This window comes from Metallosphaera javensis (ex Sakai et al. 2022), from assembly GCA_021654415.1.
Taxonomy (GTDB): Archaea; Thermoproteota; Thermoprotei_A; order Sulfolobales; family Sulfolobaceae; genus Metallosphaera; species Metallosphaera javensis.
In genome coordinates, this window is record AP024487.1 from 2,390,001 (window position 1) to 2,447,671 (window position 57,671).

A 57,671-nucleotide genomic window follows, 5' to 3' on the forward strand; every position below is an offset into this window, starting at 1 on the left:
CCCACAAAGCAGAGCCAATGCATTAAAATATAACTCTGATGAAATTAAGTATTTTTTACAAAAATTGGAGATTTATATTATACCAAATACTGATATTGGAAGTGCTTTAGAGTTGGAAATAAAAGAAGACAATAAGGCACTAATAAATAAGGAATAATAGGCCGAAAAGAACGTCTTATTCGGAAAACAGAAATCCTGTCTTCATTTTTAATGTGATATATTCAAAAAGTACCATGATGAAGGATATGAAATAATTTTGGACTTAAACCCATGGTACTAATGTGTTAGTTGGCATCTCTTTAGCTTCCATGTTTAATTCCAAAGTATATGCTGCTCCTGTTATGGGACCACCAGGGGCTCAGAAGGAGGTAAATATTGTGGAGTTAACTGACGTTATTGAAGCAATGAGGAACTCAATAATGATTGAAGAGTCAATTAAGAATGTTGATGAAAGATATTTCGTTGATTATTCTAGCAGACTGAAACAAATTAATCCTAATGATATGCCAGAAATCTCCTCTATCTTGAAGAATATTAAATCCCATGACCCTGGAATGATAAAGAACTTCTTAGCTCAATTAAGGAATGGATTACCGGTTAATGCAATAAAAATGCTGAAGGATTTAGAGAAAAATATTAATGAATTTGAGGATAGAGTAAACAACTTGAGAGAGTTGTATGAGGAATGGTATTCTCATTCGAAATTGTCGAGCTTCAACACCATTTTATTATCTAACTTCTATTCCGCTTTAAGTGTAAAAGATTTAATGAACAAGATAAAAGGTAATAACGATCTGGAATCCCTCAATAAGATTATTGATCTTTACGCAAAGGTAAAGTACTACGATAAATTCTTATCCCTAGCTAGAGAATATCCAATAGCGTATTGTATGAAAATCAAGGGTGGAGGAGCTTACGAAGATACAAATAAAACGTTAGAAGAATGTAAAGCTAAAGTTGATGAAATAATAACGAAAAAGATATCAGAGCTAATTAAATACAGGAACTTTATAATGCACAGCGGACTGTCTGTAGACACAAAGACCAAAATTACACATAATGGAGAAATAGATCAACTAGCAAAAGATGTGGATCTAACAAAAATAGAGAATTCGATTAAATCGATAAGGAAAAAAATTGACGATACCATAAAATCCATCGAAAATGATAAAAATAATTCATGAGATAGCTATTCTTTATTTTTACTTAACTTATTTTGTGAGATTTTTTCAAAACTTACACTACTCTTTGTGATTAAAAAGTTCTTACGGAAAGTTATTTTTTACAATATCTATAATGTGTTTCTCATCGTAAAAGCAACGCATTCGTATTGATAGATTATAAAGAGCTTTAGATAGCTTAGTTATTATAGCGGTTTTTACAGTAAGCGTAACATCATTTCCAATTGCTTACGTATTTTGAAAAATCTACAAACTCATTGCTTTTTTTGGGTTTTCATTACTACATCTAAATTCTCTTGGAACTAAAATACAATAGTACAAATACTAACAAAGCAAAAATTATTTGTTACGTATTTCGGAAAGTTTTAGAAATTTTAGAGCTTTTACACTCAAGAATGATTAAAAACTTACCAGACTTAGTGGCAAATAAAGTATGAATTTGTTTATGATAAAAATGAAATTATTAATTTAACCAGCAAACTTGCTTTGTCCGAGTTTTTTAGTTTATGTTAGTATTAACATTCTCTTCATAAAACTGCGAAAATTTAGAACACAAAGTAAAACTTACTTGAAACAATAATAAATAAATAAAAAATTTACATATATTTCATGAACCTGAACGGATCTTTCTTAGGCATTATTTGTTTTAATTTCTCGTTTGAAACGAAATAAATGATGTCTGAGAATGGTGATTCTTTTAGTAATATGGGATAAGTCTGACATCTTAAAGATGTATTTACTATTTTTCTTATTATAATGTTTAGTGGAATTATTGTAGATTCTATATATCCTTGAGATGTTTTAATTGCAAAATTTTCCATAAATATGAATACTAGGTAATTTCCTATCTGTAATGATGGTTCAACTTCTGATGATCTTACATTTTCTTGCGCTGTAATGATGAAATGTAGTTTAGGATCTTTCATCTCTATCCCATTTTTTCTCATACACTATACTATGTTATTCCACTTAATAAAGTTTACACCAAATTTTAACGTCGTTCTCTTTTCTTGTATCCGTCAAATATCTAGTAAAAATTTTACGTTTAAATGAATAGTGCCAATGCTATAAAATTTTCTTTATCAGCATAAACTGGTAATGCTGATTCGTAGGTTGCTACTAGTTCTGCCATTCTTCTTTGGTCTTCCCATTCTCCTGGATTTTCAAAGCATGATTTTTTGATTAAAATTACGTAAGATCCTTCCAATTCTTTTAATTGTCTAAGGTAAATCTGTTGTTTCTGATTTCTGAAGACTAGTATAGGCTTATAATTATAGAAGCGTTCTATTGTAATTAATTCACATGTTCTAACTTCATATGCAGAAATTTTAATGTATGGAGATTCTTTTATCGGTTTTTCTAGGTTGAAGCATTGATCATTTAGATTATATTCAAAGTTTCTTAATAACGTGAAGAATTCGTCATAATCTGAGTTACATATTTTTCCTTCTATTCCTCCTGGCCTTAGGGAGAATAATCTGAAGTAGTCCTCTGTTGATGGTCTTATTCTAATGTTGGATTTAGGCATGTCTTGGATTACTGATCTTACAAAATCTTTTCCCTGTTCTATTGCGTAAATTATTTCTACTGCACTTAAGATTGCTTTTTCTCTTTCTTTAGAAAAAGTCAGTTGATCTAATTTGTCGTCTACTCTTTTATCGTATATCTTCCTTATTAGATCTAAGAAGGTCTCGTAGTCTTTTTTTTTCTCCTTATACTCATTTAATGTTTTTATTGTCTTGTACTTTCCTTCTAAGAATATGTGTACTTCTGCACTTCCTTCCCCTTTTCTTCCAAATCTTCCGAATCTTTGAATTAAAGTTTCTGCGTCATGAGCGAAAATATATCCTTTATCTAAGTTTGGTACGTCTATTCCAAAGGATAAGGCTTGATTTCCTATAATTATTTTTTGGTTTTCTATTTTGTCAGTCTTTACACAATTTCCGTAATCTTTATCTAATCCCCAGACTAACGCTGGTTTTTCTTCCCAATTTTTTTGACAAAGTTGCGAAATGTAATAAACTCTATCTAGTATTATTCCAGTTTGATTTTCAATTTTTTGTGGAATGTTATTTACTAATTCTTCTTGTGGATTTCCTGAAACTAAATGGAAAACTATTTTAGTTTCTTTCTTTATTTTACTTCCTTCTTTTGAAGTTTTTACTTCTAGTGAATATCCTTGAATATTAGTTGGAGTTGCAGATGAAAATATTATCGGCTTTTTAATTGGATTACGTTCGTTCCAAAAATCAAACGCTTTTATTAGAGCGTTCAAAGACGATCTAGAAATTCCAGAGTATAAGTGAAATTCATCAATAAACCAATAACCATTAAATATTCTTGCAAACAAATTAGATATTCTAGAAATTGGCTGTTTTGGAATATTTAACTTATCTATTGCTTCTCTAGTCGAGTACTTTGTAGTAGCTTCAAAAATTTGTGAAATTACGTTAGATAATCCTAATTTTGTTAGAAATAAATAAGGATATTCCGGAACTGTTAAAATTAGGAGATTCTTTCCCCAGAGTTCATTTACCTTGGCAAATACTTCATCCTTTGTTTTGCTAGTTAACATTGCTAAGTAAAATTCTGCTGTCTTTCTTTCCACTTCTTCGTTGTTTTTTATTTCAAATTCTCCTTTAACTTCATAAAAATTGTTTCCTTCAGATATTTTAAAGTTCATATTTTTTAGAGTATTTAGTACTGATTTTCCTTGATCATAAACTAAAACTCTTGAAGGGTACATTCCGACTACAGGTAATTTATTGTCTAAAGCGTCGATTAGAAGGATTAGGAGTGAAAAAGTTTTTCCTGAACCTGTTGGTGCTTTTATTATTATTTTGTCTGTTTCTCCTTTTTTTCTTATTATTTTGTAAAGATCTTCTTGGAATTTTCTTAATTTTATACGGTTTATTTCAGTTTGCCCTTCTTCTAAAAAGGTGTTTTCTAAGAAAATTTCCATTTTGATCATAACGGAAGAGTTATGCTAATGTATCTGTTTTCAATTTGTCCTTTTATTTTTAAGCATTTGTCAGTTGTTGCCCAACCTATTTTTCCTTCTTCTAAGGAAGGAGTATCTAGAATTTTTGCGAATTCTTTTATCTCATATCCGAATTTTTCAGTGTCTATATCGTTTACTGGTATTGAGCTAGTGCATTCTTCTGTACTTTGTTTGATGTCTTTTATTTCTACTTCATTATAGTATATGTCTAATATGCCCCACCTCTTTTTACCTATTCTTATCCATCTAGGTAATTTTGATAAGGGATAATCGTCTGAAGTTACTATATATGTCATGAATTTTGAACCTGGTGAAAATGCTGAGTAACTAGTTAATCTAGGAAAAACGTTTTTTGTAGGTTTTCTAGTTGGTAATGCATAACTCCACGATTCTGCTGATAGTAAGAATGAGTTGACTACAATTTTTTTAGGAACTAGAGGGAAAGAGTACAGTGATTGTTCTTCTTTTTTAGCAAATTTTTCTATCTCCTTTTTTACTGTAGTGTACTGAAGTTTTTCTCCTCCTCTTTTAGCTTTTAATTCATAATCAGCCTTGTGTAAAGAAGGAATTACGAAGTAAGCTTCTGAAGGCATTCCTAATAATCCATACATTATAGGATAATTGTGAATATAAGGTGATGGAGTTATGTATGAACCCATTGATGATGAAGAAGTTATCATGGGTTTTACTTCTGTAGAAAAAATAAGGAATCCTTCTAAAGTAAAGTCTGCTTCATATATTTTCATTTTTTCTCCCTAATGAATAGTTTTATTCCTTTTCTGAAGTTTACTCCATTCATCCAGGCTTCTTTTACAACGTCATGAGATATTGTTCCATTTACAGTTAATTCATCTAATACTTTCTTTGCAATATCATCAGAAGTTATTAGTACGTGGTTTTTCTTAAATCCGTCTAAGTAAGAGTTTATTTTTCTATTTATTTCATCTAAGTTATTTAATCCTTCTATTCCAGCTCTCCTATGTAAGTCATATCCAGAGGATACTTCATATGACGAGAATATTATTGCTGGTATGTGAACAGATATTTTTCCGAAATCGCTAGTCACTGCACCTACTCTGCTGGTAGACGCTAATGAGTAAAGTGATAGTAAGAATTCTGCTGGACTTACGTCTTTCATTACTACCTTTCCTACGAATATTGTACCTTCTCTAACTAAAGATAATCTGAATAATGCTCCAGTCCTTTCTCCTTCTCCTTGTATGAAAGTCGTTTTAGTTACTTCGTCTACTGCGTTAAAAGTTCTAACTACTACGCTTTTTTGCTCCGGTTCAGTCGCAATATGTAAGTCTCCTTCTATTCTACTCTTTAAGTTAAATGATCCTTCTTCCTTTACTGCAAAACCAAACTCCATACAGTTAGGACATTCTCCGCATAATCCTCCCATTCTTTCTTCTTCTTTCTTTGTTGAGGAGAATGGTCTTAGAGAGCAATCCCAATCGTCATTTTTTCCTCTTATTTTATTTATTTCTTCTTTATTGGCAGAATAGTCTCTTCTTAATAATTCCAACATTTTTCTTCTCATGCTTGAAGTTAATTTTTCGTGAAGTATTATAGGATATTTCTTATCTCCTACAGTAGCTAATGTTATGTCCTCTCCTCCTTCGTGCCTTATTATTAATTCTCCTTCTGCTTGTATCGTTACAAATACGTTAATTACTCTTCCTCTTGGTACTGCATTTTCTTTTTTTACGTCAGATAAGTCAGCAAAAAATGGAGATATTTTTTCTTCTTCTATACCTAATATTTTTCCAATTTTTTCATTTAGACTCATTTTTATCACCTATTGTTTTATATAAAATATACAACCAATTCGTTATTGCGTTTGAAATTGATATAGCCAGAGACCTATCGCTCTGGTTTTCTATATCATATAAAATAGAAAAAACGTCATTTAACTTATAATACATAATTTTCTTTTTATCATCAGTAAATACTTTTTCAGATAATTGATTTTCTAGAGAAGATAAAGACGCATTAACAGCAATTCCTATTCTATCATCTTTTGCTAAATTAGTAGAAGAAGTTTTGAAAAACATATCAATACCATCCCTTAAAAATCCTATTACATCGTACTTTGATTTAGCTTGCTTATTCATTTCTTTTAGATTAGCTGCTATTGAATACAAACTATTTTTTAACGTTTCACCCATTTTAGACACCTTACCTAGAGTAAAATTTAAAAAATATGAACGAGGAGATATATAACTAAAAAACCTATTATCTTCTTCACCAAAAGCTACTACCGACAAAGAAGGGTCTACAGAAGCAAACAAATCCATTTCACTAGCCATTTCATTTATACAATTATCATCCTTACAAACTCCAATCTTTTCATAATAAGACAAAAGAAGAAGCAAAGTCTTGTAATTGTTTTCCTCCTTATTCTCCAATTTAGTCCAGGTATAATTAAATTCTGAAGAAAAGTCAATACTCCTACTCTCCTCTGGAATATCTAATATCGTAGAAGAAATTTTCACTGGAGCGGATAAGTAAGATATAGAAATCAAAGGAGCATAAGGCAAAATCTTATTAAAAGTAGTCTTATCCAGCCTAGTAATTATCCTTGATTTAGGAGCAACATCAGAAGCCTTTATTATCACTTTTGACGATAAATAATCAACTATACTCTTCTTATTAGTCAATTCGTTAAAATTTCCACCACATGACCTAAAAACTTCCAAATAACTTGAATTCGATGTAACATTCTTAGTCACATTAGCTATTTTAGAAGCATCATAATCTAGAATTTTAAGCAAAGAAACCGGAATACCAGGATAAAACGATACTATAAAATAAGGAGGTTGTATAGTATTCTTCAACTGAGACGCTTCATAATTACATATTTTACATATATGTAAATCATCCCTTATCCTATCAATCTCGTCTAACGCAGTTTCTCTAGGTATGAAAATCTCAGTTTTACCAGAAAGCAACTCAGCAAACTGCTTAAAACGGACTGGTTCCTTATCGTAAATAGAAGTACCACAAACCACACAATAATCATAAGGCTTTTCCTTAACTTCCGGAAGATCATCCTGAACATAACCAGAAAAAGACTTCTTAACAAAAGAAAGCAAAGTCAAATCAGTAGTCTTAGACGAAGAATACTTCCCTCTTATAATATTCTTAACCTTATCCAACATAACAATAGGATCATCAATCTCCTCCATGTAATGCGGAAACTTTTCTTTAATTCCTAAACCTTTCTTAATGTAATCTTTATCCGAAGAAGAGAATTTCTCTATAAAATACATTAAAACACCATAAGGTATATCATCCTTATGCCTCTCTATAATCTCCTCAGCAACTTTAACTTTCAACTCAGGAGATAAAAGACCAACCTGATCTTCAAAGTAAGAACATAACTTAGAAGGCAGAAAAGCATTAACTTGCTTAGCTTTTCCCTCATTATATAAGGTTGACTTCCTAGAGTTAGGGTCATTCAATTTTTCAAAAAACTCTCTCTTAGAATTCAAGCACTTTTCTATTTTATCCTTTACAGCGTCAGTACCCTCCTCCTTTCCTTCCATCAATTTTTCCAAAACATTATATATAGAGAGAAGAGATACTGGAGGAGAATCCTTCTTACTCAAATAAACAAAACCATCAGTATAAGAAATTAAAGGAACACCATTACTCAAATTAATTATTTCATTAGATGCTAATAAAGTAAATAACCTAAAAGTAGAAGAAACATACTTCAAATCCAAACCATAAGAATTCAAAGCCTTTATAGCATCAACATAAGAAGGAGACTCCTTATATTTTACAACATCATTAACACTCCTTATATCACTTATCATCAACATATCAGCCAATTTTACAGAAATCCAAATAGGTAAATGAACATTATCAGGCAAAGTCCCTTCAGCAAATAACGATAGAAAATGCAAAGCCTGATTCTCATCAAACTTCAAAGCTTTCGCAATTTCCTTTGCCCTATCCTCCTTTCCCTCTAACTTATTCCAATCATGAAGAAAACCTACATAAAAACACAATTCCTTAAAATTCTTATTATAAGCTTTTTCCAACGAAGCAAAAGCAGAAGGTTCAACATCATAAATACTCTTACATATATCCATGGATAAAGTACCGACTGAAACAGTATGAAAAACATAAGATTGAGGAGACTTATACTTAGCCTCTCTAACTCCCTCCTCAAAATTTAAAACTGACAAAGCATTTTCTATAATAGGAATAATCTCATTTTCTTGCTCTATCATGTTATTCTTTTCCGTATAATATCCTCTCTATATTAGTTTAAAAATCTTTTGCACCCTTTTACTAGATATTAGTATTTTCTCGCCTACATGAAAAAAGACTTATATATTTGGAGGTTTCATGTAAAAGTATGAAGGTTTTAGTATTATCTTTAGGCTTCACCGTTGAGTACTTAGTCAGAATAATTTCCACTAGAGGAACTTCTGACATAAACAAAATAATAATTTTTACTTCATTCGGAGAAGATCCCTTAAGCAGAAAAAGATCAGAAGACACAATTAATTACGCAAAAGACTATCTAACCAAAGCAGGATTAGAATACGAAATAAAAGCTCTAGATATCTCCAAATCATTTCTAAACGTAGTCCTACAAATAGCAGAAGTACTAAGAAAATATAATGAAATGGAAATTTACATCCTAGGCGGAATGAGACTATTCGCACTATCATTATACTACTACGGCTTAATAGCAAAAAATTTGAACAAAAACGTCAAAGTAGTCCTTTACACAGAAGACATGACACTAAAAGGAGAATTACCATTAACAATACCAAAAAGCTTGAAAGAAGAAGAAATAAAAATACTGAAAAACCTAAACGACAAAAAAACCATCAAAGACCTAGCAGAATTACTACAAAAATCAGTATCAACAATATCAAAACAAATCGACTCACTAGAAGAAAACAACCTAGTACAATGCAAAAGAATAGGAAACTCAAAAGAATGCACAATCACAGAACTAGGAAAAATATTATTACAATTAGATGATAGAAATGTATAAACTCTACCAAATAAAAGTAAAACTCTCAAAATTCAAAACAATCGATTACACAGGAAAACTAGTCAAAGCAATCCTAATACAAGCAAACGACAAAATGGAAGAAGTATTCGAAAGCGAAAAATACCCTTCCCCCAAACCAATAAGAATAACACCAATATACAAAGACAACCAACCAATATACTCCAAAGTAATAGTAAAAAAATTCGGAAAAGACAAAAAACCAGACTTCTCACCAAAAGAAATAGAAATAAACGGAGAATACACATTCTACGTAGGAATAAAACAAGAGTTATACATAGAACTACAAAAAACCCTCACCAAACTAATGTCAGGAATAGACTTCGACTACGGATCATACAGAGTCTCAGCTAAGATCACAGCATTCGAAGAAAAAGAACCAACAATAAACGAAAACTTCCACACACTAAAAATAAAATTCAACTCACCCTCAATCTTCAGAGACCCATTCACCAGAATAGCATCAATAGAAAGAAAAACAACAGAAAAAAGATTCCTACCATTCCCCCCATTCATATTCTCAGTAAACGTCTACGAAATCAACAGAGAAATATATAAAAGAAACATAATAAGACTAGCATACTCCCTAGTAGAATCACACAACAACCTAAATACAGTAATGAAAGTATGGTATTACTACGACGGAGACTGGCTACCAGGCATAATAGGATACGCAAAATTCTACCTAAAAAAAGACCTACCACCATTCGTAATAAAAAACTTAATACAAATATTCAAACACGCACAAATAATGGGAGTAGGAACAGGAAGAGCAGCAGGATTCGGATTCGCAGAAATAGAAACAATTTAGTTTTAGTTTCTTTTCGTCATTACAATGGTGAGGATGAGCAATGACTAAAGTTATCATGCTTGTTTTAGTTTCTTTTCGTCATTACTAAGAGGGGATCAGCGTAATTTATTGTTCATATCCGTTTTAGTTTCTTTTCGTCATTACACTTCACCGGGAAATCCCTGTCGAGAACTCTCACCCGTTTTAGTTTCTTTTCGTCATTACATAGCATACGCCGGGCTAGCCCTTATCCATTATTGTCGTTTTAGTTTCTTTTCGTCATTACACACCTTGTAAATCAGCCTCTTCCCCTCAAGATCGTTTTAGTTTCTTTTCGTCATTACAGGCAGTTTTTGGGTCAACGCTCTGTATCGCTGAAACGTTTTAGTTTCTTTTCGTCATTACATTCCTTTCAATTCTCCTCTCCCACGACATTTACACTGTTTTAGTTTCTTTTCGTCATTACATTCACGGAAGCTCCATAGGACACCAGCAATTTGTTTTAGTTTCTTTTCGTCATTACTTCGGTCTAGTGGCTTTACAAGGTATAAGCCAACAGTTTTAGTTTCTTTTCGTCATTACCCTCAATTTCAAAGTTGAACACAGGGGGTGACGGTTTTAGTTTCTTTTCGTCATTACTGGCTCGACATGTTCATAATATGTTTGAATTTGTTGTTTTAGTTTCTTTTCGTCATTACATAGCCAGGGAAGTACACTACCACAGGCCCTGAGGTTTTAGTTTCTTTTCGTCATTACGTCATTACAGGGCAATCAGGAAAAATCTACACTATGTTTTAGTTTCTTTTCGTCATTACTATGGGACAATGCGAAGAGTAGTAATGGGAGGCACAGTTTTAGTTTCTTTTCGTCATTACGCTGGAGAGGGGCTGGGAGAGTGGGCGAAAAACAGGTTTTAGTTTCTTTTCGTCATTACAAGGCGGAGGGCAACCCCATTCCTCATACCCAGCATCTATAGTTTTAGTTTCTTTTCGTCATTACACGGTGGGGAGCGATCACGTCATTCTCGCCAACGTCAGGTTTTAGTTTCTTTTCGTCATTACTTTCCGCGCGAGGAACACCAATGTCTAAACCTTTCTGTTTTAGTTTCTTTTCGTCATTACTGCATCCTCTCTATTTCCATATGCGCCGGGATACTGGAGTTTTAGTTTCTTTTCGTCATTACGCATCGTTTCACTGCCTGATACACTGGAGTGGCATTGTTTTAGTTTCTTTTCGTCATTACTGGCGCTCGTGAACACTTTCAGCGATAAATCATTGTTTTAGTTTCTTTTCGTCATTACCTTGGGAAGAAGGAGGCGAAGGAGGTGGAAAGCAATGTTTTAGTTTCTTTTCGTCATTACTGAAATCTTTGGTAGATGGATGGATATTTACATGTTTGTTTTAGTTTCTTTTCGTCATTACATCGAGGAGCCGGCAGGAACCACGACATGTTTTAGATGTTTTAGTTTCTTTTCGTCATTACAAGTGACAGTCACCCAGGCCGGTTTCAAGCATTCAATGTTTTAGTTTCTTTTCGTCATTACTCAACCTGTTCATACAGGGAGAAGGACGGCGTGATTGACATGTTTTAGTTTCTTTTCGTCATTACTATTCCTCCATCGCCTTCGCCTGCTCCGGCTGATCTGTTTTAGTTTCTTTTCGTCATTACAGGGAGATCCTGAATGATTGACGTTGAGATTCTCAGTTTTAGTTTCTTTTCGTCATTACTTAACTATATTTCCAAACGCATCTACAATACAGTGTTTTAGTTTCTTTTCGTCATTACTAGACGAAGGATACCTGGCCCCAGCTTCGTTATACGTTTTAGTTTCTTTTCGTCATTACATCCCTGAATTTTAGGATAGAAGGACATTTACATGTTTTAGTTTCTTTTCGTCATTACCCATTGTCTTTCATCTTAGTAAGATGCTTAAAAGAATAAAGTTTTAGTTTCTTTTCGTCATTACGATAGACTCACTCAGAGTGGCATATATAACAAAAATGTTTTAGTTTCTTTTCGTCATTACATGTCCTTTTGTTCATCAAAAATAATGTTGTTTTGCCTATTTATAAATTCATCTTTCCCTTAAGTCTCCTTAAAGTTACGGAAGACCCTTAACGCAAATTGAAAGATTGCCTTTTTTCAAATTTCGTTGAACGATTTTTACACCGAATTCAGACTTAAGGTCTCTTCTCCTTATTTAAGGCTTATATACTTAAACAATGATTGCATATAAACGTGCGTGATATAACTTCATTTATCATAACTCGTTATGTATTAAAAAGTTTTTTACGTTCCCATATGGATAGCCTATACATTACGTTAAAATAGTAATAGTAAGAAAAATTGTACACTCTATTTTTCTAATTATTTTGAATTATTTGATATTTATTTTTTATACAACAACTGTTTTTCCATGTATAGTATTTTATGCACTTAACTAGTATTCAAGACAAAAATGAAAACTTTCGTGATATACACTATCCTTATGCTTTTTGCCGTAAACTATCGTATTTTAGTAGTCATTTTAGCTATAGAGAGAATGTAAAAGTGTGAATTTTGAAAACTCCAAGGCGCTATCATTAAAAATAAGTTAGTTAAGATAATGGATAAAACTGAAATGCATTTTTTCGTAAGTACTACATGTATTTATAACTTGAACTTATCACGTTATTTTTACTGTGTATAGGATGTTATTAACGTAAATTTTAAAAAATATAGAAAATTTATAGCTTACAACAACAAAAAAGATGGTTTGAATAAGTTATCCATATTCGCATATTCTTCTGTAAAGGCATGAGGGGCAGAATTTTATTCTTTTTCCTTTTGGTTCTCCTTCTAGGACGTCGTAAAGTAGGTTTGCTGCGTAGTCTAGTGCTTTTGCGTTTGGGATTACTAGTGTTCCGAATTGTTCTCCTGGGGTAGTAGAAATTATTGCTGTGGAGCAATATTCATAATATTTCATGCACATATAAGAATAAATGATGCTTCTTAGAATTATGTGGTTTATTCCTTCTGTTCTTGTTATTGTAAATTCTATTGCTAGGGAGTCTTCTAATCCGTCTGGTATTCCTACTATTTTTACCCAATCTTTGTATTTGAAGTATAATTCTAATTGTTTTGTGTTCCATTCTATGTCGTTTTTTCTTTCGTATTCTAACCTAGGGTCTTTTGATTTGAAGCTTTTGTCTATTGAGAATTTTGCTCTGAGTTCGCATATTGATAGGTCGTCAAAGATCCTGACCGGCAAAGATAATTTGTAGCTCGTTTCTCGATATTTTATTCTTGGAGACGATAATAGTTCTTGAGAAGTCAACGTTCTGGACAGGGACGAAAGCGATGGTATCTCTTTCTTTAAGATATCCTGCAATTTTTTCCGATAGGAAGAGTATTCTATTGTAGGATAATCTTCCTGCATAAACTGATCTAGATACAAATGATAGACCGTAACGGCGTAAGAGTCTCCTAACTTTACCACGGATTTTTTCGTCTGAAATGTCATATGCTACTACCACATACATATAAGATAATGGTTTAATTAAAAAATAATAGTTTTTTGTAAAGACAGAAACATGAGATAAAGGCTTTTTTTAATGTAGTTTAGTTCGTTTTAGCTATAAAGAATTTGTGTGATTGTAGACTATCTTATTTTAGTTCATTTTACTACGTAGGGAATATAAAAGCTAACGTAATAAAAATAAAGCATAGACAGTGAAAATTATACTCATAAGAGGTGTGAGGTAGAGAATGATCAGGTAGTTCCTGAGTGAAAATTATAATGAGAGATTTGTGAACTATACTGTTTAGATACTATTCCAGAAAGTCTATCCAGATCATTGCTTCGTGTAGTATTTGTAAACTATCCTATCCTATTTTAGTTCATTTTAGCTATAAAGAGAATGTAAAATGCAGATATAGATTTTGAAAAAACTAAAAAGCAAACATAATTTAAATAGATTTTTAATAGCATTTTTCATAATACCATAAAAAATCCCGGGTAAATTAAGGAGAAACACTCAAAATAAGGGCTTCTATATTAATTTTATTCAGAAGTTCTCCACTGATTTAGTCCTAGATAATTTATCAGTTTTCACGATATAATGAAACTTTGACTCAATCTTCAAACTATCCTTTAATCCATTGTTGTATTATAAATGCTAAATATATGCAATTATAATATTTTTAGCTTTTAATAGATATGAGTATCAGAATTGTTAAACGCTAGTTTCCGTCTTTACATAGTTTTTGTTTTTAGTGTATTTCCAGACTTTTTTAGAAAATTGGAATGTTTTCATGAGGAGAGAATACTAACATTAACGTAAATTTTGAAATTCTATAGTCTTTATATAACTAATCAAATTTTATTATAAAATGTTATTAGAAACTAACTGAATTAATACTAAACTTTAAATTGTAATTACAAAAAGTCATTAGAAGTTGTAAAAGTATCAATCTTTATGTCATGAAAATGAAAAGCCCTGCGAAAATTATGATTTTGATGATCCGACAATCCATTTGTTAGCGTTTATATTCTGCAAAAATTATAATGTTATGTGTTACCTATACTACGTAGTACGTTATCTTTGTAGAGAATATAAAGGAGTAAATTTTGAAAAATTCCAAAGTAATGAAAAGACTAAACAAAACCAATATAGTACTTTCCTTCAATTTTACCTATATCTTTCAGTTCCTCCTATTATCTTAAGAAAATTTCACTTTTAAGATCAGATTACTAATATCTATAAACAGTTTATTTTTGTACGAACTTTCTTGAAGATAGTTAAAAATCCGTAAAACACTATCAGTAGTTAATTCCATTAAACTATTAAAATCGCTTATCCTTACTTTGTATGATAAACTTTTGCAGTTTAAAACTCATTTTCATGAAGAGAACGTTAATATTAACGTATTTGGAAAAACCACAAATCTATTCAATAATTACAAATAATTCCACTAAATGATAAAACATTATTAGCTATGTAAAAATAAAAACTTTCATATCAAACTAATTATGGTGATTGCAAATTATACTGATTGTCAAAAATGCTACAATCAGCAGAAAAGCTTCAGATTTAATAATTACCTGGGCTGGTAAAACTACTGAAGTTTCCACACATGAACTTGAATTACTTATTATTATGGGAAGCAATGTTACTCTCTCATCTTCAGTTCTTCTTTTTCTTGCCTCTATTGGAGTTCCTGTAGTCATTAATGGCAAAATTTACGATTCCGTCTTAGTCTCTCCTTTTCTCAATACTATGAGCGAAATTAGAGCTAAACAATACTTAATGAGCGACAACGACAAATTATACTTAGCCAAAAAATTTATTGAAGGCAAAATTTTAAGTATGAATAATTTAATGAAATATTTTTCTTATCTTAGAAAAATTCAAGTCAACCCAGTAAAAATCAGCTTTGACAAAGTTTCAGACATTGATTCTCTAAGAGTAAGAGAAGCAGAAATGAGTAAAAAAGCCTGGGAAGAACTATCAAAGTTCTTTCCTAACTTCAGTGGAAGAAAACCAAGAAACAACGACCCAATAAACAGAGGCATTGACTACGCTTACTCCATAATTTACGGACTTTGCACCCACGCCTTAATCGCCGTAGGATTTGATCCCTACTTTGGCGTCATGCATAAAAATATGTCAGGAAGAGTATCCTTTACTTACGATTTTTCCGAAATGTTCAAACCAATAGGCATACACGCAGTATTCGCCACAAAAAGTCTATCCTTAGACTCAAATGGATATCTATCCAAAGATTCTGCTTTATCTGTAACTAAACATTTATACGACATAATTGTTAAAAAGAAAATTAAATCAGCAATATATAGAAAAGGCAACGAATTAAAGAAATTCGTAATGGAAAATAAAGACTTCACACCATTCGCATATAAACCATAAAGATTGAATATACAGACTGAGTGTGTCCAACAATATTGCTATAATAGACAAAATTTAAGTTGGGCCAGGACGGGTTGATTCTGGGTGGGAGCGTGAAGATCGCGTCTCTCCCCGTCCTGACCCAGATAATGTGTTACCTTCTAAGGGTTAATAACCTTGAGCCCAGGTTCCACTCCCTGGAGGAGGTGGCGAGGGCCCTTGCTGGTTACTACCTGGGCCACTCGCTCAGGAGGTTCAAGTTGCCCAGGAGCACTGTTCACTACTACTGGAGGAGATTATCAAGCGCGAGAGTTGACGTGCCTGTGTCAGGGGAGTACGCCGTGGACGAGACCAAGGTAATCCTGGTTAAGGGCGTGGTGTACTACCTGTGGGTCGTGAGGGACCTCAACACGGGCGTTATACCCTTCTTCATGGTCACCGAGGCCAGGTCAGGTCTGGACGTGCTAATCCTGGTAGGGGGAGTGAGGGAGGTTGAGCTGAGGGTGAGGGGCGAGGTGCTTAAGGCCAGATATGTCCACGACGGCCTACCCGCGTACAACTTCCTCTCCATGGCAGGGGTAGAACACGAGCACATTACCTTCGGGGTGAGGAACAGGGTTGAACAGGTCTTCAGGACTGTGAAGCACAGGTTGTCAGGGATGGACTTCCACTTCCCGTGGAACTCCAGCAAGTGGAGCCTGAGGAAGTGGTTCTCCACCTACTTCACCGTCTACAACCTGTTGCAATTGTGGCAGGTGAGATAAATTGTTGGACACACTCAGCAAAGAGTTACGATGTGTTTCTTTCGCTTTTGACCTATCTCTTCAAGGCACGAAACTATATTAATAACGAACAGATGGAACGTCTTCGTCACATTTTAGAGGCTAAAGTTGACGGAACTAGCCTTCTTCAAGTACTGCTTGACGTAGCTAAGGACCCCATTAATTTCATTGTATTAGGTAGTTTCGGTAATGAATGCCCTGACAATGCTCCAGAGCTTTATGCAGAGGCATTTTTAGCTGGAAAAGGTGCAAGCGAAGATACAATAAGGTGTGCCTTGAAGTTATTAGGAAGTAGGAACCCCAATAGCAGGTTTATAGGAGCCTCTAGGCTCAGGCAACTCTCCTTCACAAATTCAAACTCGTTGAGAGCTTGGCTTCCTAAGATCGAAGAGTCAATAAATACGGATGAGGCGAGCTGGTGGATAGCAGATACTCTGAAGAACATGGGCAAAGATTACAATCTCTCAGAAGGAACGAAGGAAAAAATACTTGGAATACTCTCTCTCCCTAGTCCACAAACAAACAATTCCACTCAAGAGGGGTCTAGGGAAAGTTTCCCCTCTTTAGATCTGAAGATGAAGCTTGTGGAGTTATTGTCCCTACATGAAGATAATAGCATCGAAGAATACTTTCTAAAGCAGTTTATGGAAGGAGACAAGCTCCTCGCCATGAGATATTTTCGCTTGGCAAGGAAGGCTCCCAAAATTAAGGAAAGGATAAACGTAATCGGTGAGATGAATTCTCTCCTATCTGATCCACGACTAAGGGAGGAGGCCTTACTGCTACTCTTGAAGTCTCTTGATGTTGATGCAGAATTGGTGAAACAGAACCTGGAGAGTATAGTCAGATCCCTTAACGTGAAAGATGAGTACGTTATATCTGCGGGAATGTCGTATCCTTTAATGAGATTTATTAGTATATTGGCCGGGAAAGAGCTCTTCGCAGATATATTTGAGCGGTGGCTGGAGTCTAATGACCTAGAGAAAGTATTGGTGGGGAGTAAGTATCTCTTTGGTATAAGTGAATTGAGGCCAGATAAGGCCCCTCTGGAGCTCATACTCAGTTTCGCACGCAGAGACTTTGATGATAAGTATGTCAAATCCAACCTTCTGAGCTCATTGGTGGTAATATTAGCTACCTCTAAGTCGCTAGATGAGAAGAGAAAGGATGAAATAGTTAGAATATTGAAGGAAAAGGGATTGGAATATGTGGCTTACTTCCTTCCTAGACTGGCCCAAATAAATCCCGCTGTAGCGAGAGAGTTAAGGGAAGAAGCGCTAAAGAGATTAAGCAACGAGGGGATCAGGGAAAGAATAATTGATTTCTTTGCATACTTAAATGACGAGGAAGTTCTGAGTGAACTAAAGAACTACCCAAGATTACAGGCATATTTCCTGTCCAAGTTATTGTTGGCCAACTCAGAGACGGCAATAAAATACATTGATTTAGTAAGTAATCTACTGAACAAAGAAGAAAGTGAGATAGACGCCATGGATTTCATGATAGGGGTGGCAAAGTTCTACCCTGTTCTCGCTTTAAAGTATTATCCACAGGTTTTAAACAAGAGCCGCAGCGGAGAATTCTTCAGGCTCTTAGGAATGGGACTGGCAAGGCATCATATTCAAGAGATAGAGAAGGTAGTTAACGAACTTAAGGAGAGGTCGCCATCAGCTTTATCGGGCCTAGTCTGGTTTGTTGTGTATTTCACGTTAAAGGCTTCTTAAATACACAACAATATGAGGTAGCTCCGCTTTATCTCAATTTCTAGTTGGTTTGTCACGTGGAAACCCTGACTATGCGTGGAAATTCAAAGATATAGCTCTGGATTTACTAGAGTATCATAATGATATTTTGCCATTTTTCTTCTATATTGGTTTCGCCTATCCTGAAAGGGTTGATGAGATAAGTTCATGGAAACATAGTCTCTTTATAAAGAGATTAGCATATGCGAGTTTACTTGAGGGCGTTGCGCTGAGCGATCCGCATAGGGCATTATTCCAGGAAATAAACTTGGAGGATGAAAAAGAAGTAAGTGAGATTTTGCGAAGAGTTGCGTCCATTTTAATCTCTATGCATCCTGAACTTATTAGCAAGTTTAATTTCTACTCACCTTCTCTAGGTACGGTAGATATCAAACAGAAAGCTTACGGTTTCGCGCTCTTGGACTCTTCCTCACCCACTTCTGAGGTTACCATAGTAACTGATGCCAAGAAGCCAATCGTATTGGTTATTGGAGATTCTACAATTGATTTGGGCGCTGCTGGTGCCTTTAAGATTCCTCTAGGTGCTAAAGTGTATCACGTAGATGAGTCAGCCTTCACTATTCCAGTTAACCTTGTTGTAGATAGTTTAATAATTCTTTCTCAAGAAAAACTAAATTTCAGCGTTATTATAGATAAGATTACTACTCATGTAGAAAATGGAAATATAGGTCCGTGTGGTTTCACCTTGGATCAAGAGCTTGAGTGGAAAGATGGAGCTAAGGTTAAACTGACCGGAGTAACTTGCACTTCCTTTGGTCTTACCCAAAAGGGGGATGCTCATTGGGGGCTTACGGGAGCGTGTACTTGTGATGGTATTGATAAATGCGAAAACTGTAATGCCAGTCTTGGCTATAACGGACATTCCATGTAAGCTAATAGGTAACTAGCCATTAATCGAATGCGTGTTATAGCGAAGATTTAACGTCATGGAACTTGATCCTGACTTGTTTTTGTTTTCTATAATATTGACTAAAAATATTATAGATTTAATAAATAATAGTGTAATAATTAAAACTAAATGAATCTCTTTCATGTTTCGTCTAGCTTCCCTTCCTCAATATACCAATAACTAGGAATAATATCACTAGCGACTTTGTGTTTGTGGGCGCCTTTGCAACTATTTACTTGCTTAGCTTTTTAATCGGAATACCAGCTAGGAGAATAGCCTGGCCGAACTTGATAGACAGAGGAATTTCAAACTTAAGTAAGTTAATTGGTGGAATCTACGTTTCCTCGGTGGACTTTGCCTTGATTTTGTCGCTGGTGAACCTCTACCTTTCCGCACTGGCAGTGTTCGCGGGGGCGATAATCAACTATCTGGTTTTGAGGCATTTTACGGAGCAGAGAAGCCTTTTGACCGTGATAGTGATATATGTTGTTTTAGTGGCTATAACTACTGCTATAACTACCTTAGTAATTCTGGCAGGAGTGTGAACTTTAAATATTATTTGCCTGTAAAGTTGTGGGATTAATCATTGGCTAGTCAATATTTCATTTATATTACTAGTATATGACTGATCTCTAGAAGCTGAGCATAGTGTCTCATGCGGGCGTATTTTAAGATTTAAGAAGTTCAGTGCGAAGTCACGAAGCCATAAATTTATACAAGTTTGACGATGCCATGAAGCTCAGTTTGCAGATACATGGATATGCAAGATTGACTCTCATCTCTAATTTTCTCACGATATCTGAGCTCATAGCTCATTACGAGCTCGTCATAACTCCCGCCTTCATTTCTCCTTTCTCAACACTCCTATCACTAGGACCACTACCCCCGCAATCCCCAGGACTATCCCGAGCAGGCTGAGTATCCCAAAGAGGGCTATGGGAGAGGCCAGGTTTGCCACCACTATGTCTACCTTCACTGGGGAGGTGTAGTTATTCTGTACAATCAAGTTCCCGGACCCCGTGGCTATGGCCACGAATGCGTTATTGAAAACGTTCTGAGTCACCACGTTTCCCTGGACATTCACGTTGAGGGTGACCGGTGGTGAGGCTATAACAGTTATCACGTCCTCCTTGTAGGAAAAGGATTCCTGAACTGATTGCCCCGGCTGGAGCGTGCCTGAGGCCGTGACAGTGTTCTGGTGAATCTCAAAGAAGGCACTGAAATACATCACAACTGCTACCAGCATTATAATTAAACCAGCCAGTACTAAATTTCTTCTCATAAAATGAGTATTATTCGTGTATTAAAAAGTTTTCTTGATAACATCCAAATCTGTTCTGAAAAACTAGATTTAACCACGGTTTACCGGTAACTCCTCACCTTCTTTCCATTCCAAACATCACGGAGAAGTTGGCCAGAACTCCAAGGGCAAGGAAAAGGTGTATCAGGAGGAGGACCTGGTCCAGGAATATCCCCAGCCCCCCGTTCACTATTACAAGTCCCAGGTTACCCAGCGACATGCGCCTTTCAACCCCGGAGGTCCTCAACGTTGAGACCACGCAGATGACTAGCAATGCCACACCCGAGGCCACATGAAGGGAGAGGGGAAAGCCCAGTTTCAGGAGAGCACCATCCATTATCTGCAGAATGGAGAGCCCCGCTCCCAGAAAGAATAGCCAGAGCCTCTTCATTGAATCAGGTATGGAGACTGGTTAATAACTTATTGTTCCCGGTTTGTCCTGGGCTTCCCCTGTGCGGGAGGTGGAAGAACTTTCGCCCTCACGATCCGCATCTCTCGGGAGATGGGAAAACGTTACCCCATGTCCACTTCACGGGCTTTCCAGGGTCGTTTCAATGCCCTTCCAGTCCTCCATTGCACGACGGGCTCAGAGTTTGGATAAACGTTAAATCCTATCCTGCATTCTTCTATTTATGCAGATTTTATCCAATTCATTTGAAAATTTTACTGTTGATGCTTATAATGAAACTATTAAGGAATTGAAAAGAACCTCCCGGCTGGAGTTCCTCGGGATGCTGGCCTCGTCCCCCGTTATGGCTTTTCTCTTCCCTGGCTGGCAATTCAGGACTGCCCTTGACGTCATCAAGCTGGGCTGGTACTTCGCGTTACCCAAGGTGGGGGAATTCGGGGCGTCCAGGCTGACCCTGGAGAAGGAGAGGCCCTTCATTGACGTGGACAGGCTCAGGGGTTTCAGGTATGATGGGGTGGTGATAAATCAGGTGGTTACCTCGGGCAAAAATGTCAGGACAGTGGAGAGGACGGTGAAGTCCCTTCATCACTGGTACAGGGAGGTAGAGCGAAAGTATTCAGTGAAGATTCCCCACGAGATCTGGGTGGTCACGGACGAGGGAAGGGAAGAAGGCTTAAGGGGACTGGAAGCCAGAATAGAGGTTGTTCCCAGCAGTTACGAAACCAGGAACAGGTCCATGTTTAAGGCCAGGGCACTCCAGTACGCCATGGAGCAGAGGAAGGGCGCTGGATCAGGAACCTGGGTTTACTATCACGATGAGGAGACGGTATTTGGAGAGGATAGCCTCCTGGGAATTGCTGAATTCGTTCAGGGAGATAGGGATGTGGGCGTTCACGCCATAGTTTACCCTGTTAACTGGAGGGGAGATGTGTTATCAGTTACGGAGACGCTTAGGACATCCAACGACGTGATCAGTTTGTCCCTGTCTCCAAGGGGGATGTGGCATGGATCTGGTTTCATGGCCAGGGCGGAGGTGGAAAGGGAGATTGGATGGGACTTCGGTGCCGTCAGGGCGGAGGATCTCCTTTTCCATCTGAGGGCGTCCAGGAGGTTCAGGTATGGGGTAATGAAGGGATTTGTTTACGAGATACCACCCCAGAACATGAGGGACTTCCTGAGACAGAGGAGGAGATGGATACTGGGTATAGTTGACGGGTTAAGGGAGGGAAGAATGGACATGAGGAACAGGTTGAAGTACCTTCTGGAGTTGGCCAGCTGGTATTCCTCAGCGTTGGGCTTTCTGGTACCAGTCTTTGTCCTCATGAGGGACGCGAGCGCGCCCCTCCCCGTCGGCCCGTTTCTAACGGGGCCCATATGGTTCACCCTGATCTTCATGTTGAAGGATGGGTTTGTGACCACGAGGAGGTATGCAGGCCTGAAGAGACGGGACTTACCCAGGTTCATGGTGAAGGGGGTTACCGGTCTCATGCTCGAGGCCCTGGCGCCCTGGTACTCTCTGTTCACTGGCTGGAGGGATCACGGATTCCACGTAATTGATAAGGGGTAATAGAGCCCTATTTATCATCTTGGACTTATTCACGTTTTAACTTTAATGGTACTTCATGAAATCGGTTTAATTTACCTGATATTATTTCCCCGTTCAATTCCCCATGAGTCGGAATGGAGGAAAAGAACGCATCTGAAATTATAGCCAGACTGGATAGGTTGCCGGTCTGGTCGCTCCCGGCCACGTTCATAGCAGTTCTGGGTACAGGTTTCCTCTTCACGTTTTTTGATATCTTTGACATTAACGTTTCGTTCATTCAGACAGCGCTCACGACCTTTGGTGTGACCTCACCATCGTCTCCGAAGATTCCGCAGTTGCTGGGCCCGGTGGTACTCTGGAACCTGGTGGGGTACGTCATCGGGGCGCTAGCCCTGACTCCCCTGGCTGACAGGTACGGGAGGAAGAGAATGCTCATGGTTACCATGGCCATCACAGGGTTGGGTTCCCTCTACAATGCGTTATCCCCTGATTACCTGAACTACTTGCTTGCTAGGACCATAACCGGGATTGGAGTGGGAGCTGATCTGGCCATAGTCAACACGTATATAAATGAGGTGTCTCCTGTGAACGGGAGGGCCAAGTTCACTTCCCTGGTTTTCCTGTTCGCCACCCTCGGAGCGTTCCTGGGTCTCTGGCTGGGTCTCCTGATTACCACTCCCCCGGCGCCTTTTCCTCTGGGGCTCCCGGTTGCCCTGGGAAACACTGGCGTGTTCGCCACATCCGGTTGGAGGATAATGTATGGAATAGGCTCTCTCCTTGCGGTAATAGGCCTGTTACTCAGGGTTGAGCTACCTGAGTCCCCCAGATGGCTGGTGTCCAAGGGCAGGATAGTTGAGGCCTCAAGAATTGTGGAGAGGATGGAGGAGATTGCCAGAAGGAAGATGGGGGAACTACCACCCATACCGCAACATATTGAGGTGAAGACCATCACGGAGGTTTCCTACAGGGAGGCACTGAAGACAATCCTGGGGAACAGGGTTTACCTGAAGAGGTGGGTAATCATAATGTCCATGTGGTTCTTCGGGTATATCACTGTTTACACCAACGCTGCAGGGCTTACCACAATTCTCTCGTCTTTGGGATATCCATCATCGGAGGCAGGTATGATAGCGTCCCTCGGAATACTGGGTTTCGTGGCTGTGCCAGTTCTCCTGATTCTGTTCGGGGATAGGCTGGAGAGGAAGGTGTGGGTCCCCATCTCTGCGATCATAATGCTTCTTGGCGGAATAATCATGGCTGAGGCGGGGCGTAACTTCCCCCTCGAGGTATTGGGAGCTCTTGTGCTTTTCTTCGGTAATAACCTGTGGGTGCCCATCTCCTATACTTGGACCACTGAGAACTTTCCAACCAGGGCCAGGGTCACAGGATTTGGGTTGGCCGATGGAATAGGGCATATTGGGGGAGGTATAGGTTCCTTCCTTGTGGCCCTGGAAATAGGTAACATAGTCTCACGGGGAGTGACAGGGAATGTGCCACTCGAGGTTTTCATGTTGATGATATCGTTCCAGCTGGTGTCGGCGCTCATATCCCTGGCCGGAATCAGGACTGCCAGGAAACGTCTGGACGAGATATCTCCCCATTAACCCCTTAACAATTATAATATTTTTAATGCATATATAATAAGGAAAAGACTTTTAAAGTTTAAGATATTCATATACTTCATATGGGAGCCTTAAAGGTAATGACGATTTCAGTTCAACATGAGGGATGCTGGACTAGTAATCTGGATGACGTGGATGCCAGTACTGTGAACTATCAGGTTTACCCGGAAAGGGATTACTTGAGGTCCAGGATAACGGTGTATCCCAAGGATAAGTCCGTGGTGTTGAGGATGAAGAGGTCAAGGGGCGTGCTCAAGATAAATAAGGCAACGTCCTATGGCGACGTGTACTTTGTGGACTTTCTTAACAGGTACAGGGATTCCCTGGCAGGCTGGCTATACGATAAGGAGGTGATGTTTCTGTTTAACAGAATCTGGAGGGGAACCGAGACCTGGGGCTTCGTAATTTCCAGGGACAGGGTATCTGAGATACTGAGCGAGGTATCGTCATACGGAAAGCTGGTGAATTATTCTGTGGAGGACTTCAAGCTGGACTTGGGTCCCAGGCTCTCACCAGCTGAGAGGAGGGCATTGAGAACTGCCTATTCCAGGGGGTATCTGGACTACCCAAGGAAGGCGGATGCGGATACTGTGGCCATGGAGCTGGGCCTAAGCAAGGTTACTTTCCTTCATCATCTGAGGAACGCCTACAGGAAGTTGACAGTGCACTACCTCAACTCTGACCTGAGTTAAGGATGATTAAAAGGTAGCCACGTTTAGGCTACTTAGTATTTTAGTTATGGAACGTCCTGTTTACAAATAGATTGCAGTGTATCCCTGTCCCTGAGATAGAAAGGCAGGGCTTCATATGAAATCTGTATCATGGAAATCCTTTAGTTTTCTGGCTAAAACATTATTTGATTTCCATGATTCCAATTATTCTAGGTGGAGAGAAGATAGTAACCCAGACCAAGGTAACTGTGATGGATCCGGGAAAGGGAAAGCCCCTTGAGGAGATCTCCGTAGCTGGAAGAGAGGAGACCAGACATGCCATAGAACTTGCTGATCAGGCCTTCGATCACTTCTCTAGACTTGCACTGAAGGACAGAACAAGAATCCTGGAGAGGGCTGCAGATATCATGGAGAGAAGGAGCGAAGAGCTGGCCAGAACCTTGACTGCAGAGTCCGGAAAACCCATAAGGGATGCCAGGGTCGAGGTTACCAGGGCAATTCACCTCTTCAGGTCTGCAGCACAGGAGGCCAGACTGGTTCTGGAGGGTACTACTTTCAGGGTGGATGGGTATGAGTATCCTCCCGGTAACGAGAAGAGAATGGTGATGTCCATAAGGGAACCACTTGGAGTGGTTGGGGCAATTCTTCCCTTCAATTTCCCGGCAAACAGTTTCGCCCACAAGGTGGCGCCTAACTTGGCTGTGGGAAACACAGTGGTTGTGAAACCCTCAACCTCAACCCCTATCACGGGTGTCCTGCTGGGCGAGATCCTGTATGACGCTGGACTTCCCAGGGGTGCGCTGAGCGTTCTTCCGGGCGGTGGAGATACCGTGGGGGCAGAGATAGTGGAGAACAGGAAGGTGAAAGGGATAACCTTTACCGGCTCAACCCCTGTGGGGACCTCCATTGCCTCTAAGGCAGTTACAACAGGGAAAAGGCTCATGATGGAGATGGGTGGATCTGATCCCATCATAGTGTTCAACGACGCCGATCTGGAGAGGGCATTATCCATCTCCGTCAGGGCCAGGTTTGAGTATGCCGGACAGAACTGCAATGCCGGGAAGAGAATCCTGGTTCAGGAAGGTATCTATGAGAAGTTTGTGAGAGAATATGTAAACAGGGTGAAGTCCTTGAGGGTTGGAGACCCCATGGATGAGAGTACCGAGGTGGGACCTGTAATCTCTGCGAACGTGGTCAAGGAGTTGGAGGACGCGGTGGTGGACTCCCAGAGAAAGGGAGGTTTGCTTCACAGGGGCTCGTCCGTAACTGGAGGTTATTATTTCGCTCCGACGGTGGTGGAGAACGCCAACTTGGAGATGGTGGTCATGAGAAGGGAGATCTTCGGTCCTGTGGCACCCATAGCCAAGTTCTCGGACTGGAAGGAGGCCGTGGAATTGGCAAACTCCACTGAGTACGGCCTTCAGGCTTCCATTTTCACCTCGGACCTGAAGATGGCACTGAAAATGAGCCGGGAAATTAGGGCTGGAGCCGTGATAATTAACGATAGCACCAGGTTGAGATGGGATTCCCTTCCCTTCGGAGGGGTTGGCCTTAGCGGAATAGGGAGCAGGGAAGGTGTGAGAAGTACCATGCTGGCCATGAGTGAGGAAAAGTTGATTTCCGTTGATCTTTCCTAGGCATGGAGATGGGTGGTTGAAGGAGGTTGCTGAAACCCCTTTCATCTCGGGTTTAAGAAAATTGTCTCCACTTTTCACATATGCTTGACATATTACGCGTCTCCCATGTGGTTTACAGGGTCACAGATCTGGAGAGGGCCCTCTTTTTCTACAGGGATCTTCTGGGCTTTGTGGAAACGGAGAGGAACGGGGACGAGGCCTATTTACGTGGTGTTGAGGAGGGGCAACATCACAGTCTCGTTTTAAGGAAAGCCGATTCCCCCGGTCTCTCATACGCCTCCCTGAGGGTGAGGAAGGCGGAGGTCCTGGACCAGGCCAGGGAGAAATTTGATGAGATGGGCATAAGGTATAGGAGAATGAAGGAGAAGGGTGTGGAGGACGCTCTTCTCTTTGAGGATCCACAGGGTCTGCCCATTCTCCTTTATCACGACATGGAATACGTGGGGGATAAGAGGCTCAAATTCCACGAGTATAGGGGAGTAACCCCTGTTAGAATAGATCACATTAACTTCATGGTAAAGGACCTTGAGGCAGAGGTTGAGTTCTACACCAAGGTTTTTGGATTCACCGAGACCGAAACCTTCCTGGATAAGGAGGGGAGAAAGATGGTTTCATGGATGACTAAGATTGGTCATTCTCACGAGATTGCCATTGCCAGAAGCTCCAGGAATGTTCCGGGATTCCATCACGCAACGTTCTACGTTCACGATGTGAGGGACATCATAAGGGCTGCGGATTTGGTCTCCTCTGCTCAACTCTGGGACAGCCTGGAGAGGGGACCAGGGAGGCACGGAGTAACTCAAGGGTTTTACGTTTATCTGAGGGATCAGGACAGGAACAGGATAGAGTTCTTTACGGGGGACTATTTCGTCCTTGATCCCGATAAGTGGAAGCCCATTGCCTGGACCTGGGATCAGTTAAGGTATAGGTCAGATTTCTGGGGGAGGGAAGTACCAGAGTCCTGGCTCAAGGAATGGGTTCCCGTGGAGGACATCACGGGTAAGTTACGGGGGTGGAATAATTGATCCGTAAGGGAGTAGATTTCATAAAAAGCATGAAGGAAGGACATCACGGAGAGATATACTATAACGGGGAGAAAGTGAGGGATGTAACGGAACATCCCGCATTCAAGACAGCCATACGCACAGTTTCCGACTACTATGACCTTCACTGGAAGGATGAGTACAAGGAGTACCTAAGGGTATACAACCCGGACGTAGGAGAGGAGACCAGCATAACCTTCTTCAGGCCAAGGAATAAGGAGGAGTTGAGACAGCTAAGGATGGGAATAAGCAAGATCTACGACTTCTACAGGGGGTTCTTCGGCAGAAGTCCCGATTACCTAAACGTGTGGACCATGCTGTTCTACGCCCACGCTGACGACTACTTCGGGAAAGTCTTTGGAAGCAAGATGATGGAGAACGTGATAGAGATATACAGGGAGGCAGCGAAACAGGACCTCTTCTATACCCACGCCATCGTTGCGCCAATGTATGACAGATCCAGACCTCCATCTCAATGGGAGGACCCCTACATACAGGTGGGCGTGGTCAACGAGACCACGGAGGGACTGGTTGTGAGAGGAGCCGCCCTCCTGTCCACTGCGGGCCCCTACTCTGAAAGGCTGTGGTATTTACCAAACGTGAAGAGGGATACGGACTCCAGATACGCTGTGTTCTTCTCCCTTCCCACGGAAAGCAAAGGGGTAAAGTTCATCTCGAGGAGGGGGTTCCATCCCAAGGAGGAGTTCGGAGAGTTTGAGTACCCTATCACCTCCAGATATGAGGAACCTGACGCCATAATGGTGCTGGACAACGTTCTGATACCTTGGGACAGGATTATCTTCTACAGGAAGCCTGAGGAGATTGAGGGATTCATGTGGCACACGGTGAACCTGAGAGGATGGTTCAACTGGCACTTCGTGATACAGCACTACTCTAGGACAAAGTTCCTGGCAGGTCTGGCCATAGCCATCGCTGAGGCCGTGGGTATCAACAATTTCATCAATGTCCAGGAGAAGCTGGGCGAGATCCTGATTTACCTGGCGATGTACGAGGCTGGAATGGTTGCGTCGGAGGAGCTTGGTGAGCAGTTGCCTGGTGTGTATAGACCTAATCCACAGATAGCCATAGCCATAAGCTCCATGGGAATGAAGGCCCTACCCAGGATAAATGAGATCCTGAGGTCCATAAGTGCAGGATCCTCCATCCCTGTTCCCGCAGGGATAAGGGACTTTGAGAATCCAGAGGAGAGGGCCCTTCTGGACAAGTATCTGGCCTCCAAGGGTCTACCAGCCCTGGAGAGGGCGAAGCTATTCAACATTCTCTGGGATACCATAGGTTCCGAGACAGGGATGAGGTATGAACAGTACGACAGGTTCAGCAGAGGCGATCCCACGATCAGGTGGGCCCAGATGTACACCGAGGTTTACAGGGATAGAAAACACGAGTTCGTGAAGATGGTTAGGGACATAATGGATCAGATGCCAAACCCCAAAGCATAATTTTTTACACAGCCTTAGTGGTTGAGATGAAGTTAGTTTCATTCATCTGGAGAGGGGAGACAGGGACAGGCTACCTGAAGGGAGACTCCATCGTGATTACGCAGGGCCTGGGGGGAAGGGAAACAGGGGAAGAGGTAAAGATCGATCAGGTTAAGTTAACTGCCCCTTTAATCCCATCAGCCATATTCTGCACCCTGGTTAATTCCCCCAGGATGCTGGGAGTGGAGGATAAGAGGGAAGCTAGGGAAATGCTGGGATCTCCCAAGTTTTTCCTGAAACTCCCACAGCTGGTTATAGGTCCTGGAGACGTGATACTTGCCCCCCAATCTGGCGTGAGGCCTGAGGTTGAGATAGGGGTCATCGTGAGCAAGCCCCTGAAGATGGCCAGCAGAGAGGAAGCGAGAAACGCCATCCTGGGCTACACGGTGTTCAACGACGTTACCGCACCAGGGGAAATGAAGGAGGACATGTACTATGCGTACAGGAGGGATCCCATGGATGGAAAGGTGAAAAAAATGGCGGTGAGAGGATCTCACTTCAGGAACAAGAACAGGGATACCTTCGCCCCCATGGGACCGTGGATAGTTACAGCTGACGAGTTAGGTGACATCACCGGATTGACCATGAGAAGCATTTACGGCGACGTGGTGGTGCAGGAAGGTAAAAGCGACGAGCTCATTTACGGTGTGGAAGACCTTCTGGTGGAGGTGTCCAAGGTTCTCACGGTCCCCAGGCTCAGTCTTATCTCCACCGGCACCATTGGTTATAGGGGGGCAGAGGAGGCTTCCGAATACAAGTTTCAGGCCTTGGAGGCCAACTTGGTCGTGGAAGTGGAGAAGATAGGAAAGCTGGAGAACCCGGTGAAGGTGGAACGACACCACCAGAGCTAACACCTGAATTCCACTTCCCTTAACACGGGATCCTCTATCCTGTACTCCTCCGAGGATTTAACCACGAAGTTATACTTCACCAAGTTCTGCAGGGCACTGGAAAACTCCTTATCGTCTATTCTCCCCAACGCTATTTCAACGCCCCTCTTTATCTCCTTCCACCTGCTCACCACCTTCAGTACGTTCATGATCTCGCAGTACAGCTTCCTGTTTCCCTTCCTTGATAGAAAGTGATTGAACTCGTCCCTCATGATTTTCTTAGCTTCTTCCAAAGTTCCTCTCAAGGAGGTGTAGTAGTCCAGTCTTCGCAAAGCGAAAAAATTTCCAAAAAGCGTAAGCCAGCCCACCACTCCATCCAGCACGTCTATCACCTCAAACCGGTCAAAGTTCACTCCTGCCTCCTTCATTCCCCTTTCTAGAAAACTCCTTGATTCTTCCCTAGTGAAGGGTTTCAGCCTAATTTCCACTGGAGGTCTGCCGTGAAGAGGGGAGTTGGAGGGAGGATTCAGTAACGTCTCCACAACACCTACGTAAGATCCAGAAAATAGAAAGTGCACCCTCGGATTACTGGAGAAAACGTTACCCAGCACCTCAAGGAACTGTCTAGACACGGGATACAGCTCCTGAACCTCGTCTAGGCCAATTACTATTTCCTCAGCAGAGTTTAGTAACTCCACAAGGCTATTCACAACCTTGCTTCCCCTCCTCACCTCGATTCCGGCGGACGTTATGACTAGGTTCACGTTCACGTGAAAATTCCATTCAATCTTGTCCCTATTTATTTCCGTCAGGAGATGGGAAAGAAGCGAGTTCAGGCTCGTGATCCCTCTAAGATTGAGGTATATCCCAGGTATTTTCCTTCTCCTCCGCATTTCGTTTATTACGACTTTCATGGTGGAGGTTTTTCCAATCTCTCTCTGTCCACTCAAAATTACCCAATTCCCGTAAAGTAGCTGGGAAAGCATGTACTCCACATCCTTTTCCCTCCCCGCAAGCTCCTCAAGTTTCTCCTTGGGATGAAGATCAAATATCAACTGTAGTTACACCAGTAACTGGTGATACACCAGTTAAAACTTTAAACTTTACGAAGCAGTGGAGAAATTTGCGTTACTATCTAGATTGAGTGAAAGTGTCTGACGGGCCCTGATAACTGGGATCCATATGGTTAAGTTCCACTGTAGGTCAAAGCGTCCTAGACGTGAGAAGGTAAAAGAATTGGGCCTAGCTGGTTTGTTGTGTATTTCACGTTTAAGGCTCCTTAAATACGCAGTATGAGGTAGCCCCGAAAGAAAGTCCTTGGGCTGGGCAAGAACATTTGCCATGGATGAGGTAACTAAACGGCCAACCTGTCCACCAGCCTGTAGGTTAATTCCTGCATTACGTTGGCTAGCTTGAGGAAGTAGGGGTCTAACCTGAGCTTTGAGGGAACGTAGATCTCCCTTTTCCCTGTCCTTATCCCCTTCAGTATCGCCCTGGCCACCTTCTCAGGCTCTACGGCATACTTGGGGGTTATCTCGCGCCCCTTGAAGGATGGGTGAGATGAGAAGTTGGTCTTTACGGGGCCCGGGTAGACCCCAGATACCTTCACCCCGTACTTTCTTGCTTCAACCCACAGACCGTTAGTGAAACTTGCCAGCCCAGCCTTTGTTGCGGAGTACACTAGGAGAACCGGGGAGTTAACGTATGCTGCCTCCGATACCACGTTCACGATGGAACCAGATCTCCTCTTTACCATGATGGGGTAGACGCTCTTGGTGACGTAGATTGGTCCAAGGAAATTCGTCTTCACCATGTACTCCTCTTCCTCCAGCGATGTCTCCAGAAAGGATCCGTAAATACCAAAGCCTGCGTTATTCACCACCGCATCTATTTCCCCTATTTCATTTCTCACCTTCGAGATGAGTGACTCAACCTCTCCCCTGTTTGATACGTCCAGTCTGAATCTGTAATCGCCAACCTCGGGTTCCGTTCTGGACGTGGCCACAACCCTATATCCTTCCCTCATGAGGAGTTCTACCGTGGCCTTACCTATTCCCTTGGAGGCTCCGGTAACTAGCGCAAGCATGGGATTCACTTTCGGGAGAGGATATTAGAACTTGTTCCAAATGCTCTGTTGAAATTTCTCTCCACCACCCTCTCAACCTCCTCCTCATCCATCCCCTTTCTCTTGGAAATGAACAGTAATGCATCTCTCACCATGGTGGGTTCAAGAAGCTTGCCCCTGTACACGTAACCTCCATCGCTTTCAGTGAGGATAATTTCCACGGGAGCAACGTCCACTATTCGCTGATGCTTCTCCTGAAAGGTCACCGACGGATTGATGGTTATGAAATAGCCTGCTCCCTCAATGTCCTTGAGCAGGTCATGGGGACCGGTGTACCAGTGAAATATCGCCCTCCTCACCCCATGTTTTAGGGCGAGATTGAAGGCATCCTCCCAGGCATCCAGGGCGTGTATGTTCACTGTCTTGTCGGGGACTAGAAATTCCTCAAAGTACTTGATCTGAACCTCCTTACTCGCTTTGGACAGCCTGTAATCCAGTCCTACCTCCCCCACGAAGTCTGCCCTATCCACGAGTTCCTTCACCCTTTCCAGCTCACCGTTGCCAGCGTTCCAGGGATGAATGCCAACCCCTCTCAGAATCCTTCCCCTCATGTTCAGCGTTTTCAAGGAGGTGTTGAGGTCCATGGACACAGCCGCCACAATCACGTCATATTCCTTCTCCAGCTCGGAGCAGTGACAGTGGGCATCGTAGAGCATGGGATTTACTGGGTTTTAACCATTTAATCTTAATATGTAAGTTGGAAAATATTTATATATAGCAATATCTTACTTATCTCGATAGCCTTGAACAAGGGTTTAGTTATTGGCATAGTAGTTTTGGTAATAATTGTAGTTGGTGTTTTAGCCTATGTGGAGATTGGGATGCCCAAGCACGTGACTACCCCAACCACCAATACGAGTACCACGAGTACCACCACAACGTCCACCAAGACTCCCCTCTACATATGGGTGGCTGACGCGTACACAGCGGAAGCCCAGTTCCTGGGCTCTTCCTTCCAGAACGCTACCGGAATAACTGTGCCCACTCCCAAGGGAGGAGGATCCTTCGGCCTCGCCAGGGAGATAGCCTCTGAGGGACCTAACGCACAGGTTAGCGTCTTCCTTCCAGTGGCCCTGTCCGCGGCATCGCCCTCATATCTAGGAAATTACTCGTCTGGGTGGGCCATAGCCTTCGTTGCAGATCAGTTAACCATAGCCTACACCAACACCAGTATCAATAACCCATATGCACAGCAGGCACTTAACTATGCCAAGGAGGCTGAGGCGGGGAATACCTCAGCGTGGTACGACTTCTTCCAGGTTTTGAGCAGCGGTAAGGTTAAGGTTGGCATATCAAACCCCAACACGGACCCTGCGGGCTTCAGGGCCTGGATAACCCTGGAGTTAGCTGGATACGAGTACGCCAACAACACCTTCCTGTTCTATAACGAGATGTTGAGCAACAAGGGTAACGTGACGGCATCCAACGCTGCGGAGCTTGTGTCACCCCTGGAGGCAGGACAGATAAACTTCCTCTTCATTTACAAGTCTGCTGCAATAGCCAAGGGACTGGAGTATATACAACTGCCCAACCAGATTAACCAGGGAGATCCGAGCTACTCAAGTTTATACTCCAAGTTCGAGTACAATCTGTCCACCGGTCCAGTTCACGGCTCTCCAATTTACCTCTTCATAACGGTTCCCAAGAACGCCAATAATCAGGAGGAGGCTCTTCAGTTCGTCACGTACGTAATAGAGAATTCCCAGTCCCTAAGCAAGTTCGGGTTGCTCCCCCTGTCACCGGCCATCCTCTTCAACTCCACAGCCGTCCCTCCCCAGATAGCCTCTTTACTCTCTCAGGGTAAACTGGTTGAAGGAGGTACGCTTTGAACTGGATAAAGGTAATTTCAATTTTTTCTGCACTTCTTCTTTCGGTTCCCGTCCTCTATATCCTGGTGGAGGGATTCGCAATCAGATCACCCCAGGCGTTCTCCTCCTCCTTCCTGGAGGGAGTGGAACTCTCCTTGCTCTCCTCCGTCACCGCCGCGGTCATAGACGTGATTGTCTTCACTCCACTGGCATACTATCTGTCCAGAGGGAGGGATCCGGTGGTGGACACGCTGGCTGATGTCCCAGCTTCAATTCCCCATCCCATAGTGGGAGTTGCCCTAGTGTTTCTGGACGCCAGCTACTCTCCTGTGGGCAGGTTCCTCCAATCTCTCGGGATAAACTTCTTTGATACCTTTCAGGGATTGGTGGCTGCTCTCGTCATAGTCTCGGCGCCCATCTACGTCAGGGGAATGAGATCCTACTTTGACGCCCTGCCCAGATCCTACGAAAACTACGCCATGAGCCTGGGGGCAGGGCCTCTCAGAACCTTCGCATACGTGGTTCTGCCCGAGTCTCTCAGGGGAGTTGTACTATCTGCCCTGACCAGCATGTCTAGAGCGTTAAGCGAGTTTGGCTCCATAGCCATTATTGCCTATTATGTTCTGGGTCAGCCCTTCAACGGAGTCTCGCCGGCCTCAATACAGATCTATAACTACTATGGCTACTACGGGCCACAGGTAGCCATCTCGGCCTCCGCCGTGATGATCCTGGCCGGGCTGGTTCTGCTCGTGGTTATAAAGATTCTAGGGTTGAGGTTGAGGTGATTACGTTATCTAGATGTGCACGTGTCTCACTTTGATATTCTTCAAGTCTGGGATCACTCACAGTTTTATATCTCAAAAACTTTGAAACCCTTTCCCTTCAGTGTGAAATGCAGGCGACTCTTCCCTAAGTCTAGAAAGTAAAACGTCCACCTCTACGTAACGCGGAGAAAGTCTAAAATCCTCACCTGAGTATGGAATAACAATTCTAAAGGTGGGGCCGCCGGGATTTGAACCCGGGACCACCAGCGCTCTGGTGGTTAGGGAGTTATCCCCAGGCTGGCATCCTAGCCAAGCTAGACTACGGCCCCCAACTTATCTGCGACTTGCCACGCTTATAAATCAATCTCCTAGTAATACCCAAAACTTTCAATCGACTCTCTCTGTGTATTCTACGGTAATGATAGATTGAAATAAGGAACTTTCCCCCCGGTATCACGTGCCCATACTTTAAGAACATTAACAAATATAGAGAGGGATAGGTGGAAAATTTTGGCAGTAGTTTACAAGTGCAGGGGGTGCAATCATGTTCTTTATAGTTTCGAAAAGGTAGGACAAGACTTTTACGGGGTGAGAACTCCGTCTGAGATAAGCTCAATTTATGGAGGGAAATGCCCCAAGTGTGGGAAAAGGCTGGGCTCTCCATCGGTGGATGACGTTCAGATCAAACTGAGAGAGAAGAGATCTAGATCCTTTTGAGGACCTCATCCAGTTCAATTTCACCCTTCTTGTACGCCCTCGCAAGTTCATGGAGTCCGAAGGCGTTCAGGATCTTGTTCACGTTGAACGCTCTCTCCTTAACGGAGACCGAGTCGTAGTCAAGGATGTAGGTTCTGCTCTCCGTTACGATCACGTTTTTCCAGGGATGAACCAGTTCCCTATGTTCCAGGTTGACCCTCTCCAGGTACCAGGCCCTCATCAGAAGGTCAACCATGACATCCCTGCTCTCCACATAATCCAGATGTCTCCCGCGGACGTACTCCATGAGGATGAAGTTCCTTCCGAACTTCACCACCCTGGGAGCTGATTTCTCTGCCCTCATCTGCAGTCTCGCCTCAAGTTCCAGGCTCTCCTTCGGGGAATCAGTCCTCCTGATCTTCAGGGCCAGGCCATCCTCGGTGAGAACCACGACTCCGGTCTTTCCCTTGCCCAGAACCCTGTATCTCCCCAGGGTCGTTCCCCCGAAGGAGTAGGCCCTTGTTATTCCTGAGGAGACCAGTTCTTCCTCAATCTCGGGGGAATAGGAAGGAAACACAAACTTACCTATTTCAACCAGAGTGGCCTTTTCCTTAAGAAAGCTCTCGTGCAATCGTCACTGGCCTCCGTGAGTCTATACTGTCTTACCGAGTACTTATACTTGAGAGATATGGAGTTGAGAATTATCCTCTCGGGATCAATCTCCTTCCTCTTCCTCAGGGCGTAGAGTCTACCATCATCTCCCACCCAGACGTGCCTGTTGGAAAGGAGAAACTCGGCGGAACTCTCCAGGTAAAAGGGAGGTCCCTGTCCCAGGTAGTAGTCGCCTATGCTCGTGGACTCCAACTGTACCATGAGCCTGACCTTTTCATCCTGACACCACCCCACATCCACGACCCTGAAACCCGCGCTGGTGAGGGCGCTCTTCATCTTCTCCACGCTCTTCCTTATCTGTCCCCAGAGGACGTCATCAACGTAGGGCTCCGTGAGCTGGAGCTCCGTGACCAGAACCTCCCCTAGAACCTGCTGATCCCCTGGAGGGGGTGGATAGAAGAAGTCCAGCGAGGGAGCATGGAGGAAGGCTCTGGAGGCTATGGTCATCGTGGCTAAACTTCTCAGGGACACTGCGGCAGCGGCGTTCCTCTTGGGATCAACGGGGTCCGGGATAATCAAGGGTGAATCAAACTTCCTGGTCTCCTTTTCCAGCACTATCTCGGTGCCAGGCTTCCACGCGGAGGCACCCCTCATTACGTCTAGGAAAGAACCGTAATATATGACAAGTAGCTCGGCAACATATCCCGAGAAGCCCATAACTTTGATTTCAGCCCCATAAACCCCGATCCCCTTGAGGAACCTCTTCAAGAGCCTCACCTGGTCCCTTCCCTCCTCGCTCAGTCTGCTGGTCACGTACCTGGTGTGAAAGGGAGTTCTGTCCACTGCAGTGATGGCCTGATCACCGCTCTCCACTCGAAGGGCAGGAACCACGTCCACCTCTACCCCATCCACTTCCACAATGACGTAAGGATGCTCAGCGTAGGCCAGTCTGGTTCTCAGCCCTTGAAGCCTCTCCAGGATTTCCCTCAAAGCTTCCTTAGCTAGATACTCCTTCCCGACGCTCTTGGGGTAGAACACGAAGAGATCCACGTCAGTGTCTCCCTTTAACCACGTCCCCTTTCTGAAGGAACCGTGAACCTCAGCGTCCAGATCCTTGAGTCTCGACAGCACCAGGTTAACTGCATTCTGAATTTGATTGGCGTCCTCTGGTCCTGGCTTCACCCTCCTTAGGACTTCCTCCAGTATCTCCAAGATCGATCCCGTCAAGCCGTGTTTTTATGAAGAGGTTCGTAAATAGGTCCCCTGGGGGTTAAGGTACTCTTGAACAGAACTATCTCCTTGACTTCCTGTTCACCGAACTGTCTGTCGGACATCTCCTCCACGAGCTTGGCTAGCTCCAGTACTCCTCTGGGTCCCTTCACTCTTCCCAGGGTTAGGTGGGGAACGAACTGTTCCTCCTCCACCCTAATTCTCTTGGAAGTTAGAGACTTCACCAGTGACGTCCTGATCCTTTTGAGCTCATTGAACCCCTCGGTTATCCCCACCCATACCACTCTTGGTCTGGACACGCTTGGAAAGGCTCCCAATCCCCTGAACGCAACCCTAAAGGCGGTGAACTTAACCTCATCCAGACTCTCCTTCACCAGGTCGACCCTGTCCTCTCCCACCTCTCCCAGGAATGCCAAGGTAATGTGAACGTTTTGAGGTTCAACCAGCTTAACGTCTGCCCCTGTCCTCTCCACCATACCAAGAGCTTCCCTCAGCCAGGGCTCATCGTAAACGGGAATCCCTATAAATAGCCTCACGTTTTTTAACCCCTCAATCCTAAGGAAAGGTGGTCTCCAATTAAAGTCCTTCTAATCACAGGCATGCCCGGTTCTGGAAAGTCCCTCCTTTCCTCCATACTCAAGGAAAAGGGTTACGCGGTGATAGTGATGGGGGACTCTGTGAGGAAGAGGTTCGAGAAGGAGGCGAGACACGGGGAGAGGCTCATGGAGTACGCGAAGAGGTTAAGGGAGATTTATGGAGAGGGGATAGTTGCTAGGTTAAGTATAGAGGAGCTGAAGGGAAGGGAGGAAAAGGTTGTGTTTGACGGTGTGAGGAATCTGGCCGAGGTTGAGGAGTTCACTAGACTTGGAAACCCCGTGATCGTGGCGGTTCACTCCCCGCCTGCGCTCAGGTATGAAAGGTTAAAGAGGAGGATGAGAGCTGACGACTCCTTGAGGGAAGAGGACTTGAGGAGAAGAGACCTGGAGGAGATAGCGCTGGGTGTCGGTGGAGTTATAGCGTTGGCGGATGTAATGATAGTGAACGATTCCACGGAAGAGGAATTCAGGAGGAGAGCACTGGAAGCTCTGGGGAAGATATCTTGACCAGGATAGTGGTCACAGCGGAGATCAGACCGTCGGAGGATGAGGATAAGGTTAAGGTGGCTGTGGCGAACTTCTTCTCCTTCAAGACCAGCAGGGTTGAGGAAGGGAAATACAGACTGTTTGTTGCCGAGTCGGATACCTTGTCAAGTTTATCAAAGTTTCACAGGGTTCTGAGGGAGGAGAGGATACTGGACGCTGCCCGTAAATACCTGAGGAGGGGAGTGGAGGGTGACAGGTTGCAGTTCATGATTCACAAGCAGGCAGCATATGTTGGAAAGATCACCTTTGTGGATAGCGAGAGTGAGTCGCCCCTGGGCCCCATAACATACACCGTGTTTCACAGGGATTTGGAGGCAGTAGTGGACTGGCTGGCTCCCAGGACCTCAAGGGGAAGACCTCTCTGGGATAATCCTATGCCCGAAGACTGAGGAAAGAGAGATCGTCCGGGATAAAGGACATGGGGAAAATCCTCCTGGCCTGCTTCAGCATCTCTGAGGTGTCTCTATACCTGGAACTTATGTGAATGAGGCCCAGTCTCTTCACCCCCGCTTCCCTAGCCACAGTGGCAGCCTGGGTCGAGGTTGAGTGCCCATATTCCGAGGCATCAACTCCATGCTCGAAGGTGGAATCGTGAAGGAGAAGGTCCACTCCCTTGACTGAGTTGATCACGCTTTCGCAGGGCCTGGTATCACCCGTGTAGCCTATCCTGATCCCTCTCTTCACGACTAGATAGTCCTCAGGCTTTAGAACTCTGCCCTCCCACGCAACCTCCTTCCCCTCCTTAAGCGCCCTCATCACCCTCCAGTCGTTTACACCCTCCCTTCTCAACCTCTCTGCGTCAAGGTTTGCAGTGTCCTTCTCCTCCACCAGGTAACCCTGGGAGGGAACCACGTGGCAGGTCTTAAATGGTCTCACGGTAATACTTGGGCTCTCGTAACTGGAGACGAACTCTATGGGGAAACTGGGCGCGAAGTATGTCCTCTCAAAGGTTTCATTGAGGAGGTCCCTGAGTCCCTCAGGTCCCAGGATATACAGTTTCTCCCTCCTGTCATACATACCCATGGTCTGGATGAGTGAGGGTAAACCCAGCACGTGGTCAGCGTGCAGGTGGGTTATGGCGATCACGTTCACGTTCATTATATTCAGGGAGTTCCTTATCATGGTAATCTGCGTCCCCTCACCGCAGTCCATGAGTACGGAGAAACCATCCCTCCTCACCAGGTAAGCGGGAAGACCTCTCTTGGATGGTGCTCCCCCACCTGTCCCGATAAAGTAAACCCTCATCATACCCTTAAGCTCCACGAACATGAAGACCTAACGGGTAAAAAGGTTGAGGAGAAGGCCGTCCTACCTCTCCACCACGTATATGGCCCTGGACAGGCTCTTGTGCTGATAAAGGAAGTGAGTGTACATGGGTCTAAGCCCGGCAGACCTTATGACATCTCTCCAGTCCACGCTGGAATCGGTGGCGAAGACCAGTCTTCCCTCCAGCAGTTCAGCAATCTCCGAGAGGAAACCCTGATACAGTTCCACCAGTTTCATCCCCTTCGCGTTACTGGACCTGCCGTATGGAGGATCAGTAACCACGGAGAACCTTCCGGAATAGGGAAGGGCTGTGGCCGATCCCTGGATCAGGTCACAGGAGTAACCGAAATACTCCAGGTTAACCTTAGCCTTGCTCAACATCTTCAGGTCCACGTCGAGTCCCACTGCCCTGTATCCCAGCCATTCAGCCTCAATGAGGATCGAACCAAGTCCCGTGAAGGGATCCAGAACCCTCCTGGGCCTAGCTAAGTTCACCATGAGCCTGGAGGTGTAGGGATCCATGGTTCCTGACTGGGAGAAGGGCTTCCTCGAGTGCTCAATCAAGCTTTTGCTGTCCCTCTCCTCCTCCCTGATTCCTGCCAGGAGGACACCATCCGTGAAGATGAGGTCAAGTTTTTGACATGACCTGGAGGTCTTAACGCCCTGGATGGACTCCAGGTAAAGGACACGAAACCTCTCCTTCTCCCTTCCCAGTATGACGTCAGGATAGACTGAGAAGCAATTTCCCCTCAGCCTTTCGTTTATCTCCCGGGGATCGTGGGATATTACCAGTACCTCTCCCACGACCTTTATTGTGGATGAACGCCTCGCAACTCCCTTCGTGTCGCCCTCGTAGAGTCCAACTCCCGTAAGGAAGTGGACCTCATCTCCAACAAGTGCCCTGAGTTCGGCCATGGAGGCGAAGACTTCGTCGTTGCTTAGCTTAGCGTATTTCATAACCTCACGGCGATTTGATCGGATATGTCCACCAGGCTAACCCTTTCACCTGGAACTACCGTGTTAACCCCCATAATTTCTCTGATCCCGGCCTCCTTTAACCTGGCGTATGCCCCGTTCACCAGGAGGAGATGGACACCCACTGCGCTCACGCTCTCCGCCCCCAGAGACTGCGCTATCTTGCTGGCCTCAACCAGCGTGCCACCTGTGCTGATTATGTCGTCCACAAGCACCACGTCGTAACCCTTGAGGGAGCCCAGGTTACCGGATCTAACTCTGATCTCCCCCGTGTGTCTATCCCTCTCCTTTTCCAGGAACGAGAACCTGCACCCCAGTTCCCTGGCCAGCCTTTCGGCCCTTCCCATGGCCCCCCTGTCAGGCCCCAGCACGAAGGGATTTTTAACGAACTTCTTCACTTCCCTGGCCAGGGAGGGGATGGGATCCACAACCTTCACCTCTCCCTCGAAATAGGCGAGAGATTCCTGATGATGGGGCTCCACTGTGACCAACGTTGACACCCCTAGGGAACGAAGCAGGTTGAGCACTGTCTTTATGCTTATTGCCTCCCCATCCAGGAATCTTCTGTCCTGCCTCGAGTAGGCAATGTAGGGAACCACTGCAGTTATCCTTGACGCGCCTATATCCCTCAGGGCCTCTACCATCAGGAAGAGCTCCATGAGGTTCTTGTCCTGGGGCGGCTGGGTTGTCTGCACCAGGACCACGTCCTCACCGGAAAGCGAGGAGGGGATCCTAACGTAGGACTCTCCATCAGGGAAAACCTTGTGTTCAACCTTGACCAGCCTGGCTCCCAGTAACTTGGACAGCCTCTCGTCAATTCCGTTGGTCGCAGTACCTCCTACAATGATCATTGTATTGAATGTAAGGGTGAAGTTTTAAAGGTTAAGCGAAGACGTAAGCCCATGTATTACGTGTTCTTTACTGGAACTGCTGGCTCAGGAAAGACAACCATTGTGAAGGAATTCCAAGAATACCTCTTGGACCAGGAGATGGACGTCGCAGTGGTCAACATGGATCCAGCTGTGGAGAGATTGCCCTACACTCCTGATTTTGACGTGAGGGAGTACGTGGACGCGATGGAGGTAATGGAGAGATATGGGCTGGGTCCCAATTCCTCTCTCATAGTCTCCATTGATCTCCTCCTCACTAAGGCAACCGAGATTAAGAGCGATATGGGCAACATAGAGGCCAACTACGTCCTCGTGGATACTCCAGGTCAGGTTGAGCTCTTTGCGTACAGGGATACTGGGAGAACGTTCTCCTCCCTTCTGGTGGGGGATAACAAGAGCGTGAACGTATTCCTCCTGGATTCCTTTCTGGCCAGAGATGCCAGAAGTTACGTGTCTCTTCTTCTCCTTTCCAGCTCGGTTAGGTTCAGGCTGGGAATTCCGCAGCTGAATGTCCTCTCCAAGATCGACCTGATCTCCAAACAGGAACTGAGCAACCTGATGGAGTGGGGTCAGGGGGAGGGTATCTTGGATAGCCTGGGAGTTATAGATGACTACTCCTTTGAACTGGTCAGAACCCTCGTGGAGAGCCTTGAGGTACCCCCTATACCTGTGTCCGCTCCCAGCAGGCAGGGATTTGACGAGCTGTATGCGGAATTACAGAGGGTTCTGGCAGGGGGAGAGGATTACGCCACGGAGGAGAACAACAGCAGGCTGTGATAGGGACCTCTTCTTTTTTAACCTGAATCCTAAATGATTCATCCATGAAATTCAAGGTTATTGACGCTAATTCCATCGCAACCATCTTCAGGACCATAGGCGAGTTCATGCCTGAGATCGCGTTAATTGGAACCAAGGAAGGGGTTAGGCTCAGCGGTGTAGATCCAGCTAGGGTAGCGCTCATAGACATCTTCGTGCCCCAGGCCTACTTCCACGAGTTCGAGAGCGGAGAGAAGGAGATCGTCACTGTGAAGCTAGAGGAGATAATTTCCTCTCTCAAGAACGTTAAGAAGAACGATAGCCTCACCTTCCAGTCAAGCGAGGATAAGCTCATGATAACCTTGGATGGGGACTTTGAGAGGACCTTCTATCTCCCAATTCTCACGGGTGAGGAGCCGAACCTGCCAACAATCAAGCTGGAGTTCTCGTTCAAGGCCAAGATGCTCACCTCAACCTTCGCCAATGTAATGCAAATACTGGGAGACCTGGGGGATGCCCTGACCCTGTCGGCGGAGGGAGGAAAGCTGGTGATCTCGGTTGAGGGAGACGTGGGAAGTTCCAGGGTGGAACTGTCGGAGGAGACCGGAACCCTGCTTGAGGCAACGGGGGCAGATGCGAAGGGAACTTACGGGGTGGATTACCTGGTTAAGACCGCAAAGATGAGGAACTCCTCCGACATAGTGGAGCTCATGTTCGGTTCCCAGTTGCCCATAAAGTTGAGGTTCGAGTTACCTCAGGAGGGTTACGGTGACTTCTATATTGCCCCTAGGGCAGAATAGGATAGTCAAGTCCCTGATAAGGGGATACTACGAGAGGGCCGAGCTGTACCTCCCCTTCGATATGGAGTTGAGGGAATTCGCCTTTCAACCCCTCTCGGGGGGCAGTTACGTCAGGCATCTCTCCTTCGGGACGGCTCAGGAACTGAGGGAAATGCTATTGAGGGAGGTTCCAGGTCACGTGTTTTACTCCTCCGCCAAGTACCAGAGACCCTCAGCCAGGGATATGGAGGAGAAGGGATGGATGGGATCGGATCTCCAGTTTGATCTGGACGCTGATCACCTGTGCGAGCCCAGAAGGATGACCTTCTGCCCCGTGTGCGGGAGGGAGGTCATGGGCGAGAGGTGTCCCGATCACGATGTGGAGGCTAGGGAGTACATGGAGATCTCGGTGGAGTGCCTTAAGAGGACGTGGGATCAGGCCGTGCTCCTTTCCAGGATATTGAAGGAGGATTTTGATATGAAACCCAGGATCTTCTTCTCAGGGAACAGGGGGTTTCACGTACTGGTGGAGTGCAGTGGGGATTGCGCGCTCATGGATTCGGAGGACAGGAAGGAGATCGTAAGATATGTGATGAGAGACCAGGTTCCCTTCAGGGGGGTTGAGGGAGACCCCGGATGGGCAGGAAGGCAGGAGGGCGGGGTTGAGGTGGATGAACAGGTCACGGTGGACGTTCACAGGCTGGTGAGGATTCCCGGCTCAATTCACGGGAAGAGTTCCCTCATGGTCAAGGAGATGAATGAGTTCCTTTACGATATATCCCTTTCTCCCTTCTCAGGGAAGGCCGTGTTGCTTCCCTTCATTACGGGGGACTTCCTCCTCGTTGACAGGCAATTTCATCTGAATAAGGGAGAGCCCATATCCATGGAGGCCGGATATGCGGTTTTCGCCTATCTCAAGGGCCTGGGTGAGGTGACCTATTACGTTAGATGAGTTTCTGTCAAAGGAGTTGAAGGGGGAGGATCCGCAGAGTATACCGGGAACTGACGTGGAGCAGATAATCTCCACCTTCAAGAGGTTGAGATATAAGTACAGGGACAAGATACATGAGGCCGAGCTGAAGATCTATTCCGAGATAGCGGAGTCCCTGTTCGAGATGAGGCTCATCAAGGTGGTTGAAAACAGGGAGATTAGGGACAGCTTCGACTCATGGCAAAATGAGGTGGTGGATAAAATGAGGAGTTTCTACGTTAACTATCTCACCGGTGCGTATGTAAACAGAGATGGCAAGGTTCTGTGTGAGGTGAAGAGTGGCATGAAGATGGATGGGATTGAACTGAGGCAGGGAGATTACGTGATACTGAGTCTAAAAAAGGCCTTTTCCCTCTGGCTCGCCGGTTACGTTGAACCGTGTAAGGTGGAAAGAAAATAGAATGGACTGCTTTCGTCTGTGTGATTTCTTGGAAGCTGGGCTCAGCGGTGGTTCTATCTACCATGACATGAGGCTAATCATGGAATCATCACCGAACGGTTACCTCGAATAGGAAAAGTCTCGTACACCGATATACTTTCGTGTTAATTTTCCTCTCCTTGATATGTCCTTTCAAAGTATGAGGAAAGCCTGAAAGGGATAGATCTACCTCTTGTTTTTTATCCCTTTGTTCCATTATTAATCAGTGTACAGGCTTCTCAATAACGAGTGGAATCTGGCCCTTCACGAGTTCTCAACCCTGCTAATAGAATCGCTTGGACCTAACCTTGTCATGATCTTAGGACTGGATGAGGATTCTTGGATTAGGGACAGCAACGTGCTGGTCGTGGTGAAGAAAATCGATGAACAGGTGAGGAGACTAGTGGCCAGGTCTGCTCTCCTAGTCAACGATAGATACAACTGCACAATTAGTTACTACCTCACAGAGGAGAAGGATACGGAGACCATAAACCTGTTCAAGAACAGGGAGGAGATCGCGATCAGTGATTGCCAAGAGGCCTTCAGGGAATTCAGCAAAAGAGTCAAGGACAACACGACAAGGCTCATTTTCCTGGGAAACAGATACCATCGGGACAGCAACGTGCTGGTCGTGGTGAAGAAAATCGATGAACAGGTGAGGAGACTAGTGGCCAGGTCTGCTCTCCTAGTCAACGATAGATACAACTGCACAATTAGTTACTACCTCGTTGAGGAAGGAGAGGAGGAGTTAATTCATGAATTCGAAGAAATCGGAAGTACTGCTAAATGAAGCTAGAAAGGATATTCAAATACAAAACCTGAACAAGGCGGTATCAGCGCTGTACTTCTCTGTGAGGAGGGAACTGGAGTCCATCCTTGAGACAATGAAGGTTGAGGTTCCACGCCTTGATGACAAACTCGCAAATGTGCTGAAGCATATGGGATTCAGTTCTGAGGCTGAGGATTTCCTGCACCTTTACACACTCAGGAAGAAAGCGGATTACGACGAGAGGTCTGTGACGGAAGAAGCCAGGGAAGCTATCCTGATAGCAACGAGCCTCCTTGATACTTTAAGGAAAATGTACAAACCCTAGAAGAAAGTGGGCCCGGAGGGATTTGAACCCTCGACCTCCCGGTCTCTGACAGAAGTTATCAGCCGGGCGCTCTAACCTGGCTAAGCTACGGGCCCTCTATCCTTGTTGTCTTAAAATCGACCCCACGTTCATTTAAAGCTTTTGTTCCCCAGTTATCTTAACCCAGTTATCCACCATTCAGCAGGCCTCGTCGAATTTTGTAGATGATCCTGAACTCTCATCCTAGTATTCCTTTGGTATCAAACAGTAAACTAGGCACAGTACTCTCAAGCTCCTGTCATGAAATGGCCAGGATTTTGATACCTATCACGAGTTTCAGCTGTCTACATGAGAGACGCGTCACGTATGGTTATACTCTCAACCTTTATTACCTCTGAAAATTCTAGATTCCAAGGATGAAATTTAGTTATGGCTTGCTGGCAAAATGGTCATCCGCCTTAAAGATTGCTGGGTCCTTGGAGGCATTGGCCATTGCCTTTCTCTATTTTTATAGAGGCGCAGGAGTGAATCTGAATGGGATAACCCCGCTTTTGACGGCTGGGTTACCCTTGTTATTTATCCTCTTCATCTCTCTGGCATCTGTTCTCAAACACAGCATGAAGGCGTACGGCCTAGCCACCTCGCTCTGGCTCGGGTTGACCCTGATAGCGCTTAACCTTGAGAAACAGGGCGGAGAGCTGGGAACGGTTACGGGGTACGCACTCTCTTTCCTTACCGCACTTATCCTCCTCATCGCGTCAATAGTTCTCTTCACACACAGGGGTAGATGGAAGACCTTCGTTTTCTCCTTCCTCCTTTACATAATCGTCGTATTACCCCTGATCTCCTATCTCTTCCTGGGAAATCAGTTCATTTCCCTCCTGGTCTCGTTGAGTGGAGGAAACCTCTCAGTAATACCGGACACCCTTATCTCTGAACTTCACTCCAGTACAGGATTGATCTCCGTGTTCCTCTCCTCCATGGGCCTTGCAGGGCTCCTCATGCTGAGCTACTCCCCGGACACAAAGCCCTATCAGGCCCTGAGGTCAGTGGGATTAACATATCCCTCAATCCCTGTGCTGGGTTCCCTATGGCTCTTGGCCTTCAGTTACACCCTGGGAGGAGGTTTCTCTACCTCGCTCTTGGTACTGGCCGGGGCATCGCTGGTTCTCATCCCCATCAGTCTCTTTCCCAGATTCAGGGTTAATCCAGTTCCCCTGGGTCTCTTCACCTCCACCGCCTCTCTGGCCCTCGGGGCACTCCTTTTCTTGCTCTCCCTAGGTTATGCGCTCCTTTCCCTCCTCTTGACAGGGGCTGGAGGATCAGTTATACCCAGGGGATTGACCGACCCTGATAAGGTTAAGGCCAGGCTTGTGGAGTCAGTAAAGCTCAAGAGATATAGCACCGCCAGGAGGTACGTTAGCTTCCTCAACTCCCTGGGAATTTCTCCCAGTTCCCTGGCCTGTCAGTTCTCAAGGGATAAGAACTGCACAGTTCTCCTATGGTTAATTTCCAACTATAACGTCGACTACGGTTCCTGCCAGGATCTGAAGGGATTCGTTCAGTGCATCCTCTCCTCTGGAAATCTTCCAAACAACGTGGATCCGCTCCTTCTGACACTGGAGAAGAGGGACAGGGAGAACGCCGAGAAGCTGGCAGGTCTCGTTCTGGCCAAGGGGACCAGCGAGAAAACCAGGGAAACGGCCAGGAGAATAATATCCCCTGCAACCGCCCCTCCCCAGCAGGAGAAATTGAACTTACCCCCTCTGAGTCAGTGGGATCCCTCAGTGTGGGTGAACAGGGAAATTTACGGTTATCAGGTGAAGAGGGTTGTGGGCAAGGGCGGTACGGCCTACGTGCTTCTGGCAGAGAGAGGGGGTCAGCCCTATGCCATAAAGATTCCCTTCATCTCCCCTGCCTCCCAGGGAGAGAAGACCAGGCTGAGCAAGACCACCTTTGCCGATATGGCTGGGGAATCCTCAAAACTGCAGGAGATCTCCACCAAGACCGAGGATATGGTAACCCTGTACGGTATTTTTGTGGACAGGACAGCGATAACTGAGATCCTTTCCGGTAAGGTCGAGGTTTACCTCAAGTCTCCCCCGGCCATGGTGATGGAGTTCATGGGAGGCGGAGACGTGGATTCGCTCCTGAAGGAGCAGGCAGTGTTCTACTCCGAGAAGTGGGAAAGAATTGTGACCTTCATCCTCATGAGGGTAGCCAGGGCACTGAACGTGGTCCACAGCGAAGGGTATGTCCACCTGGACGTGAAGACAAAGAACATCTTCTTCTCCTCTCCGCCCGGAAGGAGCGGTGATGAGGTGATGGGAAACCTGATGACGGGAAGGGTGAAGGCGAAGCTTGGTGACCTGGGCGCGTCCAAGAAGATCGGCGCTGTTCTGGACCAGTACACAGCGGAGTACTGTCCTGTGGATCAGGTCCAGGCCCTCCTTTTGAGGAGCGGAGCAAGCCCCAAGATGGACATTTACGCCCTTGGCGCCACAGGGTACAAGATGCTCACCGGGCAAATCCTTAACCCTCCTGAGGTGGTGAAGCTCATGGACGGTGCAGTGGATGAATACCTGAACAGGGGTAACTTCAGTTACATGCTGGATCAGGCATCCAGGGAATACCAGAGATTTTACGCAAGCTTAACTCTGTCGGGGGTGGAGCCGGAACTGGCCAACATGATAAAGGCCATGGTTAATCCGGATCCCGGCAGGAGACCAAGTGCGGGACAGGTTGCAACTACTCTGGAAAGGATATTCAACAGGATGAACAGCTGAGGCTCTGATTCGTGCGTCTGCGAGCATTCGGGTTATGCATTACAAGTTGAAGGCACTGACGCATCACATGATTTTTCATGATACCTTGCTGAAAGCCCTCGTTGGACAAGTATTCATGTTCCCCGATATGCACGTCTCATCCTGAAAAACGTTTAATACACCCCTTCTATTGAACCCCTATGAAGAGGTTGCTGATTCCAGTCGGTGTTGCCTTGGTAATAGTAGTCGCGTTGCTCGTCCTCTTCCTTCACCAGAGCTCGCCACCCCTTCCACTCAATCAAACCTTCATAAACTCCACCTTCGGTCCAGGTGAGATACTTCCCACCAGCGGAACCTTCAAACTGGTTGATGGAAACGTTATCATTCACCAGCAATCCGGGAACACCCTCAACACTACCCTAGCCCTCCTCGGGGTAGGCATTTATCTCCCCTCTCAGGTCAAGTCAGGGCTTGTGGAGTACGTAAACGGTACAGGGTATCACCTCTACGTGGTGGTGCTCCAGTTACAGAACGTGGTGAGCTCCAATTACATGCAAACAATTAACGGGAACAAGACCACAATTATCATAGTGCACAGGGGGTATGCCGAGGCCGACCTGTTCTATTTCGGGGGAAATCTCACCCCAGCTCAGGATAAGGCCCTGATCTCAGTCCTTTCCAGATACCTTGAGAACCTCTAACGAGGAGTACGTGAGCTCCATCAATTTCCTTTTTAACTTCCCTGGTCTATCGAGATCCATGAAAGTTCTCACTGATCAGGATCTCCTGAACCTTCTGCCCCCCGAGAAGGCGGTTTCTGCAATGAAGGAGGCATTCTCCCTTCTATGGAGGGGAGAGGTGATCTCTCCGCAGAGGACAGTGGTCACACAGAAAGGGGACTGGTGGGGGGTAATGCCGTGCAAGACCAGGTACCTCTTCACCGTGAAGGTGGTTGCAGTGATACCAGGTAACAGGGAGAGGGGCCTTCCATCTGTGAACGGTGCAGTTCTGGCCCTTTCCCCAGACACGGCAGAACCCCTCGCCGTCCTGCCGGGCGCAACGCTGACCGCACTGAGGACCTCCGCCACCTCAGTCCTGTCCACGGAAATTGCCGTGGGAAGGAAGGTGGGCGTTCTGGGGGTGATAGGTGCAGGTCAGGAGGCCGAGTTTCACATAAGGATGGCTCAGGGCTACCTCTCCCCCTCAAGGGTTCTCGTGACTGCCAGGAAGAGTCACGTGGAGCTTGCCAGGAGGACAGGGGCGGAGGCGGTGGAGTTGGATACCCTCCTCAGGGAGGCAGATGTGATCTTCGCAACCACTTCCTCCACCTCTCCCGTGGTGAAGGGCAGTCTCCTGAAGGATGGGTTTCACGTGGCCAGCATAGGGGCTCACACTCCCGATGCAAGGGAACTTGATGACGACGCGATCAGGAGGGCTAGGACATACATTGTTGACTCCCTTGAGGCGGTTTCCAGGGAGAGCGGGGATTACATTCAGCCAGCCAGGAGTGGTGCACTGGGTGCAAAGGTGCTGGAGCTTGGGGAGATACTGGTTAAGGGAATCAGGGTGGAAAGGCCATCCATCTTTAAGAGCGTTGGGGTGGCAGTACAGGACAACCTGGCCACTTATTACGCAATTAAGGAACTAGTGTGATGTCACGCGAATTGGTCAGGCGGTCCGGACATCACTCGACGCCCAAGGAGTGTGAAGGACTGGACCAGGAAGCGGGCATTGAGAGAGTCCTACCCTTGATCCATCCATGGACGATCCCGGTAGGACTTCATTCAATTTAACATTTGTCAAAGGATTGCATTATCCCCATAATGTCTCATCCCGCAAAGATTTATTTCAGGTGTACAGTCTTCACATATGGAATCTCTTAACGCTGACTTGACTGTTAAGCGCGTTGCGGTGAACAGGATAAGGGGCTTTGAGTTCATCGATGAGGACGGGAAGACTCTGGTCCTGTCACCTGGTAAGATAAACGTGATCACAGGTCCCAACGGCAGCCTGAAAACCTCTTTTTTAGAGGCCCTTTCAGCAGGTCTGCTGGGAGTAACCTCAGAATTTCAGTCCAAGCTTAAACTGGCAACAACCTTGAGAATGGAGGAACTGTGGTTGTACTACCTGGTTAATGGTGATCTAGACCTCGAGATTGATGGGATGAAGGTCAGGAGCGCCACGCTGGATGAGATAAGGCAGTTCGCCCCACTACCAAATGAGAACCAAGTTAACCCAGAATACACCAGAGGGATAATCGCGGAGGTCGGTAACTATAGATCCATGCTAAGGTTTGATATACCATATGTTCAATCTACCACCAACCTTTCCTCAGTGATAATATCGTTTTCCAGAAATAACAGCGTGCCCCCCAGGAATGTGGACTTCGTTTCATTCTCTCTACCCAATCCCATTACTCCGCAATTCGTGTACGATTTCCTCAAGATCATAAAGAACCCTGTGGAAGATATAGTGGAGAAAATTAACAGCGAAGGCTTCAAATTTGTTGGGTTTTTCCCAGATGAGCTTGGAAGAAATAGCATTGTTTTTGAAGGTAAGAAAGGGAGAATGAACATTCAGCTACTAGGTAGCGGTTACTCGGCTTACATCCTCCTGGCGCTGTCAACATCTCACGATGTAATACTTTATGATAATGTAGAGAATCACCTCCATCTCAAGCTGATGTTCAAGGTGATGGATTTAATGCGCGATTCTAGGTCGCAGTGGTTTGTGACAACACAGTCCCTGGAGTTCATCAGATTTCTGAGCTCCTCTCCACATGATGTGAAGCTGTGGAGGTTCAGAAAGGCGGAAGACGGTAAGGTAATGGTGAAGACTTATACTGGGGAGGAAATAAGGGAGGCAGTTAAGGTACTGAAGGTCGATCTTCGAGGGTGAAGATTCATAACAAGGATCTTCATCGTTGAAGGGAAGGACGATCTTTACTTTCTCCTGGGGTTGTTAGGTATCACCGACGCCAGGAAAATTGAAGAACTCAATGATATGGCCAGCAGGATAATGGAGACCAATGCTGAAAATTGTTATGCCATAAACAATCTGGGGTTTAGGTCTCATTGAATTTCATATACTTTGTATTCAATTCTCGACCCTTGGAGTTCACCGAAGTCGCGGATTGAACCGTTCATCCTTCTCACTCCCATTAGGGGGATAACCCCACTCACCTTACGGTGAGGAAACCCCCACATCTTGAGGTTGAATTTAGATAAGAACCTCTTCATAATGTTAAGTGAAGCGTTGAATTGCCTATCAAGGGTGAACCCGCACCTCCCGCACCTGAAGGTCTTGCCAACCGTTCGGGAAACCCATCCACATCTGGGGCAAGACCTGGATGTGAGGTGCGGGTTCACTTCCACCACTTTACAACCGTATAGAGGAGCCTTGTATTTCAACGTGTTAACTAACTTCCTCCAAACAGTCCTAGATAACTTTTTGGATAAAGACTCACTAGCATTACCAAACATACCTTGCTTATTTAACTTTTCGAAGACTAAAACATGATTATTATACAATTCAAGAATGAAGTTAGCCAGCTTGTTAATCAAATCGTTAACCCTATTCCTCTCGCGATGAGAGTACTTCATCAAGAGTCTCCTACCACCCTTCAGCTTCTTAGAGGCTACAGACTGTACCTTAGCCCTCTTCATTTGCATGACGTACTTCAAGGAGTAAAGTTGCTTCAGAGAGATCGTGATAAACTTCTCGCCATCGTAACCGTCGAGTGAAAAGAGATTAGAATCAAATGCAACAGTTTCAGGTGGCGTGGTTGTTGGTAATTCTTTTCTAAACACCAGGTACACTTTATCCTCCTTGATCACCGGTTCTGTTAACTCCATTCCTTCCACTCTTTCAGAGAACCATCTTCTATCCCAGGAATAGGTGATGTACTCGCGTGGTTTCACGGTTATCCTAACGCTCTTACCAATGATTTTTCTTAGCGTTGTTTTTGCTCTTACATAACCCTTCTTCACAAGTGGTGGTTTGAATTCACTTCTTCCCTTCTCAAATCTTCTTCTCCAGGAGTCAAGGATAGAGTATACATCATGAATAGCTTGATCTATGTAGTGTTTTGCTAATCCTTGTGCATTCTCTTTCATTAAGTATTCTCTCAACTCCTTGTATATTTCCTTCTTTTTTGGTAATTCTGCTCTTTTATCCTTTATTTTGATTTTGTTAAACACGTATTTTATCCCTTTGTTTAACAAGTTCACGTAGGCACGAATTAGTTCTTTGCTTCTTTCCTCCTCATTTCTTATCGCATACGTGAGGTGTACGTATTCCTTTTCTGTCATGAACGTTTTAATTCTTAAGTTCCTCAGCACATTTCTTCACCTTTTCATGCTCATGACCTCCCGTTCCGCCAGAGAACGAGACCAGGATACTGATTAGGTCTTCAATTAATTCCTGCTCTGGCGTCCTGTCCTCTTTTTCCACCACTATTTCGCAACCGTGTGCTTTGCACACTTGCTCGAGTATTTCTAACCCAAATCTTACTAGTCTGTCTGGATAAGCTATCACTATTTTGCTAACTTCGTTGTTTAGTATCATCTTCAAGAGTCTTTGGAACCCTTTTCTTTTCATATTCAGCCCAGATCCTATGTCTGTTATTACGATGTCGTGTTCTGGTACCTTTTCCTTTAAGTGGTTCACCTGGTTCACTAAGTCATCTTTTTGTGCGTTTGATGATACTCTGGCGTAGAGTACTATTTTCTTTTTTCTTATTATCCCCTCAAGTTTCTCTACATCCTCTTCTCTAAATCTCATTTTTCCGGATGGTAGTCTTTCTGGTGTTATTACACCCTTCTTTACATATTCCTGTAATGTTCTGTATGAGATTCCTAGTATTTGGCATACTTCTTTGGGTCTTAGCATCGTAAATAAATTTGTATACAAACTATTTAAACTTCACGGTGTTATGGAAACTGTTTCAAACGGCTGTTCTCTGTTACGCTGAGGGCAAGGACAACGTACCTAAACTGGAGAGGGAGTACCTAAGATTGAAACATGAGGTTTACGTGCTTTTTGACGGAGATGTCAGAAGGGAGGGATCATGGAAGGAAAATCATTATTTTCTGGAGAGCGAAAACTTGGACGAGCTGGTGGCATCTTTCATCAGGAGGAGAGTCCAACAGGAGTTGACCAGGGAGAAGGAAAGGGAAGCCTTCAACAAGGTGATAAATGTGATCTATTCATCTGGAGGTTCCAGGGAGAAGGCCCTTCTTTCCCAGTTACTCGCGGTGAGATATCTCTTTGAAAAAGAAAAGAATATAAGAGATAAATCTACTTTTTTAATGATATTAGCTAATAAATTTAGAGATGAACTACTGAAGGAGGACAAAGGCCTCAAGGAGTTTTTTTGACAGACTCTCTCAAAAGTGATTATGGATCTAGGAATTACGTGAGTAACGATCTCGCAAGAAGTTGGTCAAGATCTTTGGCACAGACTTCACCTTTGGGCGGAGATATCCAGGAGTAGTCCTCTAGGCGTTCCTCTACGTGACATGATGAAAGGATTTAAATCTCTGTAATGGAAAAATTTCTAACAACGGTTCCGTGATGGCACTTGAAGCGAGGATGATGTAAACATTTGAAGAAAATGTAAAGAACCTCGTTCAGGCAACGCCAGCACAAGGAAGTTCATGTGAGAGTGGTCTAGAACGTGAAATGAGAGCGACCCTCTCGCCACACATCCCTAGCACTTAGCCCTGTCAGAACGTGACGCTCAATGCTGAAAACGTATTTAATCCCGAGAGTTCATTTAATTTCATGAATTGGAATTCAATAGTTGACGCCTTCAAGAAGGTTTACGGTGATAAGCTGGTATCCGTGGTGCTGTTCGGCTCCTACGCCAGGGGAGAGCAGAGGAGGGAGAGCGACATCGATCTCCTGGTGGTCTTGGACACGATAGAGGACAGGTACGACGTGGTCACCAGGATCGTGGAAGTTGACAGGATCCTGGAGGACACCCTATACAGGGAGTTAAGGGAGAGGGGATATGAGGGAGTGGTGATGCCCATCTATCTAGACTTGAAGTCCGCCACAAGGTTCAGGGCCCTCTACATAGACGTAGCGTTTGATGCCGTGATACTTTATGACAGAGGAGACGTCATGAAGCAGGTATTCGAGAGGGTGAGGAAGAGGCTGGAGGAACTGGGAGCGGAGAGGGTGAAGGAAGGGAGAAGGCACTACGTCATCTTCAGGAAGGTTAAGCCGGGGGAGGTCTACACCCTTGAATAGTGTGGACCTCGCTGAGGGGTACCTGAGGGTGGCTAGGCTCAGATTGAAGTACGCCGAACTCGCACTTGAGGAGGACCACGCGTTCTGTGTGAGAACGTCACAGGAAGCGGTAGAGCTTAGCGTGAAGTCCATACTGAGGCTGTTGGGGATGGAGGTTCCAAAGATACACGAACCTGCCAGGGAGTTGCTCAGGAATAAAGACAGACTCCCCTCATGGCTACAGAAAGAGGTGGAGAACATCTCCTTTATTTCCAGGTGGTTAAGTCTGGAGAGGTCCCCCTCCTTTTACGGTGACGAGGAGGAGGGAATTCCACCCGATGAGCTATACGACGAGAGCTATTGCAGGAAAGCGCTGGAATCTGCTAGGTATGTATACGAAATTGCCCAAAGGGTTTTCCAGGAGCACAAGAAAAGCTCATGAGACTGAAGCCTGGACGGTTACTGACACAACTGCTCTCCGAACTTTTTACCCTCCTTCTCTACCCCCCACGTTCACGCTGTCCCCATTTAGCCTGAGAAGGTGATTCCCACTAACGGCTCAGCCGGACAATATCTCCCGTTCTCCTTCACTATCCACGATGCCCTCATCAACTGCCTCAAGAAGTTTGAAATTTCCGAATCGCTTATCTCCACGCCCTCCCTGGCCTCCAGGGCGTTCTTCACCTCGCCCCACGACGCACATCTGGATATAACCCTCATCACCGTAAGGTATCTCTCCCTTGCCAGGCTCTTATCCCTTAGAAAGTTCTCGAACTCCTGCCTTATCAGCCTTTTCGCAGTTTGGAGAGCTCTCTGCAACGACGCGTTCAGATCCCTCTCCTGCACGTAATAGTAACCGAAGTAGGTTAGCCACCCCGGTATTCCTCCGATTCTCTCATAAACCATCTCATGTTTATCAAAGGGGACAGAGTGCTCCTGAAATCCCCTCCTCAGGAACCCTATTGCCTCCTCCCTGGAGAAGGGGCTTAACTTCACCTCAAGGAAGGCCCTACCGTAAAGAGGGCCACTTGGATCTTCAACTCTCAGGTAGTCGTAAAGTAGCCCCATCTCGGAGCCTCCTAGGATGAACCTCACGTTCCTCAGGTTATCGTATGAATAGGCAAGGGAGGGCAAAAGGTTAGCTCCTCTCAGCCTCCTGAGTTCCTGGGCCTCATCCATGGCAAGGATAACCCTCGTAACACGTTCCTCGGCCCATCCCTCTAGCCCCTCCAGAAGGGAGGAGAAGGAGAGCCTCTCGTCCTTGCCCCACTTGAACCTCACCTCGTTTCCCAGAATTGAAACCCCCTGTACATGTTTGAGGAAATTTAGCAGGGAGTTATCAGCCCTGGTCAGCCTGTTGACCTCCCTCTGCACTTCCTGGAGGAAGTCCCTGTAGGAGATGTAGACCTTGCGGTCGAACCTTCTAAGATCCAGATATATGCTTGGGAACGATAATTCCTTGAGGGCTATCCTTATTAGCGAGGATTTCCCCGTCCTTCTCAAACCAAGGGTCAGGGCTATGGGCGAAGAGAGGGCTTTCAGTTTCTTCAGCTCACTCTCCCTGTCAAAGAAGTCTCTCCTATCCTCCTTTGGTGCTGGATCGAATAGCACTTCTACCCCCCGAAGTAACTTCTACCCCCAGAAGTAAAAGAGCTATGTGGTTGAGGTATGGCACCTGTCGCGTGTGATGAGTGCCTAGAGAATCTAGTGATGAAGGTTCAAGATATCTTGAGTTCATAGATTTGTCAAACTTGTGTAAACTGGTCTAATGACGTGATAACTTCCCGCTGAATTCCCTGGACCTTAAGATACGTGACATGATGACAGAACTTGAGTTTGGCTAACCCTGTGTAGTGGTCAATCCCTGAGGTGGTGGGATTCTTCGGTGCCTCGGTACCACCCAGTCTGATTTTTGCACAAAAATACTGACACGAAGGGCTCGGTGCTGCAGTGTGTCATCACAGGTCTAGCCGCCCATCGCTCTTCATAGCCCAGAGAGGATATGGGGCCAAGTTTAAAAGAAGTAAAGGGAGAGCTCCACAACTTCACAGGTATTCCATCCTAGGTGAACTCCTAGCAGACCTTCCCCCTTCTCGCCAGGATCCTGTACTTAACCATCCTGTCCACGGGAGAAAACCTTGGGGGATGGGCCGGCTTAGTCTCTGCACCGCACGTGGGACACTTTTCATGAAGGGTGTATGCTCCGTCCCTTGGGCACTTCCTGATTAACCTCACTTGGCAACCTCCGCGGTCACGCCCTCCTCCTTTGCCCTCTCCAGTATCCTCTGCACAACCTCCTCGAGCCTCTGCGCCACCGCCTTGGGGTCGCTACCAGAGACCTCCACCCTGTACCTCGGGGCTCCAATGGTGAATATCCTTATGTCACCCTCATCCTCCAGGTCAAACACCTTCCTTATCTTCTCAACCCCGTCAGGGACCAGGCTCTTCACCAGCACCACCTTGCTCTCCTTAACCTTCTTCTCCTCCCCGTGCTTGCTCGCCTCCTCAAGGATGGGCTTCACCCAGATCTCTGGAACTCCCGCGTCCAGGAGAACCTTCTCACCCTCCTTAGACGCCTTCTGAAGGGCCTCATAAACGTCTCCGTACCTCTCCTCAAGCTTCCAGGCAACCTGTTCCCATGCCTCCCTCTCGCTCTTCTTGAGCTTCTGCGCCACAATCTCCAGGATCTTGTCAGTCTTCTGTATCCTCTTCCACTGGGCGTTCTTCTTCCTCCTGTCGTCGTCGTTGACCTTCTTGAGTGAAACGTCAACAGATCCCTTCTTGCGGTCAACCCTGATGACCTTGACGATAATCTTCCTCCCCTCCTTCACCACGTCCCTTATGTTCTTAACCCACCTTGTGCTGATCTCGCTCCAGGGAAGGAAGGCCTGAAGCCCACCGTACTCGTCCAGGGTGACGTAACTACCGTAATCAAAAACCTGCTTCACGGTGGCAATTAATATGTCCCCCTCGCGGGGTAGGGGATGCCTGTTGTAGATCATTTTAACCTAGCTGTCTTAGTACTTCCCCGACTATTTTTGCTTTCCCGCCCCTGGGGTACACGAGCTGGGTCCCGCAGGCGAGGCAACGTGCGGGGAAAGTGGAGTTGGAGTAAACCACCTGCTCGTTGTTGCAGTTGGTGCACTTCACGCGGACAAAGTGGGAGGCGGGCTCCGGTATAAGGATCCTGGTCTTCCTCATTTGATCACCTCAACCAGCTCAAGCTTCTTCACCCTCATTCCGGGCTTGGAGTAGGT

General features: G+C 44.8%; 57 protein-coding genes, 2 tRNA genes, 1 pseudogene and 1 CRISPR repeat array (1 of these 61 only partly in view). Of the genes and pseudogenes, 33 read left to right on the plus strand and 27 right to left on the minus strand.

Features of this window, described 5'->3' with window-relative positions; genetic code table 11:
- The first annotated feature begins 281 nt into the window (after positions 1-281).
- Positions 282-1,184 (plus strand): TM1812 family CRISPR-associated protein, encoded by a 903-nt coding sequence (locus QVC96_RS13455; protein ID WP_287689530.1) that lies wholly within the window; start codon positions 282-284, stop codon positions 1,182-1,184.
- A gap of 593 nt (positions 1,185-1,777) precedes the next feature.
- Here QVC96_RS13455 and QVC96_RS13460 read toward each other — a convergent pair.
- From QVC96_RS13460 to QVC96_RS13480, 5 genes are all read right to left on the minus strand, one after another.
- Complete coding sequence (locus QVC96_RS13460) at positions 1,778-2,128, minus strand: hypothetical protein (RefSeq protein ID WP_287689531.1); 351 nt, start codon at positions 2,126-2,128, stop codon at positions 1,778-1,780.
- A gap of 98 nt (positions 2,129-2,226) precedes the next feature.
- Positions 2,227-4,152: a DEAD/DEAH box helicase gene (locus tag QVC96_RS13465; protein ID WP_287689532.1), complete on the minus strand. Its 1,926-nt coding sequence runs from the start codon at positions 4,150-4,152 to the stop codon at positions 2,227-2,229.
- Positions 4,149-4,928: a type I-D CRISPR-associated protein Csc1 gene (locus QVC96_RS13470; protein WP_287689533.1), complete on the minus strand. Its 780-nt coding sequence runs from the start codon at positions 4,926-4,928 to the stop codon at positions 4,149-4,151. Before QVC96_RS13470 ends, QVC96_RS13465 begins: the two co-directional genes overlap by 4 nt.
- A complete protein-coding gene (cas7d, locus tag QVC96_RS13475) occupies positions 4,925-5,974 on the minus strand; it encodes a type I-D CRISPR-associated protein Cas7/Csc2 (protein ID WP_287689534.1) in 1,050 nt (349 codons plus the stop codon). Before cas7d ends, QVC96_RS13470 begins: the two co-directional genes overlap by 4 nt.
- A complete protein-coding gene (locus QVC96_RS13480; RefSeq protein ID WP_287689535.1) occupies positions 5,961-8,426 on the minus strand; it encodes a CRISPR-associated protein in 2,466 nt (821 codons plus the stop codon). The genes cas7d and QVC96_RS13480 overlap by 14 nt, the downstream gene beginning before the upstream one ends.
- Before the next feature lie 128 nt (positions 8,427-8,554).
- Here QVC96_RS13480 and csa3 point away from each other — a divergent pair, with 128 nt between their 5' ends.
- A complete protein-coding gene (gene csa3, locus QVC96_RS13485; RefSeq protein WP_287689536.1) occupies positions 8,555-9,205 on the plus strand; it encodes a CRISPR-associated CARF protein Csa3 in 651 nt (216 codons plus the stop codon).
- Positions 9,206-9,530: 325 nt separating this feature from the next.
- A pseudogene (locus QVC96_RS13490) lies at positions 9,531-9,998 on the plus strand (CRISPR system precrRNA processing endoribonuclease RAMP protein Cas6); the annotation flags it as partial.
- Positions 9,999-10,033: 35 nt separating this feature from the next.
- A CRISPR array of direct repeats spans positions 10,034-12,040; the repeat unit is 24 nt; unit sequence GTTTTAGTTTCTTTTCGTCATTAC.
- A gap of 738 nt (positions 12,041-12,778) precedes the next feature.
- On the opposite strand, the gene QVC96_RS13495 reads toward QVC96_RS13490, so the two are convergent.
- The gene (locus tag QVC96_RS13495; RefSeq protein WP_287689537.1) at positions 12,779-13,264 is read right to left on the minus strand and encodes a hypothetical protein; all 486 of its coding nucleotides are present in this window, start codon (positions 13,262-13,264) and stop codon (positions 12,779-12,781) included.
- On the minus strand, positions 13,245-13,535 hold the full coding sequence (cas2, locus tag QVC96_RS13500) for a CRISPR-associated endonuclease Cas2 (RefSeq protein ID WP_287689538.1): 291 nt from the start codon (positions 13,533-13,535) through the stop codon (positions 13,245-13,247). Before cas2 ends, QVC96_RS13495 begins: the two co-directional genes overlap by 20 nt.
- A 1,497-nt stretch (positions 13,536-15,032) precedes the next feature.
- Here cas2 and cas1 point away from each other — a divergent pair.
- The 5 genes from cas1 (at position 15,033) to QVC96_RS13525 (ending at position 19,878) form a co-directional block, all read left to right on the plus strand.
- Positions 15,033-15,920 (plus strand): CRISPR-associated endonuclease Cas1, encoded by an 888-nt coding sequence (gene cas1, locus QVC96_RS13505; protein ID WP_287689539.1) that lies wholly within the window; start codon positions 15,033-15,035, stop codon positions 15,918-15,920.
- Positions 15,921-16,048: 128 nt separating this feature from the next.
- Positions 16,049-16,663 (plus strand): IS6 family transposase, encoded by a 615-nt coding sequence (locus QVC96_RS13510; protein WP_287690516.1) that lies wholly within the window; start codon positions 16,049-16,051, stop codon positions 16,661-16,663.
- The gene (locus tag QVC96_RS13515; RefSeq protein WP_287689540.1) at positions 16,648-18,405 is read left to right on the plus strand and encodes a hypothetical protein; all 1,758 of its coding nucleotides are present in this window, start codon (positions 16,648-16,650) and stop codon (positions 18,403-18,405) included. Before QVC96_RS13510 ends, QVC96_RS13515 begins: the two co-directional genes overlap by 16 nt.
- A 49-nt stretch (positions 18,406-18,454) precedes the next feature.
- Positions 18,455-19,315 carry a hypothetical protein gene (locus tag QVC96_RS13520; protein WP_287689541.1) on the plus strand — a complete coding sequence of 287 codons (861 nt, stop codon included), beginning with the start codon at positions 18,455-18,457 and terminating at the stop codon, positions 19,313-19,315.
- Positions 19,316-19,620: 305 nt separating this feature from the next.
- Positions 19,621-19,878: a hypothetical protein gene (locus tag QVC96_RS13525; protein WP_287689542.1), complete on the plus strand. Its 258-nt coding sequence runs from the start codon at positions 19,621-19,623 to the stop codon at positions 19,876-19,878.
- 296 nt (positions 19,879-20,174) lie between these two features.
- Here the strand turns inward: QVC96_RS13525 and QVC96_RS13530 are convergent, their stop codons facing one another.
- Together QVC96_RS13530 and QVC96_RS13535 are read right to left on the minus strand one after the other, a co-directional pair.
- Positions 20,175-20,615, minus strand: coding sequence for a hypothetical protein (locus QVC96_RS13530; protein ID WP_238025939.1), 441 nt, complete (start codon positions 20,613-20,615; stop codon positions 20,175-20,177).
- 94 nt (positions 20,616-20,709) lie between these two features.
- Entirely contained in the window at positions 20,710-21,024 is a 315-nt protein-coding gene (locus QVC96_RS13535; protein WP_287689543.1) for a hypothetical protein, read from the minus strand.
- A gap of 307 nt (positions 21,025-21,331) precedes the next feature.
- Between QVC96_RS13535 and QVC96_RS13540 the strand changes: the two genes are divergently transcribed.
- The 7 genes from QVC96_RS13540 (at position 21,332) to QVC96_RS13570 (ending at position 29,911) form a co-directional block, all read left to right on the plus strand.
- On the plus strand, positions 21,332-22,609 hold the full coding sequence (locus tag QVC96_RS13540; RefSeq protein ID WP_287689544.1) for a glycosyltransferase family 2 protein: 1,278 nt from the start codon (positions 21,332-21,334) through the stop codon (positions 22,607-22,609).
- A gap of 113 nt (positions 22,610-22,722) precedes the next feature.
- Positions 22,723-24,192 (plus strand): MFS transporter, encoded by a 1,470-nt coding sequence (locus tag QVC96_RS13545; RefSeq protein WP_287689545.1) that lies wholly within the window; start codon positions 22,723-22,725, stop codon positions 24,190-24,192.
- A gap of 80 nt (positions 24,193-24,272) precedes the next feature.
- Positions 24,273-24,902 (plus strand): helix-turn-helix domain-containing protein, encoded by a 630-nt coding sequence (locus tag QVC96_RS13550; RefSeq protein ID WP_238025933.1) that lies wholly within the window; start codon positions 24,273-24,275, stop codon positions 24,900-24,902.
- A gap of 173 nt (positions 24,903-25,075) precedes the next feature.
- Positions 25,076-26,518, plus strand: a complete 1,443-nt coding sequence (locus QVC96_RS13555; protein ID WP_287689546.1) for an aldehyde dehydrogenase family protein — start codon at positions 25,076-25,078, stop codon at positions 26,516-26,518.
- Positions 26,519-26,598: 80 nt separating this feature from the next.
- Positions 26,599-27,543: a 3,4-dihydroxyphenylacetate 2,3-dioxygenase gene (hpaD, locus tag QVC96_RS13560; protein WP_238025929.1), complete on the plus strand. Its 945-nt coding sequence runs from the start codon at positions 26,599-26,601 to the stop codon at positions 27,541-27,543.
- On the plus strand, positions 27,540-29,021 hold the full coding sequence (locus QVC96_RS13565) for a 4-hydroxyphenylacetate 3-hydroxylase family protein (protein ID WP_287689547.1): 1,482 nt from the start codon (positions 27,540-27,542) through the stop codon (positions 29,019-29,021). The genes hpaD and QVC96_RS13565 overlap by 4 nt, the downstream gene beginning before the upstream one ends.
- A 26-nt stretch (positions 29,022-29,047) precedes the next feature.
- Positions 29,048-29,911 (plus strand): fumarylacetoacetate hydrolase family protein, encoded by an 864-nt coding sequence (locus tag QVC96_RS13570; protein ID WP_287689548.1) that lies wholly within the window; start codon positions 29,048-29,050, stop codon positions 29,909-29,911.
- On the opposite strand, the gene QVC96_RS13575 is transcribed toward QVC96_RS13570, so the two are convergent.
- The 3 genes from QVC96_RS13575 to QVC96_RS13585 form a co-directional block, all read right to left on the minus strand.
- Positions 29,908-30,945 carry an AAA family ATPase gene (locus QVC96_RS13575; RefSeq protein ID WP_287689549.1) on the minus strand — a complete coding sequence of 346 codons (1,038 nt, stop codon included), beginning with the start codon at positions 30,943-30,945 and terminating at the stop codon, positions 29,908-29,910. The genes QVC96_RS13570 and QVC96_RS13575 overlap by 4 nt on opposite strands.
- A gap of 299 nt (positions 30,946-31,244) precedes the next feature.
- Positions 31,245-31,976 carry an SDR family NAD(P)-dependent oxidoreductase gene (locus QVC96_RS13580; RefSeq protein WP_287689550.1) on the minus strand — a complete coding sequence of 244 codons (732 nt, stop codon included), beginning with the start codon at positions 31,974-31,976 and terminating at the stop codon, positions 31,245-31,247.
- A 5-nt stretch (positions 31,977-31,981) separates the two neighbouring features.
- Positions 31,982-32,671, minus strand: coding sequence for a TatD family hydrolase (locus QVC96_RS13585; RefSeq protein WP_287689551.1), 690 nt, complete (start codon positions 32,669-32,671; stop codon positions 31,982-31,984).
- Between the two features lie 87 nt (positions 32,672-32,758).
- Between QVC96_RS13585 and QVC96_RS13590 the strand changes: the two genes are divergently transcribed.
- Both QVC96_RS13590 and QVC96_RS13595 read left to right on the plus strand, forming a co-directional pair.
- A complete protein-coding gene (locus tag QVC96_RS13590; RefSeq protein WP_287689552.1) occupies positions 32,759-33,844 on the plus strand; it encodes an extracellular solute-binding protein in 1,086 nt (361 codons plus the stop codon).
- Positions 33,841-34,608, plus strand: coding sequence for an ABC transporter permease (locus tag QVC96_RS13595; RefSeq protein ID WP_287689553.1), 768 nt, complete (start codon positions 33,841-33,843; stop codon positions 34,606-34,608). The genes QVC96_RS13590 and QVC96_RS13595 overlap by 4 nt, the downstream gene beginning before the upstream one ends.
- A gap of 212 nt (positions 34,609-34,820) precedes the next feature.
- Here QVC96_RS13595 and QVC96_RS13600 read toward each other — a convergent pair.
- Positions 34,821-34,916, minus strand: a tRNA-Pro gene (locus QVC96_RS13600).
- A 181-nt stretch (positions 34,917-35,097) separates the two neighbouring features.
- Here QVC96_RS13600 and QVC96_RS13605 point away from each other — a divergent pair.
- Positions 35,098-35,304, plus strand: a complete 207-nt coding sequence (locus QVC96_RS13605; RefSeq protein WP_238025920.1) for a hypothetical protein — start codon at positions 35,098-35,100, stop codon at positions 35,302-35,304.
- Here the strand turns inward: QVC96_RS13605 and QVC96_RS13610 are convergent.
- Genes QVC96_RS13610 through thpR form a run of 3 tightly spaced genes read right to left on the minus strand, consistent with a single transcriptional unit; the run spans position 35,291 to position 37,661 of the window.
- Positions 35,291-35,881 carry a serine/threonine protein kinase gene (locus QVC96_RS13610; RefSeq protein ID WP_238026063.1) on the minus strand — a complete coding sequence of 197 codons (591 nt, stop codon included), beginning with the start codon at positions 35,879-35,881 and terminating at the stop codon, positions 35,291-35,293. The genes QVC96_RS13605 and QVC96_RS13610 overlap by 14 nt on opposite strands.
- Entirely contained in the window at positions 35,869-37,107 is a 1,239-nt protein-coding gene (cca, locus tag QVC96_RS13615) for a CCA tRNA nucleotidyltransferase (protein ID WP_287689554.1), read from the minus strand. The genes QVC96_RS13610 and cca overlap by 13 nt, the downstream gene beginning before the upstream one ends.
- A gap of 11 nt (positions 37,108-37,118) precedes the next feature.
- On the minus strand, positions 37,119-37,661 hold the full coding sequence (gene thpR, locus QVC96_RS13620; RefSeq protein WP_287689555.1) for an RNA 2',3'-cyclic phosphodiesterase: 543 nt from the start codon (positions 37,659-37,661) through the stop codon (positions 37,119-37,121).
- 39 nt (positions 37,662-37,700) lie between these two features.
- Here thpR and QVC96_RS13625 point away from each other — a divergent pair, with 39 nt between their 5' ends.
- Together QVC96_RS13625 and QVC96_RS13630 are read left to right on the plus strand one after the other, a co-directional pair.
- Positions 37,701-38,228 (plus strand): AAA family ATPase, encoded by a 528-nt coding sequence (locus tag QVC96_RS13625; protein WP_287690518.1) that lies wholly within the window; start codon positions 37,701-37,703, stop codon positions 38,226-38,228.
- On the plus strand, positions 38,225-38,656 hold the full coding sequence (locus QVC96_RS13630) for an RNA-binding domain-containing protein (RefSeq protein ID WP_287689556.1): 432 nt from the start codon (positions 38,225-38,227) through the stop codon (positions 38,654-38,656). Before QVC96_RS13625 ends, QVC96_RS13630 begins: the two co-directional genes overlap by 4 nt.
- On the opposite strand, the gene rnz is transcribed toward QVC96_RS13630, so the two are convergent.
- The 3 genes from rnz to prs are packed head-to-tail and all read right to left on the minus strand — an operon-like array spanning position 38,640 to position 41,359.
- Positions 38,640-39,515 (minus strand): ribonuclease Z, encoded by an 876-nt coding sequence (gene rnz, locus QVC96_RS13635; RefSeq protein WP_287690520.1) that lies wholly within the window; start codon positions 39,513-39,515, stop codon positions 38,640-38,642. The genes QVC96_RS13630 and rnz overlap by 17 nt on opposite strands.
- A 60-nt stretch (positions 39,516-39,575) precedes the next feature.
- Positions 39,576-40,490, minus strand: a complete 915-nt coding sequence (locus tag QVC96_RS13640; protein ID WP_287689557.1) for a TRM11 family SAM-dependent methyltransferase — start codon at positions 40,488-40,490, stop codon at positions 39,576-39,578.
- Positions 40,487-41,359, minus strand: a complete 873-nt coding sequence (gene prs, locus QVC96_RS13645) for a ribose-phosphate diphosphokinase (protein WP_287689558.1) — start codon at positions 41,357-41,359, stop codon at positions 40,487-40,489. The genes QVC96_RS13640 and prs overlap by 4 nt, the downstream gene beginning before the upstream one ends.
- Positions 41,360-41,410: 51 nt before the next feature.
- Between prs and QVC96_RS13650 the strand changes: the two genes are divergently transcribed.
- The 6 genes from QVC96_RS13650 (at position 41,411) to QVC96_RS13675 (ending at position 45,436) form a co-directional block, all read left to right on the plus strand.
- On the plus strand, positions 41,411-42,175 hold the full coding sequence (locus QVC96_RS13650) for an ATP/GTP-binding protein (RefSeq protein WP_238025912.1): 765 nt from the start codon (positions 41,411-41,413) through the stop codon (positions 42,173-42,175).
- A gap of 44 nt (positions 42,176-42,219) precedes the next feature.
- Entirely contained in the window at positions 42,220-42,954 is a 735-nt protein-coding gene (locus QVC96_RS13655; protein ID WP_238025911.1) for a DNA polymerase sliding clamp, read from the plus strand.
- Positions 42,923-43,885 carry a DNA primase small subunit PriS gene (gene priS / locus QVC96_RS13660; protein WP_238025910.1) on the plus strand — a complete coding sequence of 321 codons (963 nt, stop codon included), beginning with the start codon at positions 42,923-42,925 and terminating at the stop codon, positions 43,883-43,885. Before QVC96_RS13655 ends, priS begins: the two co-directional genes overlap by 32 nt.
- Before the next feature lie 16 nt (positions 43,886-43,901).
- Positions 43,902-44,324 (plus strand): hypothetical protein, encoded by a 423-nt coding sequence (locus tag QVC96_RS13665; protein WP_238025909.1) that lies wholly within the window; start codon positions 43,902-43,904, stop codon positions 44,322-44,324.
- A gap of 244 nt (positions 44,325-44,568) precedes the next feature.
- On the plus strand, positions 44,569-45,132 hold the full coding sequence (locus QVC96_RS13670; protein WP_287689559.1) for a hypothetical protein: 564 nt from the start codon (positions 44,569-44,571) through the stop codon (positions 45,130-45,132).
- Complete coding sequence (locus QVC96_RS13675; RefSeq protein WP_287689560.1) at positions 45,098-45,436, plus strand: HEPN domain-containing protein; 339 nt, start codon at positions 45,098-45,100, stop codon at positions 45,434-45,436. The genes QVC96_RS13670 and QVC96_RS13675 overlap by 35 nt, the downstream gene beginning before the upstream one ends.
- 7 nt (positions 45,437-45,443) lie before the next feature.
- Here QVC96_RS13675 and QVC96_RS13680 read toward each other — a convergent pair.
- Positions 45,444-45,531 (minus strand) — tRNA-Ile (locus QVC96_RS13680).
- Positions 45,532-45,831: 300 nt separating this feature from the next.
- Here QVC96_RS13680 and QVC96_RS13685 point away from each other — a divergent pair.
- The 4 genes from QVC96_RS13685 to QVC96_RS13700 all read left to right on the plus strand — a co-directional run bounded on the left by QVC96_RS13685 (position 45,832) and on the right by QVC96_RS13700 (position 51,078).
- Positions 45,832-48,201: a protein kinase domain-containing protein gene (locus QVC96_RS13685; RefSeq protein WP_287689561.1), complete on the plus strand. Its 2,370-nt coding sequence runs from the start codon at positions 45,832-45,834 to the stop codon at positions 48,199-48,201.
- A gap of 179 nt (positions 48,202-48,380) precedes the next feature.
- Entirely contained in the window at positions 48,381-48,881 is a 501-nt protein-coding gene (locus QVC96_RS13690; RefSeq protein WP_287689562.1) for a hypothetical protein, read from the plus strand.
- A 58-nt stretch (positions 48,882-48,939) separates the two neighbouring features.
- On the plus strand, positions 48,940-49,833 hold the full coding sequence (locus QVC96_RS13695; protein ID WP_287689563.1) for an ornithine cyclodeaminase family protein: 894 nt from the start codon (positions 48,940-48,942) through the stop codon (positions 49,831-49,833).
- 216 nt (positions 49,834-50,049) lie between these two features.
- Entirely contained in the window at positions 50,050-51,078 is a 1,029-nt protein-coding gene (locus QVC96_RS13700) for an AAA family ATPase (RefSeq protein ID WP_287689564.1), read from the plus strand.
- Positions 51,079-51,251: 173 nt separating this feature from the next.
- Here the strand turns inward: QVC96_RS13700 and QVC96_RS13705 are convergent, their stop codons facing one another.
- Together QVC96_RS13705 and QVC96_RS13710 are read right to left on the minus strand one after the other, a co-directional pair.
- Positions 51,252-52,520: a transposase gene (locus QVC96_RS13705; protein ID WP_287689565.1), complete on the minus strand. Its 1,269-nt coding sequence runs from the start codon at positions 52,518-52,520 to the stop codon at positions 51,252-51,254.
- Positions 52,498-53,070, minus strand: a complete 573-nt coding sequence (locus QVC96_RS13710) for an IS607 family transposase (protein ID WP_287689566.1) — start codon at positions 53,068-53,070, stop codon at positions 52,498-52,500. The genes QVC96_RS13705 and QVC96_RS13710 overlap by 23 nt, the downstream gene beginning before the upstream one ends.
- Positions 53,071-53,081: 11 nt before the next feature.
- Between QVC96_RS13710 and QVC96_RS13715 the strand changes: the two genes are divergently transcribed.
- The 3 genes from QVC96_RS13715 to QVC96_RS13725 all read left to right on the plus strand — a co-directional run bounded on the left by QVC96_RS13715 (position 53,082) and on the right by QVC96_RS13725 (position 54,856).
- Positions 53,082-53,558, plus strand: a complete 477-nt coding sequence (locus QVC96_RS13715; protein WP_287689567.1) for a hypothetical protein — start codon at positions 53,082-53,084, stop codon at positions 53,556-53,558.
- Between the two features lie 406 nt (positions 53,559-53,964).
- The gene (locus QVC96_RS13720; protein WP_287689568.1) at positions 53,965-54,435 is read left to right on the plus strand and encodes a nucleotidyltransferase domain-containing protein; all 471 of its coding nucleotides are present in this window, start codon (positions 53,965-53,967) and stop codon (positions 54,433-54,435) included.
- 1 nt (position 54,436) lies between these two features.
- Positions 54,437-54,856, plus strand: coding sequence for a HEPN domain-containing protein (locus tag QVC96_RS13725; RefSeq protein ID WP_287690522.1), 420 nt, complete (start codon positions 54,437-54,439; stop codon positions 54,854-54,856).
- 86 nt (positions 54,857-54,942) lie between these two features.
- Here the strand turns inward: QVC96_RS13725 and QVC96_RS13730 are convergent, their stop codons facing one another.
- The 5 genes from QVC96_RS13730 to QVC96_RS13750 all read right to left on the minus strand — a co-directional run.
- Positions 54,943-56,025, minus strand: a complete 1,083-nt coding sequence (locus QVC96_RS13730) for an AAA family ATPase (RefSeq protein ID WP_287689569.1) — start codon at positions 56,023-56,025, stop codon at positions 54,943-54,945.
- A gap of 462 nt (positions 56,026-56,487) precedes the next feature.
- A complete protein-coding gene (locus QVC96_RS13735) occupies positions 56,488-56,649 on the minus strand; it encodes an RNA-protein complex protein Nop10 (protein ID WP_287689570.1) in 162 nt (53 codons plus the stop codon).
- Positions 56,646-57,416 (minus strand): translation initiation factor IF-2 subunit alpha, encoded by a 771-nt coding sequence (locus tag QVC96_RS13740; RefSeq protein ID WP_287689571.1) that lies wholly within the window; start codon positions 57,414-57,416, stop codon positions 56,646-56,648. Before QVC96_RS13740 ends, QVC96_RS13735 begins: the two co-directional genes overlap by 4 nt.
- 1 nt (position 57,417) lies before the next feature.
- Complete coding sequence (locus QVC96_RS13745; RefSeq protein WP_238025891.1) at positions 57,418-57,615, minus strand: 30S ribosomal protein S27e; 198 nt, start codon at positions 57,613-57,615, stop codon at positions 57,418-57,420.
- A protein-coding gene (locus QVC96_RS13750; protein ID WP_238025890.1) for a 50S ribosomal protein L44e crosses the window boundary here: on the minus strand, positions 57,612-57,671 show its 3' portion. 228 nt of this gene lie beyond the right edge of the window; the window shows 60 of its 288 coding nt (coding positions 229-288); the start codon falls outside the window, past its right edge; the stop codon is at positions 57,612-57,614. Before QVC96_RS13750 ends, QVC96_RS13745 begins: the two co-directional genes overlap by 4 nt.

Coding starts and splice junctions, on each gene's coding strand:
- QVC96_RS13460 (WP_287689531.1), bottom strand. CDS start 2,128: ATGAGAAAAAATGGGATAGAGATGAAAGATCCTAAACTACATTTCATC.
- QVC96_RS13465 (WP_287689532.1), bottom strand. CDS start 4,152: ATGATCAAAATGGAAATTTTCTTAGAAAACACCTTTTTAGAAGAAGGG.
- QVC96_RS13470 (WP_287689533.1), bottom strand. CDS start 4,928: ATGAAAATATATGAAGCAGACTTTACTTTAGAAGGATTCCTTATTTTT.
- cas7d (WP_287689534.1), bottom strand. CDS start 5,974: ATGAGTCTAAATGAAAAAATTGGAAAAATATTAGGTATAGAAGAAGAA.
- QVC96_RS13480 (WP_287689535.1), bottom strand. CDS start 8,426: ATGATAGAGCAAGAAAATGAGATTATTCCTATTATAGAAAATGCTTTG.
- csa3 (WP_287689536.1), top strand. CDS start 8,555: ATGAAGGTTTTAGTATTATCTTTAGGCTTCACCGTTGAGTACTTAGTC.
- cas2 (WP_287689538.1), bottom strand. CDS start 13,535: ATGTATGTGGTAGTAGCATATGACATTTCAGACGAAAAAATCCGTGGT.
- QVC96_RS13510 (WP_287690516.1), top strand. CDS start 16,049: ATGTGTTACCTTCTAAGGGTTAATAACCTTGAGCCCAGGTTCCACTCC.
- QVC96_RS13530 (WP_238025939.1), bottom strand. CDS start 20,615: ATGAGAAGAAATTTAGTACTGGCTGGTTTAATTATAATGCTGGTAGCA.
- QVC96_RS13535 (WP_287689543.1), bottom strand. CDS start 21,024: ATGAAGAGGCTCTGGCTATTCTTTCTGGGAGCGGGGCTCTCCATTCTG.
- QVC96_RS13545 (WP_287689545.1), top strand. CDS start 22,723: ATGGAGGAAAAGAACGCATCTGAAATTATAGCCAGACTGGATAGGTTG.
- QVC96_RS13550 (WP_238025933.1), top strand. CDS start 24,273: ATGGGAGCCTTAAAGGTAATGACGATTTCAGTTCAACATGAGGGATGC.
- QVC96_RS13555 (WP_287689546.1), top strand. CDS start 25,076: ATGATTCCAATTATTCTAGGTGGAGAGAAGATAGTAACCCAGACCAAG.
- hpaD (WP_238025929.1), top strand. CDS start 26,599: ATGCTTGACATATTACGCGTCTCCCATGTGGTTTACAGGGTCACAGAT.
- QVC96_RS13570 (WP_287689548.1), top strand. CDS start 29,048: ATGAAGTTAGTTTCATTCATCTGGAGAGGGGAGACAGGGACAGGCTAC.
- QVC96_RS13580 (WP_287689550.1), bottom strand. CDS start 31,976: ATGCTTGCGCTAGTTACCGGAGCCTCCAAGGGAATAGGTAAGGCCACG.
- QVC96_RS13585 (WP_287689551.1), bottom strand. CDS start 32,671: ATGCTCTACGATGCCCACTGTCACTGCTCCGAGCTGGAGAAGGAATAT.
- rnz (WP_287690520.1), bottom strand. CDS start 39,515: ATGATGAGGGTTTACTTTATCGGGACAGGTGGGGGAGCACCATCCAAG.
- QVC96_RS13640 (WP_287689557.1), bottom strand. CDS start 40,490: ATGAAATACGCTAAGCTAAGCAACGACGAAGTCTTCGCCTCCATGGCC.
- prs (WP_287689558.1), bottom strand. CDS start 41,359: ATGATCATTGTAGGAGGTACTGCGACCAACGGAATTGACGAGAGGCTG.
- QVC96_RS13650 (WP_238025912.1), top strand. CDS start 41,411: ATGTATTACGTGTTCTTTACTGGAACTGCTGGCTCAGGAAAGACAACC.
- QVC96_RS13655 (WP_238025911.1), top strand. CDS start 42,220: ATGAAATTCAAGGTTATTGACGCTAATTCCATCGCAACCATCTTCAGG.
- QVC96_RS13675 (WP_287689560.1), top strand. CDS start 45,098: ATGAATTCGAAGAAATCGGAAGTACTGCTAAATGAAGCTAGAAAGGAT.
- QVC96_RS13685 (WP_287689561.1), top strand. CDS start 45,832: ATGAAATTTAGTTATGGCTTGCTGGCAAAATGGTCATCCGCCTTAAAG.
- QVC96_RS13690 (WP_287689562.1), top strand. CDS start 48,381: ATGAAGAGGTTGCTGATTCCAGTCGGTGTTGCCTTGGTAATAGTAGTC.
- QVC96_RS13695 (WP_287689563.1), top strand. CDS start 48,940: ATGAAAGTTCTCACTGATCAGGATCTCCTGAACCTTCTGCCCCCCGAG.
- QVC96_RS13700 (WP_287689564.1), top strand. CDS start 50,050: ATGGAATCTCTTAACGCTGACTTGACTGTTAAGCGCGTTGCGGTGAAC.
- QVC96_RS13710 (WP_287689566.1), bottom strand. CDS start 53,070: ATGCTAAGACCCAAAGAAGTATGCCAAATACTAGGAATCTCATACAGA.
- QVC96_RS13720 (WP_287689568.1), top strand. CDS start 53,965: ATGAATTGGAATTCAATAGTTGACGCCTTCAAGAAGGTTTACGGTGAT.
- QVC96_RS13740 (WP_287689571.1), bottom strand. CDS start 57,416: ATGATCTACAACAGGCATCCCCTACCCCGCGAGGGGGACATATTAATT.
- QVC96_RS13745 (WP_238025891.1), bottom strand. CDS start 57,615: ATGAGGAAGACCAGGATCCTTATACCGGAGCCCGCCTCCCACTTTGTC.